This is a genomic window from Pedobacter antarcticus (genome assembly GCF_900112985.1).
GTDB lineage: Bacteria > Bacteroidota > Bacteroidia > Sphingobacteriales > Sphingobacteriaceae > Pedobacter > Pedobacter antarcticus.
On sequence record NZ_FONS01000002.1, the window covers coordinates 173,015 to 230,685 of the forward strand.

Genomic DNA, 57,671 nt, shown 5'->3' on the forward strand with positions numbered 1-57,671 from the left:
TGATGACGTACCAGATCTATCAGGGTAGGGACTGTTGCTACTGAACTGTTCCCAAGCCAGGAAATTGTCATTGGAACAAGGTTTTCAGGAATCGTATCGAGATTATAAAGTTTAAAGACTCGTTTCATAATTGCACTATCCATTTTACCATTCGCCTGATGAATGAAAACCGTTTTGATATCTAAAATGTCAATTCCGGCCTTATCTATGGCGGCTTTTATTACCTGGGGTACATGACTTACGGCAAACTCATAAAGTTTACGTCCATTCATTTTCAGATACATATTGCCGTCTGTTTTATCTGGATTTCCGCTTTTACCCATGTAAAGCAGGTTGGCGTAGTTTACTGCATAGGTCTGAGTTTTATGAGCAATAATACCCGTTTTTCTCTCAGTTTGCTTTGCTTCTAATATGGCGGCACCAGCTCCGTCTGCGAAAATCATGCTGTCTCTGTCATGCGGATCCACAATTCTCGACAAAGTTTCTGCGCCGATTACCAGGATTTTTTTTGCATCGCCACTTTGCAGCATATAGTGAGCCTGCACAACGCCCTGAATCCATCCGGGGCAGCCGAATATTAAGTCGAATGCTACACAATCGGGGTTATTAATTTCAAGAAGCTGTTTAACTTTCGCTGCCAGTGATGGTAAGATATCCATCCGGTTTTCACCGGCTTTGATATCTCCGAAGTTATGGCAGCAGATTATTCCGTCCAAACTCTCCTGGTCTATTTTGGCGTCATTAATAGCACGAGATGCTGCTATTGCTGCGATGTTACTATTCAGTAAATGGTCATCTGCATAACGTCTTTCATTAATTTCCGTAATCTCCGAAAATTTGCTAATAATTTCTGCATTTGCCTTTTCAATTATGACTCCATTGTCATAAAAACTAGTTTCCAAAAAGTGACTTCCGGAAATAATTTTCTCTGGAATATAGCTCCCGGTGCCCGTAATAACTGTTGATAGATGCTCTTTATTGCTCATTTTATACCGTATACCATTTTAGTATGTAGTATAAATTTAAGACTAATAAATGGAAATTAAAAATTTATGAGAAATCGTCAATTAAAAATACAAATAATTCTTTAGGTCCGTGCGCCCCCAGAACTAGTGTTTTTTCGATGTCTGCCGTACGGCTTGGGCCCGTAATTGTGCTGATCATTGTAGGAATCTGACTACCGTATTTATTCTTCAGCAATTGAAATCCGTCCTTCAAATCCATGACTAATTGTCCGGTTCTCGCAATAACAATATGATGATGCGGATAGATGCTCAGCCTGCGACCAGATTCGTTCTGGTTACTAAGCAATACCGAGCCGTTGCGTGCAATAAGTGCTTCGCACATAGTAATACCGACTTCAGCCATTTCAAAGTCTTTATCGGTCTTATAAAAGGGGAATTCATAAGTAGAAAGCAAGGCCTGCAGCTCACGCTCCCAGCAATAGATTTTTCTCCATTTAAACTTGTCTGCAAGTTCAAGGATGTTCTCTATAAAATCCACACCGTTTTCGCAAAAAATAAAATTACCGGATACAGCAGTGAGCTGTTCGGCAAACATAATTTCAGGGATTTCATCAGTGGGCGTATAGAGCGGACTTTCTTCCAGGTTGGGATAAGGATTGTCCCGCTTCTCCAGCAGGGCTTTCCTGATCTTCTTTAACATCAGCTCTTTGGAAGATATGTTCTCTTGCATATAGAAATGGATTTGCCGTCAGTGTGGTTGATCACACTGACGGCTCCATAAGAAATTATAATTTAAGACTCAGACTGCGTTGGCGCAACCGGAGCTGATGGAGCTGTAGTTTCACCTACTCCTTCATGTAAAAGCCCTTCAGCAGCTGGTTTCTGGTCGCCTGTACCATTTACGAACTCGTCATAAGTCGTTCTGTTCTCGAACGGACGTTTACCTAAAATCTCTTCCAGGTCAGTTTGGAACAGGATTTCTTTTTCCAGTAACTTTTCAGCAAGTTTTTCTAAACCTTCGCGCTGATCAGTTAGTAACTGCATTGTTCTTTCATAAACACCGCTTACCAATTTTCTAACCTCAATATCAATCAGCTCAGAAGTTTTCTCTGAATAAGGTTTATTGAAATTGTACTCATTTTGCGGGTCATGGAAGGATACATTACCAATTGTACTGTTCATTCCATAAATGGTAACCATAGCATAAGATAATTTGGTAATCCTTTCCAGGTCATTCTGAGCACCTGTAGAGATTTTTCCAAAAACAAGATCTTCTGCAACCCTGCCACCCATAGTCATACACATTCCATCTGTCAGTTGCTCTGTAGTGTACAGGAACTGCTCTTTCGGAAGGTATTGCGCATAACCTAAAGCTGCGACACCGCGGGGTACGATAGATACCTTAACCAATGGATCTGCATGTTCGAGGAACCAGCCTGCAATGGCATGTCCAGCTTCATGGTAAGCTACTATACGTTTTTCTTCAGGAGAGATGATTTTATTCTTTTTCTCCAGACCACCGATAACACGGTCAATTGCGTCCTGAAAATCCTGCATGTCAACAGACTCTTTATTCCTTCTTGCTGCAATCAGAGCTGCTTCATTACATACATTTGCAATTTCAGCGCCGGCAAAACCAGGTGTTTGTGCTGAAAGTTTCTTAGCATCCACAACCTGATCAGTCTTGATAGGTTTAAGGTGGACTTTAAAGATCTGTTCACGACCAACTAAATCTGGTTTGTCGATAGAAATCTGCCTGTCAAACCTTCCCGGACGTAATAACGCACTATCCAATACATCAGGACGGTTTGTAGCTGCCAGAATAATAATACCGGAATCTGTACCGAAACCATCCATTTCAACCAATAACTGATTTAAGGTGTTTTCACGTTCATCGTTTCCGCCCATCATACTGTTCTTCCCACGCGCACGGCCAATCGCATCCACCTCATCAATAAAGATGATACAAGGAGCTTTATCTTTAGCCTGTTTGAACAAGTCACGTACACGGGATGCACCGACACCGACGAACATCTCGACGAAATCCGAACCGGATAAAGAGAAGAAAGGTACCTGGGCTTCCCCTGCAACAGCTTTAGCCAGTAAAGTCTTACCTGTACCAGGCGAGCCTACTAATAAAGCTCCTTTTGGAATTTTACCACCCAGATTAGTATATTTCTTAGGGTTTTTCAGGAAATCAACGATTTCCATAACCTCTTGTTTAGCTTCTTCAAGACCGGCAACATCGTTAAAAGTAACGTTTACCTGACTTTCTTTATCGAAAAGCGTAGCCTTGGATTTACCGATATTGAATATCTGGCCACCACCACCACCGGCACCGCCACCCATTCTGCGCATAATAAATATCCAGAAACCGATAAACAATAACAGCGGAATAATTACCGTGAAGAACCAAGAGTTAAAAGTGCTTTGTCTGGTTTCTTTTTCAGCAAGGATCTGGTTGTCTGCAGGAATTTCTTTCTGAGATTCTTTTAATTGGTTATCCAGTGCATCCATTGATCCTGCGGTGAATGATACAGTTGGACCACCTGCGGAACCAAAATTGTTTTTGGTCAGATATTTCTTGTATTTTTCTTCCTTAAGTAACTCTGGTTTGATGTAAACATCAGCTTTAACCAGGTCTTCGTATTTATAAGCAACGATTTTCTGTACATCACCAGGAGCCAGCATCGTTGTTTCAAATTCTCTGTAAGTGATCGTTTTGTTGGTGTCATTGGTAAATAACACCGATACAAGGATCAAACCTACTATGATAGCTGCGTAAACCCAGAAGATATTGAAATTAGAACCTTTTTGAGGTTTTTTCGGAATATTTGGAATTCTCTTGATCAGCTTGGGTTTCGTATTTTCTTTCTCTTTCATCTTGGAATCAAAAAATATATAAGTTTTGTCGGTTAGGCGCTCTGATAGGTAGTAGTCTGTGCGTCACCCCACAAATCCTCGATACCATAAAAGTCTCTTTTTTCAGTTTTGAAGATATGAATAACTACATCAAAATAATCAAGTATTATCCAGTCTGCATGATCCATTCCTTCTTTTTTCCAGGGCTCAGCCTCTGTACTTTTGTAAATCTCTTTTTCTACGCTGTCTGCAATCGCTCTGACCTGTGTTGCAGAATCAGCATTGCATATGATGAAGTAGTCCGATACAGAGCTATTCAGCTCTCGTAAATCTAGACGAACGATATCGTGTCCCTTTTTTTCCTGTATGCCATGAACGGCTATTTCTGAAAGGTAGGTAGAAAGGGGTACTATTTTCTTTTTTACCATTAAAAGTATTTATTTTTGATAAACTATTATAACAAAATCCACTATTGCAAAATAACACTTTTCCGACATCATTTGTTGGTCAAAATTTGATCAAATTATCAGCTGTTGACTCTACCAATAGTTTTATGAAAGGTATAATGTCAAATTCCGAGCCATTACCCGAAGGGACTGTTATTATGGCAGACAATCAGTATGGCGGACGCGGACAGGCAGGAAATACATGGCATGCTGAGCCGGGAAAAAACTTAACATTCAGCGTTTTGCTCCGGCCTGATTTCATTACTCCGGACCAGCAATTCCGCTTAAACATGGTGGTCAGCACTGCATTAATGCATACTTTAAGGGAGTTGTGTGGTGAGGGGGCGAAAACCAAATGGCCCAACGACATTTACTTTAATGACCGTAAACTAGGTGGTGTACTGATCGAAAATACACTGTCAGGAAGCCAGATTAAGGCATCTGTGATAGGAATCGGACTGAATGTAAATCAGCTCAGCTTCGACGGTGACCTTGGGGCCCGGGCAACATCTCTGCAAATAATTACCGGTAAACCGATTGAGCTTGATCTTCTGCTGCGAAGTGTTTGTGTACAGATAGAACTCGCTTACCTCAAACTGCGAACAGGGCCTGTAGATAGCCTTTATCACGATTATGTCAAAGATTTATATCTCTACGGTGAGAATGCTTTATACCGACAAAATGGCGAGATAATTGAAGGGATGATTACAGGAATAGCTGAGAGAGGGCAACTAGAGCTTACAACTAGTGCAGGATTAAAGCGTTTTGATTTTAAAGAGATCGAGTTTCTGCATAAAAAGAACTAAAGATCAACTAAATACACGTAAGAATATGAAAAAAGTAATGTTAGTATTTGCCTTATGCCTGTTTACAGTATTGGGAGCTTCAGCCCAGATTGAAACACCGGTTACCTGGTCTTATGCTCAAAAAAAGGTTAGTAATACAGAAGCGATCATTTATCTGAAAGCTACTATTCAGGATGGATGGCATATTTACTCCCAGCACGTTAAGCCTGGAGGGCCGGTTAAGACGTCCGTTAAAATTAATCCTTCAAAAGATTTCACCTTAGTCGGCGCGGTTTCAGAACCTAAACCAATTGAAAAGTTCGAGAAGGTTTTTGATATGAATGTTGGTTATTTTGAAAAACAGGTTGTATTTCAGCAAAAAATCAAGTTGAAAAAGCCGAATACGATAGTTTCCGGTACCATTGAGTTTATGGTTTGTGACGAAACAAGATGTCTTCCTCCTGATGAAGTGAAGTTCTCTGTCGCAGTTAAATAGAGTTTAGCTACTATTGATATAAACAGGAAAGTGTCTGATAATACCAGGCACTTTTTTTATTTCCGTTATGCTGGTTTGGAAAGAGCCATGGTTTAGATTTTTCCACCATTTTATACCGCTGCACAGATCTTCAACACTATTTTGTGGGTATCCTGTGGGTTTCGTGTGGGTTCGGTGTGGGTAGTCTGTGGGGTTTTCATATACTCAACCAGGGGCGCATCCGAATGTGACTCTAACAAGACCCGAACAGAACCAAGGAAAAAGCCCGCTAAAACATTTAGCGGAACTACGGCTAATGTAAACTGGTCTGAATGAGCCTCTGGGACAAGGTCATTCATTATGGATGTAAGGTCAAATTAAATTTATGCAGGGGGTCAAAACTTTTAAAACAAGAAATTATAAGTAATTTCACGGCCTTTCCGGAGGGACTGCCGGTTATGAATTGTATTGAACTATGAAGAACACATTGAATAGAATTATGCTAATCTGCGCCTTGATGCTTACACTGGCATTAGGAGTTCAGGTATCTGCATTCGCGCGGATACAGCAGCAGGATACGACAGAAGTTTCCGATGATATTGTTTTTACAGAAATCGGTTCTGCAGAAGATGCGGCTGCACAGCAGAAGCTAGCAGATTCTGTAAAGGGCACAGATTCTTTGAAGAAAGATACAGCCAGTGTTGTCGCTGCAGATGCAGGGACTGATGGCGTTGCAGGGCAGGACTTACATAAAGATGATCAGCAGAAAACTTTATGGGAGACATTTATACAGGGGCTTCTGGGTGGTTTTATTGCTTTTCTGATGCCATGTATTTTTCCAATGGTACCGCTGACTGTCAGTTATTTTACTAAGAAAGCCGGCAGTAAACAAAAAGGGATATTCCAGGCTATGATCTATGGGATCTCCATTATCGTGATTTACGTAGCATTTGGTTTATTGATTACTTTATTATTCGGTTCTGCAAAGCTTAATGAATTGAGTAGTAGTGGAGTATTTAACTTTGCCTTCTTTATTCTCCTTGTTGTATTTGCCATTTCATTCTTTGGTGCTTTTGAGATTACGCTGCCAAGTTCTTTCGTGAATAAGATAGATCAGAAGGCAGACAACAGTAAAGGACTGGGTGGAATCTTCTTTATGGCGGCGTCGCTTGCATTGGTTTCGTTCTCCTGCACAGGACCTATTATCGGCACATTGCTGGTACAGGCCAGTTCAAAAGGCGAAATTCTGGCACCAGCTATTGGCATGTTTGGTTTCGCGCTTGCACTAGCACTTCCATTTACACTTTCGGCTATTTTCCCGGGATTCTTGAGCAGTATGCCTAAATCTGGTGGCTGGCTTAACAGTGTGAAAGTATGTTTGGGTTTCCTGGAGCTTGCATTAGCCCTAAAATTTTTATCTGCAGCAGATCTGGTATGGCACTGGGAATGGTTTGATCGTGAAATTTTCCTTGCATTGTGGATTGTGATCTTCTTTTTAATGGGAATTTATATCTTAGGCAAACTGAAGTTCTCTCATGACAGTGATGTTCCGTATGTTTCTGTACCGAGGCTCTTCTTTGCTATATTTTCGTTTGCTTTTGCAGTTTATCTAATTCCTGGACTATGGGGAGCACCGGTGAATATTCTGAGCGGTATTGCGCCGCCAATGAATACCCAAGACTTTATTCTTGGGCGTGGAGCAGCAGAACCGTCTTCAGGCAGCAGTGGTTTCCCTGCATCGGTTAAATACCAGGATGTGTTACATCCGCCTTTAGGTTTTAATGCTTTTTTCGATCTTGACGAAGGTTTGGAATATGCGAAGAAAGTAAATAAACCGGTCCTTATTGATTTTACCGGGCATGCGTGTGTAAATTGCAGGAAAATGGAAGACAAAGTCTGGATCAACCCTGAAGTTGGCCGGATTATTAAAGAAGAATATGTGCTGATCCAGTTATATGTAGATGAACGATCAGTGAAAATGCCAGCCGAAAAGGTGCATTATTCCAAAATTCTGCGAACAAATACCGATGATTTGGGCAGGTGGAATAGTGATTTTCAGGCAAGCAGATATAATTCCAACTCACAACCGTTCTATGTATTAGGCGGACATGATCTGGAGCCTTTGGTTACCCCTCAGGGTGCTATTTTTGATGCGGCAAAATATGCTGCTTATTTACAGACTGGAATTGATAAATTTAAAGCCTCAAAGCAATAAGACTAAATGAACAAAATTAAAAACATAGCGGTATTAACATCAGGTGGCGATGCGCCCGGAATGAATGCTGCTATCAGGGCAGTAGTCAGAGCGGGAATCTATTATGGGATGAACGTTACAGGCGTACTCAGAGGATACGATGGACTGGTCAACGGAGATTTTATTCCGATGGACAGGAAATCTGTAGCTAATATTATTCAGCGCGGGGGAACCATTTTAAAAACTGCCCGCAGTGAGGATTTTAAAACTAAAGAAGGCCGTCAGCGTGCATACGATCAACTTATCAAGCATGAAATTGATGCATTGGTTGTTATTGGTGGTGACGGTACATTTACAGGAGCAAACTTATTTACTTCTGAATTTGATTTTCCCGTTATAGGTCTGCCAGGAACAATAGATAATGATCTGGCGGGTACCGACTTTACAATTGGATATGATACCGCGATAAATACCGTTGTCAACGCGATTGACAAAATCAGGGATACAGCAGAATCACATGATCGTTTGTTTATTGTGGAAGTAATGGGTCGGGATTCCGGTTTGATTGCACTGCGAAGCGGGATAGGTGTGGGTGCTGAAGCAATCATGATCCCGGAAGCAAATATGGGCGTTGAAGGCCTGATCAAAAGACTGGAATACGGGCGTAAGGATAAATCCTCTAAAATTATCATCGTTGCAGAAGGCGACGAAATAGGCGGAGCCTTTAACGTTGGCGAGGTATTAAAGGAAAACTTTCCTAATTATGATATCAGGGTTTCTGTACTGGGGCATATCCAGCGTGGCGGTAAGCCAAGTTGTATGGACCGGGTACTGGCAAGCCGTTTTGGTGTTGCTGCAGTTGAAGGTCTCATGGAAGGTCGTTCCGGTGATATCGTTGGACAGGTGAACAGAGAGATTGTATTTACCCCTTTCGATCATGCGATTAAACATATCGATGCAGAAGAAATTAGCCCGGCATGGCTTAAACTGGTGGAGATATTATCTCTCTAGTCGATTTGCCGGTTATAATAAAGGCCCTTCTGGATAAGATGGGCCTTTATTATGATACGATTTATCTGTTTTCGTATTATTCAAGGATCACAGCTGTACCTGATGCTGCTACCATCAGCATGCTTCCACCATTACCTACGGTTTCGTAATCCAGGTCTACTCCAATTATTGCATTTGCGCCCAAGGCTGCTGCATATTGTTGCATTTCACGCACGGCAGTGTCTTTTCCCTCACGGAGCACATTTTCATAAGAGCCTGCCCGTCCGCCTACAATATCACGGATTCCGGCAAACAAATCCTTAAAGATATTTGCGCCTATAATAGTTTCTCCGGTAACAAGGCCAAGATATTTCACAATCTTTCTGCCTTCGATAGTATTTGTTGTTGTGACTAACATAAGATATGATTTATTTTTATGATCATTAAAGTTGAATATTGTTACAATTTGGCAGCCGGTTGCTGCTGTATCTTTTCTAGTACCTGCTGCCAGTTATCGACTCGTTCGTAATCTGTCACCAGTAAATTATGCGGGGAAGTGAATAATAATTTTCTACCGTCAAAATCTACGAAATTTTTGATTCTGTCGTCGATCAGCACATCAGCTTTAATAATTTTATTCCCGCAGAAAACAATGTTTTTCCATGAGATGAATGGAAAATGCTCTGAAAGCCAGTCATATTTGTCAACTAATGAATTCCTGAATTCTGTGGCTGCAGAGACGATATATACATCGTGCTCTTCCTGAAGTTTTTTCACAGCTTCCACACTGCCCTCAATTAAAGGGAGGTCCCGGAAAAATCCGGCTTCGTTAATATAATCATACCATTTATGATTGATATGTTCCGGAATATGGTGGAAAAATTCATAACCGGGCTCCATAGTCAGGTCCAGCGGGACGTTGTAATCCTGATTGTATCTGCTTACAAATTTGCTGATTGGATCTGCCAGGACTTCATCCATATCTATAGCGATTCTCATATATTGGGGTTAAAGGTTTAAAAATTCAGGCATCTTGTTAGTTTGTAGTATTTTACTTACTTTTGCGTGCCCGCAAGCATACAGCTCCGGGAACTATGTTGAATACATAAACTTATAAAAAAATGGCAACTAAAATCAGATTGCAAAGATTCGGTAAAAAAGGTAAACCTTTTTTCCACGTAGTGGTAGCGGATTCCCGTTCACCAAGAGATGGTAAATTCATTGAGCGTTTAGGTTCTTATAACCCTAACACCAATCCTGCTACTATCGAAATTAACTTTGAAAAAACATTAGACTGGGTTAACAAAGGTGCTCAACCTACGGATACTTGTCGTGCTATTCTTTCTTACAAAGGTGTTTTATACAAAAAACACTTAGAAGGTGGTATTAAAAAAGGTGCTTTAACTGCAGACCAGGCAGATGCTAAATTTGCAGAATGGTTAGCAGCGAAAGACAACAAAATCGAAGGTAAAAAAGATGGACTGACTAAATCTAAAGATGAAGTTAGAAAAGCAGCTTTAGAGGCTGAGGCTAAGAAAAATGCAGATCGTGCTGCAGCTCTTGCCCTTAAAAATGCGCCTGTAGAAGAAGAAGTTGTAGCTGAAGAAGCGACTGAAGAAGCTCCTGTAGCTGAAACAGCTGCTGAAGAAACTCCGGCAACTGAAGAAAACAAAGAAGAGCAAGCTTAGTCGTTTGATCTTTTGTTTATAGCGAAGAATCCTTCTTGTGAAGGCATTCTTCGCTATTTTTATTTCCAACACATAATCTGTTTAAATGACGTTAGAAGAAGCATTCTATATCGGCTATATTACCAAAACAAAAGGTTTGAAAGGGGAAGTTCAGCTCTATTTCGAATATGATGAACCTGAACTGCTCGATCTTGATGTGGTCTTTGCAGATATGAATGGCAAAATGGTTCCCTTCTTTGTTTCCAGCTTCAAAATGCAGCCTAATCAGACTGCCAATATCTATTTTGATGATGTTGACCATATTGATAAGGCACAACCGCTGCTTAGGAAAAAAATCTATCTGCCGCTGACTAAACTTCCTGAACGCGATGACGAAGATTTCCAGTATACTGATCTGAAAGGGTTTGTGGTAACGGATGAAAATAAAGGCGAGTTAGGGAAGATTCTGGAAGTGAATGAATACCCGCAGCAGTTTGTAGCTACGGTTTCTTATCAGCAAAAGGAGATTCTCTTTCCGTTAAATGAAGATATGATCGTGGAAATTGATGAAGATGCCGAGACATTGCTGGTTAATCTGCCTGAAGGCTTGCTGGATATTTACTTAACAACTTAAGGATATGCGTTTTGATATAATAACTGTATTGCCTGATCTTTTGCAAAGTCCTTTTGCGCATTCTATTTTACAGCGCGCACAAACGAAAGGAATTGCCGAGATTGTGGTACACAGCCTCAGGGATTACTCAACGAATAAACAACGTAGTGTTGATGATTATCCTTATGGTGGGGGTAGCGGAATGGTGATGTCGATAGAGCCTTTTGCGCTTTGCATAGAAGCTTTAAAATCAGAGCGGGTATATGATGAGGTTATTTTCATGACACCTGATGGCACAACGCTTAATCAGACCATTGCGAATGAATTGTCTGGAAAAGGAAATGTTATTATTCTTTGTGGTCATTATAAAGGGATTGACCAGCGGATCAGGGATATTTATGTGACCCGTGAGATTTCAATAGGTGATTATGTATTATCGGGCGGGGAGCTTCCCGCTGCTGTACTGGTAGACGCTATTGTTAGATTAATCCCCGGTGTACTTAATGATGAGACCTCGGCGCTTTCTGATAGCTTTCAGGGAGGCTTGCTTGATGCGCCGGTATATACGCGTCCGGCAGACTGGAGAGGACATCAGATACCCGATATCCTTTTGAGTGGCCATGAACAGAAGATTAGTGACTGGCGGCATGAGCAGGCTGTGGAGAGGACCAGGAGACTACGTCCGGATATGTTGGAAGATTAAAGTAATTTAAAACGGAAATACTGAAAACTTACAGGTTAAAATTAATTATAAAGAATATAAATATATTTAATAGTTAATTATTTTTGTTATTTGTATATATTTATAGGCGTTAAGAACTTAAACCTCAATGACCGATGGATAAATACAAAATTAATGAAGTGCTGGATAAATTAACGGTTAAAGAGTATCGTTTTGCACTGCGGGAAATTCCCGGAATACTGCAGGTATCAGTGAACACGTTTCATAATTACAGAAAAATTAAAAGCGATGAGCCGCAAGATATTCCTTATGAAAAAGTTAAGCAACTTGAAATTTTATTTGGGATGGAAAACGGAGTGCTCGCGAACGAAAAAATGAATGGAAAAAGCCTTGTAGAATTATTTAAAGGCCAATATTAACAATCGCTGGCTTTTTTTCAGCTAACCGGCTGCATCACAATTATTGTGGAAATCTAAAAGAATGTGGAAAAATTCGAAATTCACTTTTTTTTATAAAATAAAATTCCTAATATTGCAGTCCGATTTTAAATAGAAAAAAGTCGGCTTAATAGCTTAAAATCATGGATTTAGTAAAATTTGTTGAAGAGCAGGTAATCGCAAAAAATGAGTTTCCTGTATTCAAATCAGGAGATACAGTGAGTGTTCACTATAAAATTCGCGAAGGTAATAAAGAACGTATTCAAATTTACCAAGGCGTGGTCTTACAACGTAACAGCGTAGGTGCTAATGAGACGTTTACTGTTCGTAAAATGTCTAACGGTATTGGTGTGGAACGTATTTTCCCTATCAATTCTCCAAACATTGCGAAAATTGAGGTTAACAGCCACGGTAAAGTTCGTAGAGCGAAATTATTCTATCTGCGTGAGCTTACTGGTAAAGCCGCTCGTATCAAGACAAAAAGAGTATAATTTCTACTCCAAAATATACAGGCCTTCCCGATCAAATCGGGGAGGCTTTTTTTGTGCTCATTCTTTCCCGTTAACGAAGGTTTACCATGTCCGCCATATAAATATTTACCGGACAACACTCATTTCAGCAGAATGGTTGTATTGAGCTACTCGGGAGATTCCTATCCTTCCTTGCAGCTTATTTATAGAGAGAATAGTTAATTAAATTTGATGAGTTCAAATACCTGCAGTGTACAGATAAATCAGGGGCAAAAAAAAGCAGGATACCTGAATTCAGGTATCCTGCTTTTTTTTGCTTCCGGTCTTTTTGCGCCGGGCTTCTGTTAAGCCGGTTTAGTTAGCTCAGCCAGAACTGTTATACCGCCTTTGACGACTTGATTTAGTTCCAGGTTAATCTTAGTGCCGACCGGCAGAAAAATGTCAACCCTGGAGCCGAATTTAATGAATCCGAATTCCTTCGCCTGTTCTACCTGGTCGCCTTCTTTGACATACCATACAATTCTGCGGGCTAAAGCACCAGCAATCTGGCGGAAAAGAACTTCCGTACCATTTTCATGAGCTACAACGACAGTCGTTCTTTCGTTTTCAGTAGAAGATTTAGGGTTCCATGCAGCCAGGTATTTACCCGGGTGGTATTTGAAGAATTTTACAATGCCTGAAATTGGGTTACGGTTAATGTGAACATTGACCGGCGACATAAAAATAGATACCTGTAATCTTTTGTCTTTGAAATATTCATTTTCGTTCGTTTCTTCAATAACAACTACTTTTCCATCAGCGGGGCAGATGACCAGATCATTTCCGCTGGTAAAAGTACGGGAAGGGTTTCTGAAAAATTGTAATACGGTAATGAACAAAGCAAAGGAGAGAATATAGGCTAACCAGCGCAACCAGGTAATATCTGCAAATCTGTAATCAATGATCGCATTTAATACGAAGATAAAAAGGAGTGAAATTGCGATGGTCGTATAACCTTCTTTATGTATTGTCATTATGTATAAATAAGTTTCTGCAAAATTGTGAAAAATTTATCGAATTACAGAAGTCGATTAGCTGTTATCAATTGTTTTATAGATTGAGGTCAGATTTCGTCCCAGGCCATCATAATCAAGCCCATAGCCTACCACGAACTCATTTGGAATCTCAAATCCGATATATTTGAGTTCTTCGAGCGGGTAAATCAGCGCGTCCGGCTTGTATAAAAGAGTACAGACCTGTACTGAGGCAGGTTGCTGCTCGTATACTTTTTCCAAGATGGTCTTCAATGTAAATCCGGTATCAACAATGTCTTCTACCAGGATAATGTCCCTTCCCTTCAGCTGATCGGAAAGACCTAAAATTTCCTTAACTGTACCTGTACTTCCAGTACCCTGATAAGAGGATACACGGATAAATCCAACTTCACACTGGATTTCCATTTCTTTGACCAGATCGGCCATGAAAAGAAAACTGCCGTTCAGTACACCTATAAAAATAGGGCAACGACCTTCGTAATCGACATTTAGCTGGATACCCAGTAATCTCGTTTTTTTATTGATGGTTTCATTCTCAATCAGAATTTCGAATGACCGGTCTCCAACTTGTATTGTATTCATTTTTTCTTCAGGCGCTATTCGTCCTGCTTTTCTAGTTTTTTCTGTTCCCTACGCTCTCTACGTAGTTCTCTGCGTGATTTTTTTACGGTATCCTGAGGGTTGAGTTGTTTGGCTATAGTGTCCTTTTTAGATTTTCCAAAAAGCCTGTCAAAAAGCGTTTTTGACTCATCCTGCATAACCACAGGGGCATCTGTATCGTTATCGAAGGCAGTTGTATCTACTTTTGCAGAATCCGGGAGCAAGTACTGCCGCAACCCTTCACGTAACCTGACGTTGTAGAAACCATAACCGCTGGTGTCCTGAGGCGTAAGACCACGGTTAGCCATTATTCTGCCCATATATTTAAAATAAGGCAGCATGTAGCCCTTCAGGCTACCATCACCGTTAAATTTAAACATGGCGATCTTTGGACGCGGAACGATGTTAGCCAGAAATATACCTTCTCCTATGGTTAACGAGGCAGGGCTTTTGCCGAAATACTGATGTGAGGCTTCGCCGATACCATAGATGTTTTTGCCCATCTCTATAATATTGAAATAGACCTCCAGCATTCGCTCTTTACTGATTAATCTGTTGTTTTCAATTAGCCAGACAATCAGGATTTCTTCAGCTTTCCTGGAAAGCGTTTTCTGGCGGCTCAAAAATACATTCTTTACCAGCTGCATGGAAATAGTACTTCCGCCGCGTACAAATTTTTTCTCTTTATAATTGATCACAAATGATTTGCGGATTGATTCTTCCACGAAACCTTTGTGGGAGAAAAAGGAGGGGTCTTCTGCTGTAAGCAATGCATTTTTGTAATTACTGGAGATCTGGCCGAGCGGTGTAAAGTTCGGGTTAGATGGGCCAATTACGATATCACGCATGGGCTTACCGTACTCATATGGAGTATAGATAAAGGTTTCGTTGATCTTTTGCAGGTTGGTCTTACCCCATTTCAGGATTTTAAATCCGTTTGGTGTTAAAGAAGAGCTAAATTTCAGGCTGTCCGGATTTTTACTGTCGAGATAAAAGTTAAGATCATATTTGACTTTACCTTTAACTTTAAGGCCGTCCAGAGATTCAAAAAGGCCTTGTGGGAAAGCATCGAGTACCGCTTGCGCATCCTGTTCGTCAGCATGTAGTTTAACTTCGTAAATCTTATCAGGTGAAAGGGTATATTTCAGATAAGGTTGCAGGACTGCATTTTTTAGGAATACTTTGGATGTGCTGTCCAGTGCAATATAGTTTTTGCCTATCAGCATATCGGCGTCTATCCTTGCGGCGGAAACAACGATATCATCGGCAGCTATTTTAGGATGGTTGATGAGCAGGTTTTTTACTGACCAGGAACCTGTGATCTTAAAATCATCACCGCTGTAGGCTGCATTTTTCATTTCGGTTCTTACCGTATCAAAGCTGAGCTTTGCATGGAGTTTATTTTCCAGGTATGGGAGTTCTACTTTTTGATTATCTGCAAAGAACAAGACATCAAGCTGTTTTTTACCTGGTTTCAGTTTCCCATTTATATGCCAGGTTGCAGCATCGCCGTTTACTTTGATCGTGGAGAGCAGGTCTCCGTCTATAATGGTAGCAGTGGTCGTGAGGAGGTTTACTTTCGCGCTATCATTATCATTCAGGCTGAAAAGGAAATCTTTCATTTCCATATCATCAGGAATTTTGTTGAGCACCTGGTTTAACAAGTCATGGGCAATTTCGTTCAATTCGATTTTCGCTTTCGCATCCGGATTATCTTTTTTCTTTCTTTTCAGAAAAAAGTCCAGATTCGTCAGGCTGTCACGCAGCACAATATTTACTTTACCACTGTGCATGATCACTTCAGCCAGCTTTACATCTCCAAAAATAAGCGGGAATAATTTTACACCGATTTTCAGTTCTTTTACTGTGGAGAGCGTATCACGGTCTTTAGGAACCACAGAGATGTCTTTAAGTTCAACAGTGCTTAATCCGCTGAATCCTGCCTGCGCAATCTTAATTTCCAGACCGTAATCTCTGTCAGCTTTATTTATTGCGCTGGCCATCATCCGTTTGAGTAGGGCCTCCCTTTTGCTATAAGCGATTACACCGGTAACCAGCAGGATGCCGGCCAGAATGCCAAGTACCCATGCACCGGCTTTGATGTATTTTTGCGGAATATTAATTTGAGGTAGCTGCATCTTTAAATTTACCTGTTAAAATAGCTGGTCTGGATTGACAAATGTATATTTCGTGTTAAAATTACACTTAAAAAGCCTAAAATCAATTAATTGTGAGTGGCTTTTGTTAATTTTGGGCAATGACAATTAGCACGGAACAAGTTTTGTCGGCTTTAAGAAATGTAGAAGATCCTGATCTTAAAAAAGATCTGGTTACGCTTAACATGATTAAAGACCTGAGCATAAACGATAAAAACATAAGCTTTACACTGGAGTTAACTACTCCGGCATGTCCGATGAAAGATATGCTAAAAAATGCCTGTACCAACGCGATTAAACATTTTGTTGACAAGAACGCGGAAATTCATATTAATATTACATCCCGGGTAACGAAACCAGCTGATACAAGTCAGCTGAATGAAATCCGGAATATTATTCTGGTATCATCCGGAAAAGGCGGGGTAGGTAAATCAACCGTTGCGAGTAATCTTGCCGTGACACTTGCGGCTGATGGCGCAAAAGTTGGCTTGATTGATGCTGATATTTATGGGCCGTCTGTTCCGACAATGTTTGGTTTGCTGGGTGCAAAACCGAGTGCAAGAGAAACAGCTGATGGTAAAACGCTGATTCTGCCCATAGAAAAATTTGGTATTAAGTTACTTTCACTCGGCTTTTTTGCAGATCCTGATCAGCCTGTGCCCTGGAGAGGACCAATGGCTTCCAATGCGGTTAAACAGCTGTTTAATGATGCAGATTGGGGCGAACTGGATTATTTAATCGTGGATCTTCCGCCGGGAACGGGCGATATTCATATTACCATTACCCAGAGCTTTCCGATAGCCGGTGCTGTGATTGTCACAACCCCGCAGCAGGTGGCACTGGCAGACACGCGTAAAGGTCTGGCAATGTTCAGAATGCCGGGTATCAATATCCCTGTTTTAGGCGTTATAGAAAATATGGCTTATTTTACTCCGGAGGAGTTGCCGGATAACAAGTATTATATTTTTGGTAAAGACGGCGGTAAAGAGCTGGCGAAGTCATTTGATGTGCCGTTCCTGGGTGAAATACCATTGGTACAGGGAATCACAGCAGGGGGAGATAACGGTGAGCCGATCTCTTTGGATAAAACCACGCCAACTGCTTTGGCTTTTGGAGAAATTGCCGGTAAAATAGCTCAGCAGATAGCCATACATAATGCAAAGTCCGCTAATTGCTAAAAAATTCACTAAATTTAGATTTTATAAAATATTATGGAGTTAAAACAACAAGTTGAACAGGCCCTTGAAACTATTCGCCCTTATCTGATTGCTGATGGTGGAGACGTTGCCATTGAAGAAATTACTGCAGATAACGTAGTGAAATTACGTCTTTTGGGTAATTGCGGTTCTTGTAAAATGAGTTTCATGACAATGAAAGCTGGTATCGAACAAGCGATCTTAAAAGCAGTTCCACAGATCACCGGAGTTGAGGCTGTTAATCTTTCCGAGCCAGTTTAGGATTTTAACATTCTTTAACTAGTTGCTGCGCTGATTAGCGCTATTTTTGCCTGCATGAAATATATTTTCACACTAGCCCTTCTCTTTTTAGCCACCGGCCTGTTCGCGCAACAGGCGCCGGGAGGGAAGAGACTGGTTCAGTTTTCGGGCATTATTACCGACAAGGATAGTAGCTTCGTCGTGCCATATGTGACCATAACCAATCAGTCAAATAAGGATCAGAAATATGCGGCAAATTATAAAGGTTTCTTTTCTATCGTTGCACATCCCGGTGACACGCTTCTTTATAGCGCGATTGGTTACGGCGAACAGCTCGTAGTGATTCCTTCTGACGTAAGGGACGTCAAATATACGGCTATGGTTAAAATGAAATCAGAGATCGTTTATCTACCTGCAGTAAAGGTTTACCCATGGGCGACTATAGAAGACTTCACTAAAGACTTTATGGCCCTTAAAATAGCAGATGACGATACAGAAATTGCAAGAAAAAATCTGTCAGGCAGTTCTATCAGCGGAATGATTGAGTATTTACCCAGGGATGCTCGGGAAATTTCATCTGCCAATTTCAGGTTAGACCAGGAAAGGGCACTGAACAAAAATATGGTTCCTACCACGCCTTTACTCAATCCCTTCGCCTGGGGGAAACTTATGGAGCAAATCTTTAGCGGCGATAAAAGCCGTAAAGAGAATAATTAACGTTTCTTATTGCGTTGTTGCGGAAATTTCATTTTGTACTCTGCGCGGATATCACCTTTTGATATTGCATCCAGTTTAGATTTTAACATTCTTTTACGGAGCAGGCTCAAGGTATCGGTAAATAATTTACCTTCAATATGATCGTATTCATGCTGTACAACCCTCGCCGGCATTCCTGATAATTCTTCTTCATGTAATTCCCAGTTCTCATCATAGTATTCCACGACAACAACAGGTTTGCGCATTACATCTTCGCGGATTTCCGGGATACTAAGGCAGCCTTCGGTAAATGCCCATGGCTCTCCTTTTTCTTCCAGAATCCGGGCATTAATAAAGACTCTTTTAAAGCCTTCTTTCCCATCTTCGTCCTCACCGGTATCTACAATAAACAACCTGATCGGAAGGCCAATTTGTGGCGCTGCAAGACCTACACCGTAAGCGGCATACATGGTATCGAACATGTCACTGATCAGTTTCTTTAATTCCGGATAATCCTGATTGATATCCTGGCAGACCTTTCTCAGAACAGGATCTCCGTAGGCTACGATTGGTAATTTCATGGTGCAAAAGTACAAATATTAGGTTAAAGGGTAAAAAGTTAACACACTCAAATTTTTCTCGTTGAGTATTTCAGCAGTGATCTGCTCCATCTCAGCAGTGGTAACAGCTTCAATTTTTGCAAAGACAGTATCCAGATTGTCTATTTTGTCATAGTCGATCAGGCTTTTGGCCATGGATACAATCAGACCGATTCTATTCTCTTCTCCAAGTGCGATCTGTCCGATAAACTTCTGTTTTGCTTTTCGGAGCTGAATTTCGGTAAGGGGGTTTGAACGCAGTTTTTTAAATTCTTTGTCAATCAGCGAGATCGCCTTGTTTACTTTCTCCTTATCGGTTCCGAAATAGATCGTAAATATACCCGTATCGGAAAGCGGACTATAGCCAGACTCTATACTGTAGGCTATTCCATGTTTTTCCCGGAGCTGAAGATTAAGGATTGAGCTCATCGCGTTTCCGCAAAGCAGGTTATTCAGCAATAACAGACCGGTTTTGAAGGGATGGTACAACGAATAGGCAGTAGAGCCGATCACAGTATGCGCCTGCATAATAGGTTTGGTGTCTACCCTTTTAATTACTGGTGCGGCAGAAGGCGCGATCCGGTTATGCGAACCTTTATTAGCTGGCACAGCCTCATAGTAGTTAGTGAAGATTTTAACCGCTTTATCAAGGGAGTATTTTCCAAGCACAGCCACAACGATCTGATCAGTGCGGTAATTAGCCGAAATGAAATCTTTGATATCTTTCCCCGAAAGTCTGCTTACACTTTCTGTGGTGCCCAGAATGTTTCTTCCCAGACTGTGATCCCTGAAGACCATGTCCTCGAAATCATCATAGATAGCTTCTTCCGGCTGATCTAGATAAGAAGCGATTTCATCAAGTATAACACCCCTTTCTTTCTCCATTTCATCTTCCGGAAAAGTTGAATGGAATACGATATCATGAAAAAGTTCTAGCGTCCTGCCCAGATAAGGATGTAAGAAGGAAGCATGGATACAGGTATATTCTTTGGTGGTATAAGCATTGAGATCTGCACCAACACTTTCCAGTCTATTTAGAATCTGATTTGTATTTCTTTTCTCTGTGCGTTTAAAGATCATATGCTCAATGAAATGAGCGAGACCAGCCTGGCTTTCGTTTTCATCCCTGGAGCCGCTGTTAACGATAATACAGGCATGTGAAATTGTAGAAGCAGCAGGTACATGCAGCAGGCGGATGCCATTGGGCAATGTGTGTACGTTATATTCCATTCGGCGCAAAGATACGGCATAAATCCGCCACCCGATTGTAAATTTAGGATCTAAAAATCTGAAGAAGAACCACCTCCTCCGAAATTGCCACCGCCGAATCGATCTGGTAAGTGCTGTTTTTGTTGAGGTAAAGTGGCCGAGATGATAATAGAATCGACCCGCTCCTGATCCGTGTTATTCTGTGGAAAAGGAACCTGACCGGCCAACCCGTATCTCGGGTTTTTGAGCCACTTTAGCAGTCGCCAGCTGAGTAATAGCAGTAATGCACCGGCACCGCTCAGCAGGTATTCAAAAGGGACTAAAGTGTCGTAGTATTTAAAGGTAAGACCGGCTGCAGTTAGTAGAATTATCCCTGAATTCAGAAGCATCCGAGAATGTTTCTTTAGGGCATAGCCAATACACACTAATGGAAAAACAAATGTCCAGACCCAGAAAAAATACGGGAGCGGGACCTGAAATGTAGTACCAGAGAGTTCTTTTCCGGTCTGGTCTGCGACGTAGTAATTAAAAGCGAGTCCGGCGGTAAACACAGCGAACTGTATCAGAACAGCTAAACATGAACTGTACAACGTTAAAATAGCTTTCATCTTTGTATTCAGAACCAGATAGCAGAGTGACGCAGCAAAAAACAATGCACCAAAAGGTATGAGTAAAATACCGGAAGGATTCAGGATATGCAGTGCAGTTAAAAATGCCATCAAAAGTGCGGAAGCGGAAATTATTGTCATTAACGGGCTTGCGAACCGGATGACATACCATAAGCTGATTACAGCGGTCGACAGCGACGCAAATAAATACCACGCGGAGGGTGACCAGCTCTGCGTATTGATTTCGTGCAGCCAAAGGACTCCGGTGAGCAAAAATCCAGAGGAAAGGAGAGTCAGTGCATCATCTGTACCCGCCTGATAATGCTGATATTTTTTACAAAGTTTTTCCAGCGCAAGATAACAAAGAAGGCCGAAGAGAAGCAGGGCATAAGGTAAATTTTTGTCACGCATCAATCCCCCAAAAAGTAGTGAGAGCAGCGCGCTACTTGCAAATACAATTACCACGGTTAAAAGAAAAAGGCCCGCCCGGACTAAAAAGGTGGGTATATAGAAGGTAACCGGATGGGCTTTGGCTATGGCACCGATCTCGGCAGCGGTAATACCTGTATATGCTGCTTCATCTTGTATCTGCTGAATCAATTGCAGATTTTTAACGCTTTCTGAAGGATAGACGATCATTACTGTTTGAGTTTTTTATGCAGTTGATAAATATGACGGGCAAGTAGCACTGGAGAGATGATAAACCAAAGTATAAACAAGTAAGGGTCACTACTGAGGTGGATCCATTTTAACGAGTCCATATATAATATGCTAGCTGCAATATAGGCGTAAAACAGCTGGATCAGGATCAGGTAAAATGATTGCTCCCTTTTACCGTTTTTATATAGCAAAGCGGCTGAGAATATCGTCAGTAGCAGATAAATCCAATTATAACTTCCGGAATAAGCGAACCATGCAGTGAGCATACTCAAGTGCAGAATATGCGAGCCGAAATGGAGGTAAATAAATTTGAAATGAGGTTTTATCCTGAACCATTCACTTAAATACGCTGCAGTGATAAGTAATAACGCTAAAGAAACGTAGGTCCAGATTAATGGGCTTTCATTAATTCTGGTCAGGCCGAATAGCACCTGAGGAGAAACAGATACGCCCATCCAGAGGGCCAGATTCGTAATTGCCATACCCAGTACACCTTGGTGATCAAAACGATAAGCCATGAAAAATAAGATTACTGTAGGAATAAAAGTGGCCAGTCCATACCGCGTACCAAAAAAATCATACTGAAATTGCAGGTAGGCCAGTAAGCTAAGCAAACTCACGCAACCGAACAGTAAGATATAATCCGCAGCAACGTTAGTTGAGTTTTGCTTTTCCTGCTGATATGGGGACTGGTTTTTAAATGTATACCAAAAACAACCAGCTGTGATCGCTGTAATTAAGGCTAAAATTACCTGGTGTCCGATACTGTCCAGGTTTTGATAAATAAGAATGCCGAGACCTGTGCTTAACATAAGAATACCCGCATACAGTATCATCCTGATTTCCCGGTGCAGGGAAAAAACCGGTTTTTCCTGGAGCTGTATCACCCGGTTAAGTGTCTCTGCAGAAATAAGACCGGCCGCATATAATTTCTGGTACTTCTTCATGTAAGCAATATAAATTTTTTTATTCAACTGTCAATTTGACAAGGCTTAACAAATTGGAATATCCCTTGATGATAGGCTATTGTACTTAAAAATGAGTTAACATATGAGCATAGAAGAAAAAGGTAGTATTTCTATACACACCGAGAACATTTTTCCAATTATTAAGAAATTCCTGTACTCAGACAACGAGATTTTCCTCCGTGAGCTGGTTTCTAATGCGGTTGATGCGGTACAAAAGATTAAAAGACTAGCTGCTTTGGGGCAATATAATGGCGAACTGGGAGATCCCCTGGTTGAAGTTGCGCTTGATGAGGAGAAAAAGACCATCACAATTAGTGATAATGGTCTGGGAATGACAGCAGAAGAAATTAAAAAATATATTAATCAGGTTGCATTTTCTGGTGCAAGCGAATTTGTTGAGAAGTTCAAAGACGCGAAAGATGCTAATGAAATCATTGGTAAATTCGGGTTAGGTTTTTACTCTGCATTTATGGTTGCCGACCTGGTAGAAATTCAGACTTTATCTTTCCAGGAGGGTGCTGAGCCTGCTAAGTGGGTATGTGACGGTAGTACTTCTTATGAGATTTCTGCTGGAACACGGACTACGCGTGGAACAGATATTATCCTGCATATCAATTCAGAATCTGAAGAATTTCTGAGTAAAGGAAAATTGAATGAAATCCTTGATAAATATGGTAAGTTTCTTCCGGTGCCAATTAAATTTGGGACAGAAACTCAGAGTTTACCTGATGGTGAAGATGAGGAAGGCAAGCCAAAAACAAAAGAGGTTGAGACGGATCATATCATTAACACCACGGCTCCTTTATGGACCAAGGCACCTGCAGATTTGTCAGACCAGGATTATCTGGACTTCTATAAACAACTTTATCCTTTCGCTGAGGACCCTCTTTTCTGGATTCACCTCAATGTGGATTATCCGTTTAATCTTACTGGCGTATTGTACTTCCCGAAAGTGAAGAATGATTTCGATATGCAGCGGAATAAAATCAAATTGTTTAGCCGTCAGGTATTTATTACTGATGAAGTTAAAGATATCGTACCTGAATTCCTGATGTTATTGCATGGGGTGATTGATTCACCTGATATTCCGTTGAATGTTTCCAGAAGTTTCCTTCAGGCAGACAGCAATGTGAAAAAAATCAATAGCTATATCACCAAAAAAGTTGCAGATAAATTGGCTGAACTTTTCAATAAAGACCGAAAGTCTTATGAAGAAAAATGGAGCGATATCGGCCTGTTTGTAAAATATGGTATGGTAAGCGAAGAGAAGTTCTACGACAAAGCCAAAGATTTCGCTTTATTAACGAATACAAAAGAAGAAAACTTTACTCTTGACGAATATCGCGACAAGGTTAAAGACGCACAGACAGATAAAAATGGTCAGTTGGTTTATATTTATACGACTGAACCGGCTAAACAAGATAGTTTCATCCAGGCTGCCAATAAAAAGGGATATGATGTTTTATTGATGAACTCAGCCATTGACACACATTTTGTGAGTTCTCTGGAACACAAACTGGAAAAGACAGCTTTAAAACGTGTAGATTCAAGCGTAGCAAGTAAATTAATCGAAACAGATGAGGCTGTCGAATCTGTATTAACAGAAGAGCAGTCTGCAACGGTAAAGTCCGTTTTCGAGAAAGCAATTGTTAAACCTGGTTTCACGGTTGAAATTGTTGGTTTAAATCCAGATGAATTCCCTGTAACTGTTACTATGGATGAATTTATGCGTCGCATGAAAGAAATGGCGCAAATGGGTGGTGGTATGAGTTTCTATGGCAATATGCCGGACAGCTACAAAGTGGCAATCAATGGAAACCATAAACTGGTAAACCGTATTTTGCAATCTACCGATGCCGCTGAGCAAAACGCGTTAGCTAAACAAGCTGTTGACCTGGCATTATTGTCTCAGGGAATGCTTACCGGTGCAGAGTTGACAGATTTTGTAAACCGTAGTGTTGAGCTGATCTAAGCTGCGCTGAATAAAATTAAAAGGGGGTCACGTTATTTGTAAAAAATAACGTGACCCCCTTTTTTGTGCCCGGTTTTCCTGTTATTTAACCTTGATTTCCGGCTCAGTTTAATTATCGGCGGAAGATAAAGTATGTTTCTTTATTGTAACAAACAGCCTTCGAACTATGTTCAATGGTCGTTCATATTTCCTCCAATATCGAATGAACAAACAATGAAGGAACTATGAAGAAACAGTGAACAAAGTATATAGCAAACCTTGACGAAACCAGCACATGATTCGGTTAATCTTTGGTTAAATTTGTAAATCCTTCCAGGGACAACAAGAAAGCGTAATTGAGGGCGATATCTTTAAGATAATCAAACCTTCCTGAGGCACCGCCGTGCCCAAAATCCATGTCCGTTTTTAATAGAAGCAATTGATTGCCCGTTTTAAGTGCCCTCAGTTTAGCGACCCATTTTGCGGGTTCAAAATATTGGACCTGACTGTCATGGAGACCAGTTGTAATCAACATATTAGGATAATCCTGTTTTTTTATATTTTCATAAGGTGAGTAACTTTTCATATACCGGTAAGCCTGTTCTTCATTTGGGTTACCCCATTCATCATATTCGTTTGTAGTCAGCGGGATGGTCTCATCCAGCATTGTGTTAACAACATCTACAAAAGGAACCTGCGCTATAATTCCATTCCAGAGGCCGGGATCCATATTGCTTATTGCACCCATCAGCAGACCGCCTGCACTTCCTCCCTGAGCATACAGATGGCTGCGGCTGGTGTACTTTCTTTCAACCAGATATTTACCGCAGGAGATGAAATCGGTGAACGTATTCATTTTTTGCATCGTTCTTCCCTGCTCATACCAGTGCCGGCCCATTTCCTGTCCACCGCGAATATGGGCAATGGCAAAAATGAACCCGCGGTTAAGCAGGCTTAGCGTAGATGACGAAAAGGAAGCATCAATACTATGTCCGTAGGAGCCGTAAGCATAAAGTAGCATAGGTGCCTTCCCGTCTTTTTTTAAACCGTTTTTATAAACGATTGAAACTGGAATTTCAGTACCGTCTGCTGCCAAGGCAAACACCCTTTCTGAAGTATAATGATCGGAGTTAAAATCTGCTCCTGCAGTTTGTTGTTTCAATAAAGTCTTTGATCCGCTACTGATCTCATAATCATAAACTGACATGGGCGTCTTCATTGATGTATAATATAAACGGAGTTTCCTGCTCTGGAAATCTGGGTTAGCGCCTATTCCGGCCATATAAGCAGGCTCAGAAAATGCAATAGTCTGATTTTCTTTTCCGTTTTGCATCAGGCTTATTTTGATCAGGCCTTGCTTCCTTTCTGCGATAGCAATAAAGTTTTCGAACTCTGAAATATCCTCCAGCAGCACATCGCTACGGTGAGGAATAACATCTTTCCAGGCGGAAATATCTGTTGTATCGAGACCGCATTCCATCAGCCGGAAATTAGGGGCCTCCCAGTTAGTTAAAATCAAAAATCTGTCTTTCAGTGGATGAACCTGATACAATACTTCTGGTACCCTGGGCTGAAAGCATCTTATTTCCTGCTGTGGCTGGTCGGCTGGAATTGTATAGACTACTGATGAAAGAGTGGCAGAGGAATAAATCAGGATATAATCTCCGGATTTAGACTTTTCTACGCCGATATAATTTGCAGGATCTTTCTCTTCATACACAGTAATATCCTCCAGGACATCATTTCCCAGCTGATGCCTCCTGATTTTTTCACTGAGTAATGTCTCCTGATTATTTTCCGTGTAAAAAAGCGTTTGATTATTCGCTGCCCAAACTGGGTCTCCTGCGGTATTAGGGATCTGGTCTGCAAGAGTTTCGCCTGTTGTTAGATCTTTAACACAGATGGTATATTGCCTTCTGGAGACTTTGTCTGTCGCATAGGCCAGTAAACAGTTGTCCGGACTCACGGTAAAGCCCTTCGCTGAATAATAGGGTTGGTCTTTGGCGAGTTCATCTATATCCAGTAGAATCTCTTCTGGAGCTTCGAGACTACCTTTCTTCCGGCAATATTTATAATACTGCTGTCCTGTCTCTGTGCGGGTATAATAGAAATAACCGTTTTTGAAAACGGGTACTGACTCATCTTTTTCTTGTATCCGTGCCTTCATTTCATGGAACAGTTCTTCCTGCAGGTGGTTGGTATGCGCCAACTGCTGCTCCAGATATTTGTTCTCCTGTTCGAGGTATGAAATTACAGCATCGCTTTGCGGACCTTTTTTAAAATAATCTATCATCCAATAATAGTCATCTGGAATTTGTTCCCCATGGATGTCGCGGATATGCGAAATTACTTTTGCCTGTGGGGGCTTTATATAAGGATAATTGTCTTTTTCTATTTTGGTATCTTTGTTCATCAGGCTAAAGCTAATAGTTTAATCACAAAATTTAATAAAGCCTATGACTCCTTACATCCGTCAGACTAAATGTCTGATCTTTTTCGTCCTGCTCCTGGCTGGGATGACTACAAATGCTGGTTCGGAAAGAAGCTTATCGCTGGAATATCAAAATTCCGGAATGGAAGATCCACTTGCAGGAATTCAGTTCAGGGGTGTCGATGGTAAAAAAATAGATCTCGGTGATCTGCGCGGAAAGGTGGTGTTCCTTAACTTCTGGGCAAGCTGGTGCCTGCCTTGTCTGGTGGAATTTCCTGCGATAAAGAAATTATATCAGCATTATAAGGACGATCCTGAGGTGGTTTTTATTTTCGTCGATGCTGACGGGGATCTGGAAAAAGCTGCCCGCTTCATGCAGAAAAGGAAATACATGTTGCCAGCCTTCCGTTCGGAGACAGCGGTTCCGGATGTGCTTTTTAAGGGGGCTTTACCAACAACCGTCGTTTTGGACAAGAGGGGAAGGATTTCCTATAACCAGTCAGGTGCAGCGAATTACGGGGACCCGCGTTTTATTGCATTTATCAAGGATTTGAAAGCTGCAAAATAAGTGTATTCCTCTATGAATAATGTTTTCCTCAGTTGAGGAGAGACTGATAAATCTTTTTTATATGCAAGGCAATTGTATTGTACATAAAAAGGAATTTATCTAAGTTTGACGCCTGAAAGTACATTCAGCAAAAAAACAAGAATTATGCAGGAACCTTTTGATTTAACAATCGGAGAAACAGATTATGCCATATTTCCTGAGGGGAATGATAATTATATAGTTTATAAAGACGGTAAGGAATATTTGCAGATTCAGAAGGATACAGAATCTCAGTGGTTGAAACTTGATCCGGAAACGGCGTTACCTCTTTTTGAGGAAGATGCAGAGGTCAATGCTATCGGTGCAGCGATCAATGATTACGTTCCGGAGCCGGAAGAAGAAGAGGACGCAGAGGAAGAGGAAGCAGAAGAAGACTGGGATACTGAAGACGAATTATAAGCTCAGGAACCCCATCCTGACCGGTCGAGGCTTCTGTAGCGGATAGCCTCGGCCAGATGTGCTGGTTGTATGGCTATAGCGTTTTCCAGGTCGGCAATAGTTCTGGAAACTTTAAGAATCCTGTCATAGGCTCTGGCAGACAGTCCTAATTGCTCCATCGCATTTCTGATCAATTGTTTACTGACGGGGTCCAGCTTGCAGTGTTGCCGTACGATCCGATCAGGCATCTGCGCATTGCAAAATATACGATGGTCCTGCTCAAAGCGCTTTTCCTGGATTTTACGGGCAAAGATTACTCGTTTTCTGATGTCCAAGCTCTTTTCTTCAGGTTCCTGACTGCTTAAATCTTTAAAATCTACCGGAGTAACCTCCAGATGCAAATCTATTCTGTCTAAAAGTGGTCCGGATATTCTGCTCAGGTATTTTTGTACCTGCGAAGAGGTACAATGGCAGGTTTTCTCCGGATGGTTAAAATAACCGCAGGGACATGGGTTCATAGCGGCAATGAGCATAAAACCTGCGGGATAAACGACTGTCTGCCTGGCTCGGGAGATGGTTACCATTCTGTCTTCAAGCGGCTGCCGCATTACTTCTAATACACTTCTCCGAAATTCAGGTAATTCATCAAGGAACAATACACCATGGTGGGCCAGTGAAATTTCACCTGGCTGCGGATTGCTTCCTCCTCCTGCAAGCGCAACATCTGATATGCTATGATGCGGATTACGGAATGGACGGGCTGTAAGCATAGCTGTGCCGGTATGAAGTTTACCCGCAACAGAATGAATCTTCGTGGTTTCCAGTGCTTCCTGCAGGCTCAAAGGTGGCAGAATCCCGGGCAATCTTTTGGCAAGCATTGTTTTACCGGATCCAGGCGGACCAATTAGAATTAGATTATGGCCGCCTGCAGCAGCGATCTCTATGGCTCTTTTCATGCCTTGCTGCCCTCTTACATCTGCAAAGTCTTCAGCTATTGAAACTTGCTGTTGATTAAGGAGTGCGTTGACGTTAACTTTTACGGGCTCCTGTCTTTCCGGATATTTGAAAAATTCAGCTATCTCTTTCAGGTTTTTCAGGCCGTATACTTGCAGCTCTCCGACCACCGCTGCTTCTGCGGCATTTTCCAAAGGAAGCAGAAGCGTAGTGAAACCAGCATGTCGGGCCTGTAATGCCATTGATAGGGCGCCCTTTAAAGGGTGAATGCTGCCGTCAAGAGAGAGTTCGCCCGCAATAACGATCTTATCCGGGTTGGGAACCTCTAATTGACCTTAAGAGGTTAATATGCCTATAGCCAGCGGCAGATCATAAGCTGTCCCTTCTTTGCGGATGTCCGCGGGCGAGAGATTAACAACAATTTTCTGCCGGGGCATACGGTATCCTGAACTCTGCAATGCGCTTTCAATTCTCTTGAGGCTCTCTTTTACTGCATTATCTGGTAAACCAACAATATGATATTTATTGCCACTGCCAATATGGACTTCTATGGTAATGGTGAGGGCATCGACGCCAGAAACTGCACAGGTGTAAGTCTTGGTCAGCATAAATCAATAGGTTCAGCTGCCAATGTATTATGCTTTAAACAAATGCTGTTAGTTTTAATAAAAAAGGGGCAGAATCTTTAAGATCCGGCCCCTTTCAATAGGATTCTAAAAAAACATTTACATTCTGCCTTGTGGCATCTTTGGCATATTGCGCATCATCTTTGCTGCAGCAGCTGGATTTGAGAACTGCTTCATTACTTTACGCATATCCTCAAATTGTTTAATCAGTTTGGTTACTTCTTCAATTTTATTTCCTGAGCCTTTAGCTATGCGTAATCTTCTGCTTTGCTGAATGCTGTCTGGGTTTTCTCTTTCGTATTTGGTCATAGACTGGATAATTGCCTCCACATTTTTGAAAGCGTCATCTTCTATCTCCACGTTTTTCATCATTTTGCTGACCCCTGGAATCATACCCATCAGATCCTTCATATTACCCATTTTCTTGATCTGCTGAATCTGGTTGTAGAAGTCATTAAAGTCAAATTTATTTTTACGGATTTTCTTCTGAAGTTCTGCTGCTTCTTTTTCGTCAAACTGCTCCTGAGCACGCTCAACAAGGGAAACGACGTCACCCATGCCTAGAATACGCGAAGCCATCCTGTCCGGATAGAATACATCCAGGGCTTCCATTTTTTCTCCTGTACCTACAAACTTAATCGGTTTGTTAACAACAGATTTAATGGATAATGCTGCGCCACCCCTGGTATCACCATCCAGCTTAGTAAGGACAACTCCTGTAAAATCTAAACGGTCATTAAATGCTTTTGCAGTATTAACCGCATCCTGTCCGGTCATGGCATCAACTACGAACAGGATTTCATGCGGTTTTGTATGCAGTTTTACATCTGAAATCTCATTCATCATTTCTTCGTCGATAGCCAGACGGCCCGCCGTGTCAATGATAATAACATTGTGATTTTCTTTCTTTCCTTTATCTATACCCTCCATTGCAATTGCAACGGGGTCTTTTGATTCTAAATTTGCATAAACCGGAACCCCAATCTGTTCTCCAAGAATCTGTAACTGATCGATCGCCGCTGGGCGATAAACGTCGCCAGCAACCAGTAAAGGTTTTTTTCCTTTTGATTTCAGGTAATTTGCGAGCTTTCCGGAGAATGTAGTTTTACCTGCTCCGTTCAAACCTGCAATCAGAATGATGGTTGGATTAGTTTTAAGGTCAAGTTCCGTAACTTCCCCACCCATCAGCGCGGTCAGCTCGTCATTCATGACTTTAGTTAATAACTGACCAGGGGAAACAGCAGTCAGTACATTCAGACCAAGTGCTTTTTCTTTGACGTCATCTGTAAAGCTTTTGGCTGTTTTATAATTTACGTCGGCATCCAGCAAAGCTTTACGAATTTCCTTCATGGTCTCTGCCACGTTGATTTCTGAAATGCTTCCCTGTCCTTTGAGAACTTTAAATGCCCGGTCTAGTTTATCCTGTAAATTTTCAAACATTTTTGTTTAACCTTAGTGTTCACGTTTTTGTAAGCCACAAAGTTATTAAATTACACTGAAAGACTGAGCTCCTGTTTGAAATTTATCTTGCCGTGCTGCTGTGCTTTCTCTCAGCTGCGTCTGCGCCAAATTTATTGGGATGAAATGCCATCCCTTCAAAATTTGTACTTGCCTCGCGTGAGACAAATCTGGAGCAGCCCTGACAATTCAAATTAAACGGAGCTGCTCCTGTTTGAAATTTATCTTGCCGTGCTGCTGTGCTTTCTCTCAGCTGCGTCTGCGCCAAATTTATTGGGATGAAATGCCATCCCTTCAAAATTTGTACTTGCCTCGCGTGAGACAAATCTGGAGCAGCCCTGACAATTCAAATTAAACGGAGCTGCTCCTGTTTGAAATTTATCTTGCCGTGCTGCAACTATTTAGTTTCGGCTCCGTCTTATAGAAAATTCGCTCTCATGAAATTAATGCTGCTCAGCCTGCTTTGTTCTTTCGCCATTTGTACGGTGTCTGCCCAAAGTCTACCCATTAAACGGAAACTACAGGCTACTCGTACTATAGCAGCGCCCCGGATCGACGGCGATTTGGCTGACGAGGCCTGGAAACAGGTGATACCCGCTTCGGAATTTATCGAAAACAGGCCGGTACCCGGAAGGAAAGAGCAGCATGACAGACGCACAGAGGTGCGAATGATCTATGATGATCATGCCGTCTACATAGCGGCAAGAATGTACGATCATCCGGATAGTATTGCTCATGAGCTTGTTAACCGTGATAATATCGGTAACGCAGATTTCATAGGGATTATCTTTGACACATTTATGGACGGCATGAATGGAAATGGCTTTTATGTCACTGCCGCAGGTGTTCAGTTTGATGCTAAGTATTCACAGAATGGAGATGAGGATTCTAACTGGAATGCAGTTTGGGAGAGCAAGGTTAAGCGTGATGAAACCGGTTGGAGTGCGGAAATCAGAATTCCTTACGCAGCTTTGAGGTTCTCAGGAAAAGACGTGCAGAGCTGGGGCGTTAATTTTAACCGTAAAAGGCAGAAGGCAAATCAGCAGCTTTTTTGGAATGAAGTTGATCCTAAAGTCAGTGGGTTCATCAATCAGGCGGGTCTATGGGAGGGAATTAAAGGGATTAAACCCGGGCTCCGGTTATCTTTCTCTCCATATCTTTCGACCTACCTGAAGCATTATCCTTTTAATACACCCAATGTTAAAAATACCGTAATGGCTTTTAATGGAGGAATGGATGTAAAATATGGCATAAACCAAAGTTTTACACTGGATATGACGCTGATTCCGGACTTCGGACAGATCCAATCTGATAACAGGATTCTGAACCTGACCCCCTTTGAAGTGAAATTCGATGAGAGAAGGCAATTCTTTACCGAAGGGACAGAATTGTTCAATAAAGGGGATCTGTTTTATTCGAAAAGAATTGGATCTATTCCTTCTTATTTTAAAGATGTATCGGGAGATCTTCGGGATGGGGAAAAGATAATCAAGTCGCCACTGGAGGCTAAAGTTTTAAATGCAACTAAAATTTCGGGTAGAACAGCTGGCGGCCTGGGAATAGGACTGTTTAATGCAATCACAAGTAGCATGAAGACTTTGGTTGAGGACGAGCAGGGTAATCAGCGGGAGTTAGAAAGTCAGCCTTTAACAAACTACAATGTTTTTGTGCTGGATCAGTCATTAAAAAATAACAGTTCCATCACGCTGATTAATACCAATGTACTGCGCCGGGGAAATGCCCACGATGCAAATGTGTCTGCATTTTTATTCAACCTGAATGATAAAGCTAACCGCTACTTTGTAAATGGTGCGGCTAAAATGAGCTTGCTTACCGGCGTCGGCGATGAAAATAGCAGAAAAGGGTTCAATACAGAGCTTAAGTTTGGTAAAAAGAGTGGTACCTGGACCTGGTTCTATCTGCAGAAAATTGCAGACGCAAAATTTGATCCGTCCGATATGGGCTTCTTTACAAACAATAACTTTTTTGATCAGCAATTCAATTATGGTTATCAGGTTTACAAACCTAGCTCCTGGTATAATAAGTGGGAGGCATGGAGTAATCTCAGATATTCGCGCTTGTATAAGCCAGGATCTTACCAGAATTTCGGAGTTGACGGAAACTACTATGTTGAGTTTAAAAATTTCTGGTCTGTAGAAACTAATTTTGACTGGCAGCGTAAGGGGCAGGATTTCTATGAGTCGCGAAATGCAGGAAGGGTGTTTCAGACCGGAGAGAATTACGGTGTTAAAGTGTATGTAAATCCTAATAAAGCGAAAGCGTATAATTTCGGTGGAAATGTAGGTTACAGGAAAAATTTACTGTTGAATGGAAAAGCTTATGATGCATTTTTATTTCAAAACTTCAGACTGAATGATAAGATTTCCTTTGGACTGGACATAGATTACCAGCCTCGGTTTAATTATGCAGGCTGGGTGCAGAACAGCGGGAGTAATATTATTTTTTCATCTTATGACAGGCACACGATGGAAAATTCGATTGATGCAAAATATAGTTTCAATAACCTGATGGGGATTACACTGGTGGTGCGACACTACTGGTCTGACCGTAGAAATAAATCATTTTATACTTTGGACACTAATGGCAGTTTGATTCCTTTAACGGGCGAACCACCAGCGGGCACTAACCGGGTCTATAATGTTTTCAATGCTGACCTCATCTATCAGTGGCAGTTTGCACCAGGGAGCGAGCTGAGTGTCGCCTATAAAAATTCTGCTGAAGGATATGAAGAGCTATACCGGAAGAAATATACAAGAAACCTCGACGCTATCCTTTCCGGACCACAGAATAATAGTCTTTCGGTAAAAGTCCTGTACTATCTGGATTACCTGGATCTGAAGAAAAAGAGATAGTTATCTCGGGAAAACAAACATCAGGCCCATAGCCAGGGTTTGACTTCCCTGAATTTTAAGGTCAGTATCTTTATCATACAAACCCACACCGGTTAAGGAGACATTCATGAAACGGTTGATCTTAGCTGTAAGCGCAACGTCCAGCCGGTGATCTATTTGCCCGAAGTCATCATATGGAATAAATAAGGCATAACGGGTTTTCAGGTTCACATTATGGAAAATGTCTTTATCGAATGCTGTAACAACCTGAAAGGCGAGATCATTTTTAAAGCTCTTATTATAAGCAATACCATAATTGTCTGTTTTGCCTGCATTCTCTATGTTTTCTGGTGTTTCATTTGGATTGGCTGCAATTGCCCTAGCTCTTTTTGCCGCATTTAAAGTCTCATTGTCCAATACAAATGTCTGTCTCGCGGTACCGGTACCTATTCTGGTGGAAAAAAACTTGCTTGGTTTGTATTCAAAACCTATTGATTGGGTCAGGTAACCTGGAGACATGAATTTGGAGATCAGGGTAGGCGTTTCTACATTATTGATAGTTGAATAAGAGAAGCCATTGTCAAACTGAGATTCAAAAGTAAGGGAACCGAAGAAATACCAGTTTTTAGACAACTGGAAGGCTGCTTTATTATCCCAGAAAATTCTGTCATTAGTTTTCTTTTGTAATTGATCACGGTTTTTGATCTTTCCGTACTGCAGATTTAATTCTGTTACATAGCTATAGTTCTCTTTAACGTACTCTGCTTTGTAATTAACCAATCCTCCTACGGCCAGCGAGTTTACCCCACCTCCTTTCCAGTTATTACTAAATGAAGACTGATTGACATTAATGCCAATAGCTGTAGTTGTTTTCCAATAGTTGACTTTTGAGCTGATGACGACCGGACTGATGTCTACAGGTCTGAAATCTATAATACCATTCAGAACCGGTAAAGGGCTCCGTTTGAGTTTAAGATCATAGTTTTTAATATTGACAGGTACAGAATCTACGTCCTGCGCTTGAACCTGTGCTGAAACTGCAAACAAAATAAACAGACATCCGAAAATAGTTCTCATCGTTACAAAGAAAAGAAAAATGTTCCTATTGATGCCTAGAATTGAATAAAAATTTCAGCCATGCATAGCTTTTCCTCACTTTCAGGTAGTTGAAATTCTGTTCATTAGCATAGGCTTCCTGTTCAAAGCAGCTTTGTCTGTAGGCCTGATCATGGTTTCCTGACTTTGCAAGATTAATCAGATAAAAGATCAAGTACAGTAAATAGAAAGGTAGAATTAATAATTCCAGTTGTTGTCTGAAATGAATCATTTCATGATTGATTAACAGAGGGTTATCAATTTGGTTCCGCGATTTAAACAGTATGAAAGGATAGATCGCCATCGCTGTCGCAGGAAGCGGCCTGAAAACTATTTTCCAATATTTCATGGGTTTGCATTCAGTTGCACCTTCAATAAGGGAGGCAGGCGTAAAGCTTTAGGATTCCTTTTATAGGTGCTATAATTATTCTTCAGAAAAACAATAAACGCATAGTCCGATGCAGCGAGTACAAAGTCATAGCTCGGGCGGTATTGCTGCATAAAATCTGTGAGCTCATAATCTTTAATTCTCAGTGCGCGGCTTACGAAGGCCGGATTAAACCGGTAGTCTATAATTTCCTCTTTATAATCGCGCTCCAGAATAGCCTGCAAGTGTCTGGCGTTTCGTCCTTTACGGCTTAAGAGATTATAAATGGCGTCAATTCCCAGACCTACACCGCGAGAGCTCAGGTTAAGCAGGTCTTTAGAGCTCCCCAGGTCTGTCGCATACTTGTATGCCCTGGTATTTTGCTCATGCCGTTGCTTTGGTGTCAGTGCGCTGCCTATAATGGAGACCTCCCGTAGTTGTACGGCAAGTGGTTTTAACTGAAAGAAAATAGTCTTCGTTCCTTTATAAACAAGTGTATCAATACCATACCCCTGTAAAGCAGCAAACAGTGTGTCCCCAACTACAGCCTGAGTCGAAAATTCTCCCTTCTGGTTGTTATATATTCCTTCGTCGTTATGGGAATTATATATATATACTTTAGCGAGTCGTTGCTTTGATTCATTATCTACCACAAAGCCCTGGACAGGTTTTATTTGTGCGTTAGCAACCATCCCTGCCCATAGAATAAGCGTAAGCAGCAGCAGTATTTTCATGCCGGTAAAATTACCTGTATTATAATCCATACCTGCAGAAAATAACATTATTTAACAACAACCAGCTTCTGTCCGATCTTAATTCCTTCGTCATTCAGATTATTCAACGCTTTCAATTCGTCGACGGTCATATTAAATCTTTTTGCAATGTTATAAAGGGTATCACCTTTTTCCACGGTATAGTTAGGCTCTGTTGTGTTAATTATCTGTTTTGAAGGGGGCTGTGCTACTGGCTGGAATTTTTTGGTTTCTTTTGGAATGTTAGCATTGATCTCCGTAAATACCCGGTCTTCTCTTCTGATTTTTTCAGGCTCAGATTCCGGCTGATCATACTGGTGCAGCTGATATTTTTCAATCAGGTTGATGAGCATCTCGGGATATCGTGGATTTGTTGCATAACCAGCCTGTTTCAGGCCCTTTGCCCAGTTAACATAATCATTTTTGTCCAGTTCGAACAAAGCACTGTACCTTTTACGCTTCAGAAATTCGGAGTGATCTTTATAGGATTCCCTCGCGTCTTTATAAACACGGAAACAGTCGTTACTTTTATCATCGTCTTTATAGTATGCCTTCCCTTTCCATTCAGATGTACACTTAATACCAAAATGATTATTGGCAAATTTAGCTAAGCTACTGTTACCGCTGCCGGACTCAATGATACCTTGTGCCAGAGTAATGCTGGCAGGGACACCATATGTATTCATTTCTTCGATGGCTACGCCTTTAAATGCAGCGATATAACTGAGCGTAGTGTAGTCTTTGAAGTTTGCATTTGCTTTACTTGCCTCTTTTTCAATCTGTTTATTATTACGGTGATATTTTCTGGTTTTACAGCCGGAAAAGATAAGCAAGGTTATAGTTAGCGATAAAAGTAATTTTTTCATCAAGTATGTTTTGTTTTCAATGGTGCAGGTGTCATTAAATTCTAAGCTTCTGGCCAGGTTTCAGTGCTGATTTTTTTAATCCATTTCTTTTCATCAGTGCCTTCGCAGTTGTACATCTTGAAAGCGCAATCCTATTGAGATTATCTCCTTTTTTTACGGTGTACATTTTACTGTTGCTGCGGTTATTTCTGGTGCGTTTTTTAGCCGTATAGCTTTTCTTTTTAAGAACCGGGGCAACTTTTACCGGCTCGACATAGTCTGCTGGTCTATCGTCATACTGATACAGCTGGTACTTATTTATAATCGCTATTACCTGATTAGCCCAGGTACGGCTGCTTGCATAGCCACCTCTTTGTATACCTCTTGCCCAGCCTGCATAATCATACTGATCATAAAGATCAAATAATCTGCTGAATGAGGATCTGTTTTGAAGCACCTCGACGAAATTAGTATAAGAGTCTGCAGCGGTTCCATAATCTTTATAAGAGGAATTGATCGCAGTATTACTATTGGAGCCTTTAATGCCGAAGTGATTATTCAGATGGCGGGCAACTTTACTTTTACCGGCTGCTGATTCATGGATTGCCACCGCAAGTATAACGCTGGCGGGGACTTCATATTCGCGCATAAGTTCCTGTGCGTAATCTGTGTGTTCGTCTACATAGTCCTGAATGGACTGGCTTCTGACAGTAACTGCTGTAATCAACAGGCAGCATAGGGTCAGTAATAAACTTTTTTTAATCATTTTTATTTTTTTCTGATTATAAACAAGCCGTCACGTACGGGAAGAATGAGTTTCTCTATCCTGGGATCGGCTGCTATTTTATCATTAAAAGCACTGATGTTTCTGGTATCCTTATCCTGTTGGTTCGTCAGTACTTTACCGCTCCAAAGGACATTATCTACTATAATCAGACCTCCGGGTCTCAACCGGTCAAAAACGAGGTCATAGTAAGTTCCGTTATTTTTTTTATCTGCGTCTATAAAGACGAGATCAAATGTTTCGTCTATTTCAGAAAGACTTTTACTGGCATCTCCGAGAATGTATTGAATGGAACCAGTATAACCAGCTTCTTCAAAATATTCCCTTACACGGTCTTCCAGTTCTTCATTAATATCAAGAGTATATAAAATTCCGTCATCGGTCAGGCCTTCTGCAAGGCACAATGTTGCATAGCCGGTAAAAGTTCCGATTTCAAGGATTCTGCGTGGATTCACCAATTTACTGAGCATACTGAGTACGCGGCCCTGATAGTGCCCGGAAAGCATTCTCGGCATTAATACCTTAAGATTGGTTTCCCGGTCTATCCGCTGTAATAAAGCAGATTCTGGTTCGCAGAATTGAAGTAATAGCTGGCTTAAGTCTTCTTGTATCAGGCTCATAAGTTGGTTTATAAACGGTGTTCCTCCATGAAATATTGTAAAATGATCGTGGCGGCTATCGTATCGACCCGTTCTTTATTTCGGCGGTCTTGTTTTTTAAGGCCACTTTGCATGATCGCCTGCTGAGCTATTTTTGAGGTAAACCTTTCGTCAACCCGGTATTGCGGGATTAGCGGGAAGTTCTTTTTAAGAATAGTGGTAAAGCCTTTGACATGCTGAGCAGATTCCGACGGGGTACCGTCCATTTGTTTCGGTTCGCCAATCACAAATGCTTCTACAGCTTCTGTCAATAGGTATTTATGGAGATATTCGACGATATCTTTAGGGTGCACAGTATCTAGCCCTGTCGCAATAATTTGCAGGGGATCGGTAACGGCAATACCTATTCTTTTGGTGCCATAATCAAATGCGATAATACGGGACATAGCTGCAAAGATTGTTATAAATTTACTATTTTGCACCAAATGCAGTTCAAAGACATCGTAGGACAACAGGAAATTAAGCAGCAATTGATACAGACTGTCACTGAAAACAGGATGAGTCATGCCCAGTTATTTCTGTCTCCGGAGGGGAGTGGTTCTTTGGCGCTGGCTATTGCCTATGCTCAGTATATCAATTGTTTAGATAAATCTGACACTGATAGTTGCGGTGTCTGCAGCTCCTGCAGAAAGTACGAAAGGTATATTCATCCGGATCTTCATTTTTCTTATCCGTTTTTTGCGTCGAAAGATGTGCGGGTTGCAACAGATGTACTCGATGAATGGAGAACAATGCTGCTGGAAGATCCATATGTAAACCTTGATCTCTGGCGATCGCGTCTGAACGCGGAAAACAAACAGGCGAATATTAATATCGCAGAATGCCATGATATCATCAAAAAATTAAGTTTCAAAGCTTTTGAGGCAGAAACCAAGGTTTTAATTATCTGGTTACCCGAATTTTTAGAAAAAGAGGGGAATTCTTTGCTGAAAATTATTGAAGAACCAACACCTCATACTTTATTCGTTCTGGTTGCACACAATCAGGAACAAATTTTATCGACCTTATTATCGAGGACTCAGATTGTGAAGATACCTAAACTGCCTTCGGCAACTGTGGTTGAGCATCTGTGTACTCATTATAACCTGGACAGAGATATTGCGGCTACCTACAGTTTTCTTGCAGATGGAAACTTGATAGAGGCGAAATCAATGGTTATTCACCAGCAGAATGATAATGCAGTTCTGTTTTCTGAATGGCTGCGGATGGGCTATGGTAACAAGGTACCTGATCTAATTAGTTTTGTGGAACAGGCCGCAGGCTGGGGAAGGGAAAATCAGAAAAATTTCCTAAAATACGGGATCAGTTTTCTTAGAGAATGCAGTTTGCTGCTCAGTGGTGCCGAAGCTTTAGTTAAATTACCGGAAAATGTTTTGGAAACGGCGAAGAAGCTCAGTGAAAAAGTTTTGGACCTAACAATGGCTGAAGCTATCATTGAGGTGCTTGAGCAGGCCCATTATCATATTGAAAGGAACGCTAATCCTAAAATACTATTTTTAGATGTATCTTTACAACTGGTAAAAATTATCAAATTTAAAACGCTCCCGAAAGGGACTCAATATATATACAATTAGTTATGGGATGTGGAAGTTGTTCTACTGGTGGCGGTTGCGCCCCTTCCGGCTGCAAAAGTAATGGCTCATGCCTTACAGGAGGCTGCCAGAAAATGGAAGTATACGATTGGCTGTCCAACCTGGACATGCCCTCAAATTATAAACCTTTTCAGGTTATCGAAGTAAAGTTTAAAGGCGCGAGAAAAGAGTTTTATCTGAATAATGATAATATTTATCTTGAAATAGGTGAACTTATCGCGGTAGAGGGATCTACCGGCGGGTATGATATCGGACACGTTTCCTTAACCGGTGAGCTGGTCAGAATGCAAATGAAAAGGCGTAAAACACCTCTTGATCAGGTAACCAGAAAGATTTACAGGAAGGCGACTGAAGCTGACGTCGAAAAGTGGAAAATCGCGAAGGATCTGGAGTGGGAAACTATGCATAAGGCCAGAACGCTTGCGCTGGATCTGCGCCTGTCTATGAAGATTAGTGATGTTGATTATCAGGGAGATAAAACAAAGGCGACTTTCTTTTATACAGCAGAAGGTCGTGTAGATTTTCGTGAACTGATCAAAAAAATGGCAGAAACTTTCCGTATCCGCATAGAGATGCGTCAAATTGGTATGCGTCAGGAAGCAGGCCGTTTAGGTGGTATCGGTTCTTGCGGAAGGGAGTTGTGCTGTTCTACATGGCTTACAAACTTTAAAACCGTTTCTACTGCTGCTGCCAGATATCAAAATCTTTCTCTGAATACCTTAAAGCTTGCCGGACAATGTGGTAAGTTGAAATGTTGCCTCAATTATGAATTGGATACTTATCTGGATGCTTTAAAGGATATTCCGGATCGTGTGGAGAATCTGCAGACTGAGATTGGTACCGCAAGGCACCAAAAAACCGACATTTTCAAGAAAATCATGTGGTTCTGCTATCCGAATCAGGAAGACTGGATCCCGCTTAAAGTGGATCGGGTTAAAGAGATTATGGCCATGAATAAAAAAGGTCAGAAACCAAATAATCTGAAAGATGAGGCTGTTGAATTAGCTGCGGCAGTATTGGTGGAAAAAATACCGGATTATGAGAATGTGGTTGGTCAGGATAGTTTAACACGTCTGGATGACAAGCCGAAAAATAAAAACAACAGAAATAATAATAAGAATAAGCAAGCTACGGCGCCGAAAGGTGAACGCCCTGTAAAAGGACCGCTACCTGCAGGTAAAAAGCCAGCACAACCGGCAAAAACCGCTGAAAATCGTAATGCTGAGAACAAAAGCACGGAGAATAGGAAACCGGCAGAGAATCGTAAACCTGCAGAACCTAAAAAAATAACTGAAGCTGTGCAAGCAGAAGATGGAACGGTAGCAAAGTCTGCCGGAAACAGGAATAACCGCAACAGGAATAACCGAAGAAGGAACAAAGCAACGGATAAACCTAAAAATGAAGATCAATAACTGGTTTTTTTGCTTGTTTGCAGGGTTGCTATTTTCTATCGTGAGCGGGTGCCATACGGATAACCTGGTTGATACGAATGAAAGGCTGCCTGAACGCAACTGGAGTTATGTGAAAAAGATAAAAGCTATTGCCGCGATAAAGGATCCGGCAATAGCCTATAATATACGCTTCAAATTAAGAATTACAGCGGATTACAGCTATTCGAATATCTATATACTGATGCATCTGACGGGGCCCGATCATAAAAAAGTGACCCGCAGGTACGAATACCGTCTCGCAGAGAAAGATGGACGTTGGCGAGGGACCGGTTCCGGTAACCTTTATACTTATGAACTTCCTTTATTAACGGATTATCATTTTGCCCAGACTGGTAATTACACAATCGAGATTGAACAGAATATGCGCGACAATCCTCTTAAAGAGATAAGTGACGCCGGTATTAGTGTCTCTTTAAAATAATGGCAGCAGCTTTTCGAGCGCCATTCCTCTAGAACCTTTTAAAAGAATGAGACTTTCTGACTCTGGATTTGCTGTAAGCCACCGGACTGCTTCTTCTGGTGTTTTAAAATAGTGATTTTCGGGAGTGGTGTTATCTGCATTATAAAACATCTGCCCAATAAATATGACTTGACTGAATCCTGCAGTAGTTGCCAGTTTCGCGATACGCAGGTGCTGTTCGGTTGATTCATTACCTAGCTCGAACATATCTCCCAGAATTGCTGTCTTTTTGCTGGCATCCATAGTTTTCAGGTTCTGGATTGCAGCCTCCATACTGCTTGGGTTGGCATTATAAAAATCGCAAATCACAGTGTTCGTTCCTGTCTTTAATAATTGAGACCGGTTATTTACTGGAGTATAACCAGATAATCCCATGTTAATTTGTGCTGGCTCCAGGCCGAATGTTGTTCCTATTATAATAGCTGCGAGTATATTCTCAAAATTATAGGCGCCGGTCAATTGCGTTTGTACTTTATAATCAGAGCCTTCTTTTTGCCAAGCTAAAGCAAGGGTGGGGGCTGACTGAGTTAATTTTCCAGAGATCAGATTACCCTCTTTTTGGCCATAACTAATTATTTCTTCAAGACCGTTCCGCTGAGCCATTTCTGTGATTTCGGGATTGTCCTGATTAATAAAGGCAATTCCATCATGAGCTTTAAGGTAGCCGAATAATTCTGCTTTTCCCTTTTTAACACCTTCAAAGCCACCAAATCCATCTAGATGCGCCATTCCAATATTAGTGATGAGGCCGTGGGTTGGCTGAGCAATCTCACATAAAAATGCAATCTCTTGCTGGTGGTTCGCACCCATTTCTATAACTGCAATTTCGGTATCCGGTTTTATTGCGAGTAAAGATAGCGGAACCCCAATATGGTTATTCAGGTTTCCACTGGTTGCAAATGTTTGGTATTTAACCTGCAGTACTGCTCTGATCAATTCTTTTGTAGTCGTTTTTCCATTACTCCCCGTTAATCCAATCACTGGTATATTTAAATGGCTGCGGTGAAGTTTGGCTAAATCCTGTAGTGTTTGCAGAACGTCGGGCACTAATATGTATTGTGCGGTGAGCTGATAGGCGGGTTCATCTATAATTGCATACGCTGCCCCTTGCTCCAGCGCTTTAGCTGCAAAGTCATTTGCATTGAATTTATCTCCTTTTAACGCAAAAAACAGGCAGCCTGGAGTTATTCTCCTGGTGTCTGTGCAAATTTCAGGGTGAGAAAGGTAATGCTGATAAAGGACTTCAAGCTGTGACATTCGTTATGTAATTTGAAGGAGTAAAATTACATTATGGATTAGCAAGTCAAAATTATTCGTGATTTTTGTTCGTTTATTTTAATTATTTCCAGTCTAATTACCCGAATGAAATCCGTTAACTCTGTAATAGTTAGGAGATATCGGATAATAACGCAACTGATAGGTACAGTTGGTAAAGAAATCGACGAATTATTTGAAAACAATCTAAATAGATCCGGTTTTTGTAAAAACTTAGTCATAGAAAAGTCATTATTAAATCTGCGATAATCGAACTATGCGAAACCGGCAGTTGAAATGGTCTATATTTACCTTATTATTAACTAAACAATTAACTAAATACCTAACTACATGAAAAAACTTATACTAAGTTTGTTCGTGTTGTTGTGCATGTCTGCGTTCGCAATTGCACAAGACCGAACAGTTTCTGGTACAGTCACTTCACAGGGGGATAATCTACCAATTCCCGGTGTAAGTGTTAAAATCGTCGGCGCCTCAGGTGGTGCAATAACAGGAAGTGATGGAAAATATTCAGTTAGCGTACCTTCTGGCGCTACAGCACTTCAATTTTCTTTTATCGGTTATACTACACAAAACAAGCCAATTAATTCCTCTGGTGTAATTAATGTTGCTTTAGTTGGTGACAGCCAGGGCCTCAACGAAGTTGTTGTAACGGCTTTGGGTATTAGAAGAGAGAAAAAGGCTTTGGGTTTCTCGGTAACGGAAGTTAAAGGTGATGAGCTTGCTAACGTGGGTAACCAAAATGTTTTAAACTCTATGAACGGTAAAGTTGCCGGTGTACAGGTTGTAAGCAGTGGTGGTGCTCCTGGACAAGCTGCAAGGATTGTGATCCGTGGTGGTAATAAGTCCCTTACCGGTAATAATGAGCCTTTATTTGTAATTGACGGTGTACCAATTAGTAATGCTAATGATGGTAACAGCGCGGCGAATGAAGTTGAAGGTGTCGGTACTCCTAACCGCTCTGCAGATATCAACCCTGACGATATTGAAACAATGACGGTGCTGAAAGGTAGTGCAGCATCTGTACTATATGGTAATAGAGGATCAAATGGTGTTGTATTAATCACTACAAAATCTGGTAAAGCAAGCAAAGGAAAACCTGTAATTACTTTCAACAGTAATTTTGCACTTGACAACGCTATTAACCTACCTGAATTTCAAACAGAGTTTGCTCAGGGTACAAACGGAGTTTACCAAGAGGGCGTTTCTCGTTCATTCGGTCCACGAATTGCTGGACAAGAAGTTAAGAGTAATGCTGCTGGAAAAAATGTAACGTTACAAGCTTTTGATCCGAGAAAAGATTTCTTAAGAACCGGTAGCTTAATTAACACCAATTTATCAATTGCGCAGTCTACAGAGAAAAGTGACTATTATTTTTCGGCCGGTCAGTCTAAACAAGAGTCTATTGTACCTAACCAAGGGTTCAATAAAGCGAATGTTCGTTTAAATATGAACAATAAAATTTCTGAGAAGCTTTCATTCGGTGTAAATGTTGGTTATACAAGGAGCTGGGGTGATGTTCCGTCCTTAGGACAAAGTGGTAGCAATCCATTTTTTGCTTTATTTGGAATGCCCGTTTCCTGGAACCTTAAAGGTTACGGATATGAGCGCGAAGATGGTTCACAGATTAACTTCCGCGGTGGTGCTTTCGATAACCCACTTTGGACAGTCAATAAAACATTTAATAATACACAAACAGATCGTCTGACAGGCGCTGTAAATGCTGCCTATAAAGCGAATGATTGGTTGGATTTTTCTTACCGTTTAGGTAATGATTACTATAATGACATCAGCAAGTCTTTCTTCGATATCAATACTGGTAGTAATCCTAACGGCGCGTTGACAAATACTAACACTTACCGCCAAGAACTGACTTCAACTTTCTTAATCAATATCAATAAGAGAATATCTGAGGATTTTAATTTTTCAGCTACATTAGGACAGGATTATAATCAACGTAAATCACGCATTTATCAACAAATCGGTACTGCATTGTCATTGCCTAGTATTACTACAATGAATAATGTGGCTGCTTTCAGTCCTGATTACGAGTATACCAGTTTGAGAAGAACAATTGGTGCTTTTGCTGATTTAAAGTTCGACTATAAAAACTTTCTATTCTTGAATATTACAGGCAGAAATGAATGGTCTTCTACATTACCAATTAATAACAGAACATATTTCTACCCTGGGATAAATACTGCTTTTGTCTTTAACGAGGTTCTGGGCATTAATCCAGATATATTGTCATTCGGTAAAATTAGGGCAGGTTTTGCAAAAACCACAAGAGATGCAGATCCATATCAAATTTATAACACTTACGCTAAATCGTCATTCGGAGACGGTTTTACTGATGGTGTTGAGTTTCCATTTGGTGCAACTCCTGGTTTCACTGTTTCGGACCTTGTTCGAAATGCGAATTTGAAACCAGAGTCTACTAAAGAATTTGAATTTGGTACAGAACTACGTTTCCTGAAAAACCGTATTGGTTTAGACGTGACGTATTTTGAGAATAAAAATACAGACGGTATTGTAGCGGTTGATATTTCTCCGGCTACAGGGTTTACTAATGCTGTATTGAATTCAGGAGTGACACGTGCAAGAGGTATTGAAATCGGGTTAAATGCATCCCCTTTCAGATCCGCTGATTTTAGCTGGGATATCAATGTAACCTTCAGTAGAATCAGATCTAAAATATTGGAAACTTATCCAGGTATTGATAAATTCTATTTGGGTGGTTTTAGTGGTAACCCTGCGATTTACGCTGTTAAAGGCGAAAGATATGGTTCGATCATTGGTACTGGATATGCAAGGGATGAGCAAGGTAGAGTTATTACTGACGACGATGGTTTACCAACGTTTGTCGATGGTATGAATCTTGGTCATACAGAAGCGGACTGGACTGGTGGTATCAGAAATAGTTTCAAATATAAAGGAATCGGTTTTGATTTCTTAGTTGACACCAGACAAGGTGGTTTCATGTACAACGGTACCGAAGAAAGTCTTGACTTTTACGGTGTAACTAAAGGTACAGCTGATAGGGAAAAAGATTTTGTTTTCCCTGGAGTAAACGAAAACTCAGGCCAGCCTAACGGTGTCGTGATAAAGAAAGACGGCGACTATTATTCATTCGCTCAAGGTAACGAAGAGTATGTTTATAAAAATAACTGGGTTAAACTGAGAGAAGCAAACTTAAACTACACATTCAACCTGAATAAGGAAAAAAGTATTAAGTCGTTAACTGTCGGCGTTTATGGTCGTAATTTATTCATCTGGACGCACGTTCCACATGTAGATCCAGAATCTAGTTCTTTTGGAACTGGTAACGGTCAGGGCGCGACAAGATTCGCTTTCCCTACAACCAGAAGTTTTGGTTTGAACTTAAAAGCGGTATTTTAATTAGGATAAGAAAATCAGGACGATCTGCTTTCCGCAGGCTGTCCTGATACTCATCACCTATAAATAAAAAATGTATTCTAATGAAAAAAAATTCAACATATAACTTTTTAAGCATGAAGGCTATGGCCATCAGCTTAATGGTCCTTTTGATCAGTGTTTCTTCCTGTAAAAAAGGTTTGGATATTAATATCGATCCAAATAATCCAACTGATGTTCCATTGAAAACAGTTCTACCATCAGCACAGGCTAATTTAGCTTACACACTGGGTGGGTCTATCAATAGAATCGGCGGTTCAATAATTCAACATTATTCTGGCCACAGAAATCAACCTCTTGAATATAATAGGTTTGATCTGACTCCGGCAACTACAGATAATATCTGGAGCTCGATGTATGCAGGTGTTCTAGAAGATTTATCAAATATTACAACAAAGGGAACTGAGGGTGGAGATCTTGTATACGTTGGTGTTGCAAAGATTTTAAGTGCATATACCTACAGTATTCTGACAGATTCTTACGGAGATATTCCCTTTTCGAACGCTTTAGGGGGAGTAGAAATCATTAACCCTGCATACGATACACAAGAGTCTATCTATCCGCAATTGATCACTATGTTAGATGAAGGTATCGCGGCTGTAAAATCGGGTTCAGGTAGTGAGAAACCTGGTTTGGATGATTTAATCTTCGGCGGCGACGTAGTAAAATGGGAACGATTCGCTAATACCTTAAAGCTAAGGTTACTGAATCACACGAGTAAAGTGAATGCAGGTGCTGCGCTGGCTTTCCTGAACACTAGTCCTATATTAATGACTTCAAATGCAGATAATGGTGCTTTTGGATTCGGAACTACAGCATCTACATCTAATCCGATTTATCAATTTGATGTTATATCTGGTAGAAATGACAATGCTATTTCTTCAACGCTAATCAACAAAATGAAAGGTTTGAATGATCCAAGGATCTCTGCATTTTTCTATCCTGTTAAAAAAGGGGCGTTAGCAGGTCAATATTTGGGTAATGTTCCCGGTGGCGATAATGATGATTCTGGTGAATCTAAATTTTCAAGGGTTGGTGCAGCTTATGCTGCTACTGATGCTCCAGTAGTGTTCTTGAGTTATGCTGAGCAAAACTTTATTATTGCTGAAGTTCAGCAGAGAGCTGGCAACAATGCTGCTGCCGGAACTGCATACAATAATGCTATTAACGCAGATTTAACTTATTTAGGTGTTTCTGCATCTGCAGCTTCAACTTATTTAGCACAGTCAACAGTGGCGTTTAACAATACGCTACAGCGTATTATGGAGCAGAAATGGATTACGATGTTCCAAGGACCATATGAATCTTGGGTAGACTGGAGAAGAACAGGTTTCCCTGTTTTAACTCCGCCTGCTGTGAACAGAACTGGTGGTGTCTTCCCAAGAAGATTTCCTTATCCTCAATTGGAAATTAACCTGAACGGCGAAGCACTTGCTAATGGCCCAGGTATTCCAATTCCTTACAAAACCTTCTTAACTGGAGTATGGTGGGATAAATAGGTGGCAATACGAATATCGTCCTGAAATAGGTTGATAGATAAGTCCCAGTTACGAAAGTAGCTGGGATTTTTGTTTACATACACTTTAGGGCACAATCGAAGTTGCTTAGGCCCAGCTGCCAATTCCACTGTCTGAGGTTAGTTCTAACCCAATACTAATTCATCGATCAAAAGTCATAGCTGGTAGTTGTTGACCTAAAAGAAAATTTCGAATAGATGTTTTTAATTAAAATGTTACTTAGTTGTAGAATAATATTTTGATACCTGATTCTGTTGCTTGTATATGAGTTGTTTACGTATGTTCTTCATTTTGTTGTTGTTTCTTGTTTAATATTATGGTGTAATTTTATGTAAAATAATATGACGATATTATAATTATAAGTATATTTATTATATGTTTTTATAAATAATTTTATATTTTTTCTATGGATAATTTTAACTTATTAAGAAGAGTTTCTTTTGTTGCAATGGTAATTTTATGTGTAACAGGATGTAAGAATGGAAACCCACCCGAGCCAACTATTAGTTTTGATCAGGCTCTTTTAAAGAGTAATGGAAGAATGCAGATCATGAACGGGCAAGCTCCCCCGGCACTTGATTGGGAAAATATTGCCTTTATGCCTTCTCCCCCGAATGTAAATCCTATACCGGTTCCATGGCAATCGGGTTTAGGTGGGAGAAAAATTGACGACGATATAATAAATGATTATAAAAAGAAAGATGGTTGGGAGTTAGTTTATAATACATTCAATACATCTCAGGTTTACAATCCTTCATATTTCATGTTATACAATAAATACAAAGGAATAATCAGAACGTATTTTTATTTTGTCACACCGTCGGCCTATCCTTCCAGTAACATCTCATACTTGTTAACTTTACGTGGAGCAAAAGGACCCCAGTCCCCTATGTTAAATTTCGCGGCCAAAGACATAATTAAAGTTGACAGCAATACTAATGAGGTCTCTCAAATTCAGGCATACACAGTCTCTAATACAGGTTCGTGGTATGCTACGGATTTCGAACTTGCCTACGATAAAAATACTAGTTTAACAGATTTCAATGATTTGCAATTGAACTGGTCAATCAATCCAAATACCATAAGTCAGATTACTCTTAATGGTATTGAGACAGGTACAATTTCAGGGACTGTTACGCAGAACAAACCGGAACTAATTTTTTCGGTAATTTAACGAACGCCGCAGTCGACGGTAGTATCAAAGTCGGGAGAGCAAGTGCTGACGACAGATTTAAATTTTTGAGTAATGCGATTTTGTCTAGTGTGCTTGATGCCGCCACAAGTGGTATTGGAGGATTCGTTAATGGATTTTTGAGCGGCATTATCGGTGGGGGAACGTCAACACCCACAAGCCAGCAGATTGATCTTAAAATTAATTCGCAAATAGCAATATCAGGGACGAGCACTATTCAAAGTAATTTATTTGATAATGTCTTTGCTTTACCAGGGACATTGAACAACCGGAATAATTTGCCATTTTATCCCGAATATAATCTTCCAATGGGAATATACTATCTATCAAATGCACCGAAAGTTACATATAAGGAATTAAGTTATAACTTGGATATTCCTGCTACCTCTACCGGGGTAAGAACTAAAAGTACATTTACAATAGATGAAACTTCCTACCAGCTTGTATTTAACCCAAGCCTCTCAAGTTTTGCTGACATTCAGAATATCAGAAAAGAAGTCCTTTATTTACCGTCCGCTTCCGCTGCAAATAAAATTGACTACGAGGCGTCAGGTTTGCAAGGTGAGAATGTAGCAGGAAAAGCTATATTCAGTGCTGTAAATTATATTACACTTAAGGCTTCCAGTTCGTCTACATATTATAATGGGAACCGTATTGTTGTACGCATTTCATTCGATGTTGTTCCAAAAAATGGGTCGCCAAGGGTGAAAATTGTCAAAACATTTAAAACGACATTACAAAAGAATTAGTGATAATATTGATTAACAAGGTAGGTTTTAACAGAAATTTGTACCAAGAGACGGACTTGTCCGTCTCTTTTAATTTATTGTCTGAATACTACCTTCTGCCCTGAGATATCGAGCTTGCAGGTCTCGCCAACTATCATCACCCTGTTATCTGCTATGTGCCCGCATGGAAAATTATAGCAGACTGGAAAATGATAATCTTTCACCAGTTCCTGGATTATCTCTTCCGGGGTTTGGCCAAATGGAATACTCTCTTCCGGTATTTCATTGAATGCACCGATGATCAGGCCTTTTAAGTCGTTTAATTTCCCGCTTCTGATTAATATCCTAAGCATACGGTCTATACTGTATTCTGGCTCGCCTACATCCTCCAGAAAAAGAATTTTATCTTTATAATCTATTGCAGATACAGAACCCTCTAAAGCAATAAGTATGCTCAGGTTGCCTCCGGCGAGTATACCTTCTGCAATTCCGGTACGGTTCGGGAAGCTGCTGCTGTAATCATAGGTGTTGCCTTCGTTGAATAGTGCTCTTCTTAAACTTTCTAAGGATTCCCGACTAGCATCTTCAAAAGTTCCGGGCATCTGTCCATGTATAGAGGCTGTGTTCGTTTGAGCCAGAATATGAGAGAGCAGGACGGTAATGTCACTGAAGCCGACTACCCATTTAGGATGAGCGAGAAAATTCGTGAAGTCAAGATTGTCGATGATCCTGAGGGTTCCATACCCACCTCGTCCGGCAATTATACCTTTGATTTCCGGATCGTCCAGATATTGCTGTAAATCTGCCGTGCGTAGCTGGTCGTCGCCTGCAAATTGGTGATAGCCTGACTGTACCGACTTACCTTCAACTATTTCCAGTCCCCAGCTTCGCAAAATATCTAAAGCATTGTCAATGGGTTTCTTTAGTTTTTTGGCAGGACAGACAATTGCAATTTTGTCTCCCTTTTTTAGGCCGGGTGGCAGTTGAATCATAGCTAAAATCAATATCTTTGACAAAATAATAAAAATAGTTTTGGATAATAGTAAAATAAAGAGATATACCGTTACGGCGGCCTTACCCTATACGAATGGTCCGGTTCATATTGGTCACCTTGCAGGCGTGTATTTGCCAGCTGACACCTATGTGAGGTTTTTAAGAGCTAATAACAGGGACGTAAAATTCATTTGCGGATCTGATGAAAATGGAGTTCCTATCACACTGAAGGCTAAAAGGGAAGGTGTGAGTCCACAGGAAGTTGTAGATAAATATCATAAAATCATTGGAGATTCATTCCGTGATTTTGGCGTTTCGTTTGATATCTATCACAGAACCTCTTCTCAAATGCATCATCAAACTGCATCTGATTTTTTCGAGACTCTTTATAATAAAGGGGTGTTTACCGAAGAAGTGACTGAGCAATACTATGATGAAAAGGCACAGACTTTTCTTGCAGACCGGTATATTACAGGTACCTGTCCAAAATGTGGTTCCGAAAGTGCCTACGGAGATCAATGTGAGAACTGTGGTAGCACATTGAATGCTACTGATCTGATTAATCCTAAATCTACTTTGTCGGGTGAGCCTCCTGTCAGGAAGGAAACCAAGAACTGGTTTTTGCCGCTCGAAAAATATGAAGACCAACTGCGTACTTATATTGAAAGCCATAAGGAGTGGAAACCGAACGTATATGGGCAATGCCAAAGTTGGTTAAATGCAGGTCTGCAGCCGAGGGCAATGACCCGGGATTTGGATTGGGGTGTTAAAGTGCCTTTGAAAGATGCTGCAGGGAAGGTGCTTTATGTCTGGTTTGACGCACCAATTGGTTATATTTCTGCGACACGTGAGTTATTTGAGTATGCACGTCTTGACGTATGGAATCCAAAATCCGAGGAATATTATATTAACCAGAAGGAAGTGCAGAAGGGTAACTGGGAAGATTACTGGAAAGATGATTCTACTAAACTCGTTCATTTTATAGGAAAAGATAATATCGTATTCCATTGTATAATATTTCCTGCAATGTTAATGGCGCATGGTGGTTATACACTGGCTGATAATGTGCCTGCAAATGAATTTCTGAATTTGGAAGGTCAGAAGATCTCTACTTCAAAGAATTGGGCTGTCTGGTTAAATGAATACCTTGTCGAGTTTAAAGATAAGCAGGACGTATTGCGTTATGTACTTACAGCAACTGCGCCCGAAACTAAAGACAATGATTTTACCTGGAAAGATTTTCAGGCCAGAAATAATAATGAATTAGTTGCTGTTTTTGGAAATTTCGTAAACAGGGTTGTCGTGCTTACACATAAATACTTTGGTGGAAAGGTGCCTATGTTGATGAACGTTACTCCTGAAGACCAGTTGGTAATTGATGAGCTGGCAGCAGCTCCTGCTAAAATTAGCGCGTCTATTGAGCAATACAGATTCAGGGAAGCGCTTATGGAAGTGATGAATGTTGCACGTATCGGTAATAAATACCTTGCGGAAACTGAACCTTGGAAAGTTATAAAAACGGACGAGGATCGTGTCAGAACTATTTTAAATATCAGTTTGCAGATTGTTGCTAGTTTAGAGATTCTGATAGAGCCATTCCTACCGTTTACGGCCGATAAGCTAATGAAGATGCTGAGCTATGGTGGTCATCAATGGGAAGATGCTGGTAAAATGAACTTATTAGTTCGTGGCCACCAGTTGAATGAACCAGTTCTTCTTTTTGAGAAAATAGAAGATTCCGAAGTACAGGCTCAGATTGATAAATTAAATAAAAGTAAAGACGACAATATCAAAGCGAATACTGTTGCCGCTCCTGCAAAGGAAAATATAGATTTTGAGCAGTTCAGTGCAATGGATATCCGTGTAGCTACAATTATTGCAGCTGAGAAGGTTGAGAAAACAAAAAAACTACTTAAACTGACATTAGATACAGGGATAGATCAGCGTACAGTTGTTTCTGGTATAGCTGAATACTTTAAACCGGAAGATATTATAGGAAAACAGGTTAGTGTGCTTGTGAACCTGGCACCGCGTGAAATTAAAGGCGTTGTTTCGCAAGGAATGATTTTAATGTCTGAGAATGCAGATGGCGAATTATCGTTTGTTTCGCCAATGGAAAATCACAATAATGGAAGTGTGATTAGATAGAACTGGTTTTTCTCCTAAATAGCCGAATAAAACGGGTCAGATCTTCAGATTTGACCCGTTTTTGTTGTTTACAGATCTTTCTTATATGTATCTCTAAAAAGTTATTTCCAGATTTTATTTTCATTTTAACATTCATTTCTGCTTAAAAGTCCGAACTCTTGTCTTAAACTCATTTTTTTAGGTCGTTTTTGAATTTATTTCACATTATTTTTTGATTTTTTTGTCTGTATTTGGTCTCATTTCTATTTTTAGCAGTTGTTCTTTTCTGTTTTTGCTGATTTTTTGTTTGGTTGGCCTTAAATTGTTCTTGATTATTTTTTGAACCATAGTCCATTTGTGATTTAAGTACAAAAAGTACGTTTGCGCCTATTTTTTTGCTGTTTTTTTTTGAAGAAAATATTCATCCCGGAGTTATATGGACTCTAAAGTTTAAACCTTAAATGTCATTATTTAGTCATAAAACTATCGCGTACAATAATTCGAATATTGTATTGTAGTTCAATTATTATATTAGACGTCAACTATTATTAACTAAACTAAATTTTTATGAAAAAACTTTTACAAAGTTTGTTCGTAATGATGCTATTTGCCAACCTTGCATTAGCTCAGGACCGGACAATTTCAGGAACAGTTATATCCGGAGAGGATAATAATCCAATTCCAGGAGCGACTGTCAAATTCAAAGGAGCAAAAGGTGGTACCCAAGCCGATGCTTCAGGTAAATTTTCGGTAAGACTTCCTTCAGAGGTCAAAGTTCTTGAAATTTCATCTCTGGGTTTCACCTCCCGGGAAATCGCAGTTGGAAGCACCACTGTTTTCAGCATTACACTAGAGAGCGATGCTCAAACTTTAAGTGACATTGTCGTTGTTGGTTATGGTACCCAAAACCGTAAAGATGTAGCAGGTTCTGTTTCGAAAGTTTCGGGCGATTTACTGCAGAATAATCCGGCCCCTTCGTTCGACAGAATGCTTGCCGGTAAGGCTACAGGTGTACAGGTCATTACACCGTCTGGAATATTGGGCGCGGCACCGCAGATCAGAATTCGTGGTGTCAACTCAATTACTTCCGGTACCACACCACTGTTTGTAGTGGATGGTGTACCGGCAATAAGTGGCGACGTAGGTGGATTCACATCGACTAATGCTCTTGCTGATATTAACCCAAATGATATTGAGTCATTGGAAATATTAAAGGATGGGGCAGCAACAGCTATTTATGGGTCACGTGCAGCGAATGGTGTTGTCTTAATTACTACTAAAAGAGGTAAAGCTGGTGTTCAATTCAATTATGATGGATGGACAGCAATTGCAAATGTCTCAAAGAGATTTGATTTATTAAACGCAGATCAGTTTATTGAAATTGCAAATGAAAGATTTAGAAATGCGAACCAAACGCCTCAAGCTAATCAGACCCCGGACGGTAACGGTGGGTTTGTAAATACTGATTGGCAGGATGCAGTATTCCAGCAATCTATTCAGCAAAACCATTCTGTTTCTGCTTCTGGCGGTACAGACAAGACTAAATACTATTTCTCCCTGGGTTATACTGATCAGAAGGGTGCAATTGTTTCTAATGAGCTGAGACGTTATAGTTTCAGGGCAAACGTAGATCAGAAAATCAATAGCTTTCTTACATTCGGTATTACTGCAGGTGTGACTTACCAGCGTAATCTTGGCCCGCTGGCCGGATCAAATAACCTTTCTGGTAACGTGTTTGCTGCAACCAGAATGTTGCCTAATGTTCCGATTTATAATGAAAATGATCCTACAGGATACAATATCACTCCAGATAGAAGGTCTCTGGGAGCCGGAGGTAATCTAAGTCCGATTTCAGACAATATTCCAAATATTCGTTTTGTTTTAGATAACAACGTGCGTAAGTCTCAAACGTTGAGATTATTAGGGTCGACTTATTTAGAAGCTAAAATCATGGATGGCCTTAAGTTCAGAACTCAGTTAGGTATTGATGGGTCATTTGTAGACGATTTTGTTTACACCGATCCTAGAAGTGGAGATGGGTTAAGCGCAAACGGCTCTATGTCACAAGCTTACAATCCTCTTTTCCGATATAACTGGCAGAACATTTTAACCTATACCAAATCTATCAATGGGGAGCACAATATTGATGTAACTTTAGTTTCTGAGTTGCAAAAGCAGAGATCTTCTTTTTTCCAGGCAAGTGTATCTAATCTCTTAAACGTTTATTTTAACGAGAATATTACCAGTGGAACGTTTATTACACCAACAGTTTTTGGTGGTTTGAATAAGAAAGCAATTGAGTCTTATTTAGGAAGGTTAAATTATAATTACAAAAACAAGTATTATGTTACTGGATCCATCAGAAGGGATGCACTTTCTGACTTACCAAAAGAAAACCGCGTTGGTTACTTTCCTGGTGTTGGTGTACAATATCGTTTAGGTCAGGAAGAATTCTTTAAATCTTCAGATGCATTAAGTTTTGTTTCCGATTTGCGTATTAAGGGATCATTTGCTAAAGTCGGCAACACCGATATCGGTAACTTCCCTTATTTCGGTACTTATGGTGCTGCTTTATATGGTAACCAAGGTGGTATTGGTTTTAATAATACGGGTAATCCGGCATTGAGATGGGAATCTCAGAAAAAATATGACGGTGGTGTGGAGTTAGGTATGTTTAATAACAGATTGAATGTAAGCGCAACTTATTGGAAACAAGTTACCGATGATTTGATTCTGGCTGCTCCGACTGCTCCTTCTCTGGGTGTTCCAGGTAATCCTGCTAACTCAATCAACTCAAATGTAGGTAGTATAGAAAATAGTGGATGGGAATTCTCTGTAAACGGTGATATTGTTTCATCATCTAAATTCAAGTGGAATGCCACATTGAACTTCTCTACGCAGAAAAATAAAGTAACGGCATTGGTTAACAATAGAGATATTATTACTGATTATAATATTATTCGCGTTGGAGAGTCTATCCGTTCTATTTATGGATATCAGTACATGGGTGTGAATCCTGCTAATGGAAATCCATTGTATATGAAAGGTAATGGAACCGTTATTCAGGGTAGAATAAGTAACACTAGTTATTATACTTATGACCCTGCTAATCCTAATTATTTCTTTAATAATGCTTTACCAGTTGACCCGGTTTCAAATCCTGACAACAGATCTTCACTGTCAGGCAGCGACAAAAAGGTATTAGGCAATTCTCTACCTAAATGGTTTGGAGGATTTAATAATACATTCACTTACAGTAATTTTGACCTGAATGTCTTCTTAAGATTCCAGGGAGGTAATTATGTAATGAACCGTACCCGTCAGGATCTTTTAAGCAATAACTTTGTAAACAATAGTACTGAGGTATTAAACAGATGGCAGAGTGTTGAAAATCCTGGTGATGGTCAAACGCCTAAACTTTGGGCTGCAAGAGGTGGATTCATTAATTTAGATAACAATGCTACGACCCGTTTCGTAGAAAAAGGCGACTTCTTAAGAATGGATAACCTGGCTCTTGGTTATACAATTCCTTCTGAGGTTATCAAAAAAGCTGGTTTAAGCAGACTTAGAGTATATGCTTCTGCCCAAAACCTATTTGTAATTACTGGGTATAAAGGATTAGACCCTGAAACAACTGGAAGTGGCACGTTAACAACTTTAGGTACAGGTGTAGACTTTAATGGTAACCCGCAGTTGAAAACATTTACATTCGGTCTGAACATTGGCTTTTAAGCTACTGTAATTTAAATTTTGAAAAAATGGATATGAAAATAAAAAATATAAGATTTCGCAGAAGCCTTTCGCTCCTGCTGATTGGCATGACGTTAACTGCAATATCTTCTTGTGAAAAGCAGACAGATCTCGTTCCAAATAACTCTTTTGCGGAAGGGGATGCATTTGTTACTCCAGATCGTATTGCGCAGGCCATAAATGGTGTTTATAGTGCTGCACAAGCAGGGGCGTATTCTGCTGATGGAAGTAACAGAGGGTACCCTTTTGGCGCAGCTAATACTGAGCAACAGGATGCTCGTGGTGAAGATGTCATTGCCGTTCCTTCATTTTTCGTTATAACGTACGAATCGACTTATCTTGCTAACTCACCAAATAACACATCTATGTGGGAGACATTATATGCCATGATAAACCGGGCAAATGTCGTCATTGAGGGTGTTAAAACGGCCGCTGCCAGTAACGTAATTACACCTCAGCTCGCGTTGCAATACGAGGGAGAGGCGCGTTACCTGAGAGCTATGGGGCACCACGAGTTATTAGTTCATTTTGCAAGACCTTACGGACAAACTCCCGATGCATCTCATCTTGGTGTTCCTTACAGAACTGTAGGAATTAATACACCTCAGAAAGTTGAAGAAAATCTGGCGCAGGGAAGAAATTCGGTTAAAGAATGTTATGACAAAATTCTTGAAGACCTGACTTTTGCGGAAACTAATCTTCCTGCAACCTATGCGACAGCAAATATTAAGGTTACTCATGCGACCAAAGGTGCTGCAATAGCGATGAAAACCAGAATGTATCTGCATATGGGCAATTGGGCAAAAGTAATTGAAGAGGGCAATAAGATTGTCTCAGCTT

Annotated in this window: 50 protein-coding genes and 1 pseudogene (2 of these 51 running past the window's edge); 26 read left to right on the top strand and 25 right to left on the bottom strand. The window is 40.6% G+C overall.

Features of this window, described 5'->3' with window-relative positions; translation table 11 throughout:
• The 4 genes from BM192_RS05785 to rsfS all read right to left on the bottom strand — a co-directional run.
• On the bottom strand, nucleotides 1-986 hold the 5' portion of the coding sequence (locus BM192_RS05785; RefSeq protein ID WP_037443189.1) for a 3-oxoacyl-ACP synthase III family protein. The gene continues 97 nt to the left of window position 1, outside the view; the window shows 986 of its 1,083 coding nt (coding positions 1-986); its start codon is at nucleotides 984-986; its stop codon lies beyond the left edge, outside the window.
• Nucleotides 987-1,050: 64 nt separating this feature from the next.
• Nucleotides 1,051-1,695, bottom strand: coding sequence for a LutC/YkgG family protein (locus BM192_RS05790; protein ID WP_037443191.1), 645 nt, complete (start codon nucleotides 1,693-1,695; stop codon nucleotides 1,051-1,053).
• Nucleotides 1,696-1,757: 62 nt separating this feature from the next.
• Nucleotides 1,758-3,848: an ATP-dependent zinc metalloprotease FtsH gene (gene ftsH / locus BM192_RS05795; protein WP_037443193.1), complete on the bottom strand. Its 2,091-nt coding sequence runs from the start codon at nucleotides 3,846-3,848 to the stop codon at nucleotides 1,758-1,760.
• Nucleotides 3,849-3,880: 32 nt separating this feature from the next.
• Nucleotides 3,881-4,255 (bottom strand): ribosome silencing factor, encoded by a 375-nt coding sequence (gene rsfS / locus BM192_RS05800; protein WP_074591658.1) that lies wholly within the window; start codon nucleotides 4,253-4,255, stop codon nucleotides 3,881-3,883.
• 86 nt (nucleotides 4,256-4,341) lie between these two features.
• On the opposite strand from rsfS, the gene BM192_RS05805 reads away from it, so the two are divergent.
• From BM192_RS05805 to pfkA, 4 genes are all read left to right on the top strand, one after another.
• Nucleotides 4,342-5,079, top strand: coding sequence for a biotin--[acetyl-CoA-carboxylase] ligase (locus BM192_RS05805; protein WP_262497182.1), 738 nt, complete (start codon nucleotides 4,342-4,344; stop codon nucleotides 5,077-5,079).
• 25 nt (nucleotides 5,080-5,104) lie between these two features.
• Nucleotides 5,105-5,554, top strand: coding sequence for a protein-disulfide reductase DsbD N-terminal domain-containing protein (locus BM192_RS05810; RefSeq protein ID WP_037443197.1), 450 nt, complete (start codon nucleotides 5,105-5,107; stop codon nucleotides 5,552-5,554).
• Nucleotides 5,555-6,008: 454 nt separating this feature from the next.
• On the top strand, nucleotides 6,009-7,748 hold the full coding sequence (locus tag BM192_RS05815; protein WP_081857542.1) for a protein-disulfide reductase DsbD family protein: 1,740 nt from the start codon (nucleotides 6,009-6,011) through the stop codon (nucleotides 7,746-7,748).
• Nucleotides 7,749-7,754: 6 nt separating this feature from the next.
• On the top strand, nucleotides 7,755-8,738 hold the full coding sequence (pfkA, locus tag BM192_RS05820) for a 6-phosphofructokinase (RefSeq protein WP_037443204.1): 984 nt from the start codon (nucleotides 7,755-7,757) through the stop codon (nucleotides 8,736-8,738).
• Between the two features lie 76 nt (nucleotides 8,739-8,814).
• Here pfkA and BM192_RS05825 read toward each other — a convergent pair whose 3' ends face one another.
• Nucleotides 8,815-9,135, bottom strand: coding sequence for a heavy metal-binding domain-containing protein (locus tag BM192_RS05825; protein WP_037443206.1), 321 nt, complete (start codon nucleotides 9,133-9,135; stop codon nucleotides 8,815-8,817).
• A gap of 41 nt (nucleotides 9,136-9,176) precedes the next feature.
• Nucleotides 9,177-9,716, bottom strand: a complete 540-nt coding sequence (locus tag BM192_RS05830) for a 5' nucleotidase, NT5C type (protein WP_037443208.1) — start codon at nucleotides 9,714-9,716, stop codon at nucleotides 9,177-9,179.
• Between the two features lie 122 nt (nucleotides 9,717-9,838).
• On the opposite strand from BM192_RS05830, the gene BM192_RS05835 reads away from it, so the two are divergent.
• From BM192_RS05835 to rplS, 5 genes are all read left to right on the top strand, one after another.
• Nucleotides 9,839-10,405 (top strand): 30S ribosomal protein S16, encoded by a 567-nt coding sequence (locus BM192_RS05835; protein ID WP_074591649.1) that lies wholly within the window; start codon nucleotides 9,839-9,841, stop codon nucleotides 10,403-10,405.
• A gap of 85 nt (nucleotides 10,406-10,490) precedes the next feature.
• The gene (rimM, locus tag BM192_RS05840; protein WP_037443210.1) at nucleotides 10,491-11,018 is read left to right on the top strand and encodes a ribosome maturation factor RimM; all 528 of its coding nucleotides are present in this window, start codon (nucleotides 10,491-10,493) and stop codon (nucleotides 11,016-11,018) included.
• Nucleotides 11,019-11,022: 4 nt separating this feature from the next.
• Entirely contained in the window at nucleotides 11,023-11,700 is a 678-nt protein-coding gene (gene trmD / locus BM192_RS05845) for a tRNA (guanosine(37)-N1)-methyltransferase TrmD (protein WP_037443212.1), read from the top strand.
• A gap of 134 nt (nucleotides 11,701-11,834) precedes the next feature.
• Nucleotides 11,835-12,098 carry a hypothetical protein gene (locus BM192_RS05850; RefSeq protein WP_037443214.1) on the top strand — a complete coding sequence of 88 codons (264 nt, stop codon included), beginning with the start codon at nucleotides 11,835-11,837 and terminating at the stop codon, nucleotides 12,096-12,098.
• 161 nt (nucleotides 12,099-12,259) lie between these two features.
• Nucleotides 12,260-12,607 carry a 50S ribosomal protein L19 gene (gene rplS, locus BM192_RS05855; protein WP_037443216.1) on the top strand — a complete coding sequence of 116 codons (348 nt, stop codon included), beginning with the start codon at nucleotides 12,260-12,262 and terminating at the stop codon, nucleotides 12,605-12,607.
• Between the two features lie 323 nt (nucleotides 12,608-12,930).
• On the opposite strand, the gene BM192_RS05860 is transcribed toward rplS, so the two are convergent.
• From BM192_RS05860 to BM192_RS05870, 3 genes are read right to left on the bottom strand one after another with little or no spacing between them, the layout of a single operon-like run.
• Complete coding sequence (locus BM192_RS05860) at nucleotides 12,931-13,599, bottom strand: phosphatidylserine decarboxylase family protein (RefSeq protein WP_037437609.1); 669 nt, start codon at nucleotides 13,597-13,599, stop codon at nucleotides 12,931-12,933.
• A 57-nt stretch (nucleotides 13,600-13,656) separates the two neighbouring features.
• Nucleotides 13,657-14,202, bottom strand: a complete 546-nt coding sequence (hpt, locus tag BM192_RS05865; protein WP_051759445.1) for a hypoxanthine phosphoribosyltransferase — start codon at nucleotides 14,200-14,202, stop codon at nucleotides 13,657-13,659.
• A 14-nt stretch (nucleotides 14,203-14,216) separates the two neighbouring features.
• Entirely contained in the window at nucleotides 14,217-16,358 is a 2,142-nt protein-coding gene (locus tag BM192_RS05870) for a transglycosylase domain-containing protein (protein ID WP_037437607.1), read from the bottom strand.
• A 119-nt stretch (nucleotides 16,359-16,477) separates the two neighbouring features.
• Between BM192_RS05870 and BM192_RS05875 the strand changes: the two genes are divergently transcribed.
• The 3 genes from BM192_RS05875 to BM192_RS05885 are packed head-to-tail and all read left to right on the top strand — an operon-like array spanning nucleotide 16,478 to nucleotide 18,529.
• Entirely contained in the window at nucleotides 16,478-17,554 is a 1,077-nt protein-coding gene (locus tag BM192_RS05875; protein ID WP_037437606.1) for an Mrp/NBP35 family ATP-binding protein, read from the top strand.
• Nucleotides 17,555-17,587: 33 nt separating this feature from the next.
• Nucleotides 17,588-17,833 carry a NifU family protein gene (locus BM192_RS05880; protein WP_037437605.1) on the top strand — a complete coding sequence of 82 codons (246 nt, stop codon included), beginning with the start codon at nucleotides 17,588-17,590 and terminating at the stop codon, nucleotides 17,831-17,833.
• 54 nt (nucleotides 17,834-17,887) lie between these two features.
• Complete coding sequence (locus BM192_RS05885; RefSeq protein WP_037437604.1) at nucleotides 17,888-18,529, top strand: hypothetical protein; 642 nt, start codon at nucleotides 17,888-17,890, stop codon at nucleotides 18,527-18,529.
• On the opposite strand, the gene def is transcribed toward BM192_RS05885, so the two are convergent.
• From def to BM192_RS05905, 4 genes are read right to left on the bottom strand one after another with little or no spacing between them, the layout of a single operon-like run.
• Complete coding sequence (gene def / locus BM192_RS05890) at nucleotides 18,526-19,089, bottom strand: peptide deformylase (RefSeq protein WP_037437598.1); 564 nt, start codon at nucleotides 19,087-19,089, stop codon at nucleotides 18,526-18,528. The two genes, BM192_RS05885 and def, sit on opposite strands and share 4 nt — an antisense overlap.
• 18 nt (nucleotides 19,090-19,107) lie before the next feature.
• Nucleotides 19,108-20,337 (bottom strand): M16 family metallopeptidase, encoded by a 1,230-nt coding sequence (locus BM192_RS05895; protein ID WP_037437596.1) that lies wholly within the window; start codon nucleotides 20,335-20,337, stop codon nucleotides 19,108-19,110.
• 50 nt (nucleotides 20,338-20,387) lie between these two features.
• Nucleotides 20,388-21,563, bottom strand: a complete 1,176-nt coding sequence (locus BM192_RS05900; protein WP_037437595.1) for a hypothetical protein — start codon at nucleotides 21,561-21,563, stop codon at nucleotides 20,388-20,390.
• Nucleotides 21,563-22,531, bottom strand: a complete 969-nt coding sequence (locus BM192_RS05905; RefSeq protein ID WP_037437627.1) for a DUF2157 domain-containing protein — start codon at nucleotides 22,529-22,531, stop codon at nucleotides 21,563-21,565. The genes BM192_RS05900 and BM192_RS05905 overlap by 1 nt, the downstream gene beginning before the upstream one ends.
• A gap of 103 nt (nucleotides 22,532-22,634) precedes the next feature.
• Here BM192_RS05905 and htpG point away from each other — a divergent pair, with 103 nt between their 5' ends.
• The gene (gene htpG / locus BM192_RS05910; RefSeq protein WP_201771340.1) at nucleotides 22,635-24,524 is read left to right on the top strand and encodes a molecular chaperone HtpG; all 1,890 of its coding nucleotides are present in this window, start codon (nucleotides 22,635-22,637) and stop codon (nucleotides 24,522-24,524) included.
• Nucleotides 24,525-24,807: 283 nt separating this feature from the next.
• Here the strand turns inward: htpG and BM192_RS05915 are convergent, their stop codons facing one another.
• Entirely contained in the window at nucleotides 24,808-26,916 is a 2,109-nt protein-coding gene (locus BM192_RS05915) for a S9 family peptidase (RefSeq protein WP_074963925.1), read from the bottom strand.
• Nucleotides 26,917-26,959: 43 nt separating this feature from the next.
• Between BM192_RS05915 and BM192_RS05920 the strand changes: the two genes are divergently transcribed.
• Nucleotides 26,960-27,502 carry a TlpA family protein disulfide reductase gene (locus BM192_RS05920; protein WP_051759441.1) on the top strand — a complete coding sequence of 181 codons (543 nt, stop codon included), beginning with the start codon at nucleotides 26,960-26,962 and terminating at the stop codon, nucleotides 27,500-27,502.
• Nucleotides 27,503-27,646: 144 nt separating this feature from the next.
• Nucleotides 27,647-27,940, top strand: a complete 294-nt coding sequence (locus BM192_RS05925) for a hypothetical protein (protein ID WP_051759440.1) — start codon at nucleotides 27,647-27,649, stop codon at nucleotides 27,938-27,940.
• Nucleotides 27,941-27,942: 2 nt separating this feature from the next.
• Here the strand turns inward: BM192_RS05925 and BM192_RS05930 are convergent.
• Nucleotides 27,943-29,481: pseudogene (locus tag BM192_RS05930) on the bottom strand (YifB family Mg chelatase-like AAA ATPase).
• Between the two features lie 117 nt (nucleotides 29,482-29,598).
• Nucleotides 29,599-30,939: a signal recognition particle protein gene (gene ffh / locus BM192_RS05935; RefSeq protein WP_037437594.1), complete on the bottom strand. Its 1,341-nt coding sequence runs from the start codon at nucleotides 30,937-30,939 to the stop codon at nucleotides 29,599-29,601.
• 455 nt (nucleotides 30,940-31,394) lie between these two features.
• Here ffh and BM192_RS05945 point away from each other — a divergent pair, with 455 nt between their 5' ends.
• The gene (locus BM192_RS05945) at nucleotides 31,395-33,830 is read left to right on the top strand and encodes a DUF5916 domain-containing protein (RefSeq protein WP_037437593.1); all 2,436 of its coding nucleotides are present in this window, start codon (nucleotides 31,395-31,397) and stop codon (nucleotides 33,828-33,830) included.
• On the opposite strand, the gene BM192_RS05950 is transcribed toward BM192_RS05945, so the two are convergent.
• Genes BM192_RS05950 through ruvX form a run of 7 tightly spaced genes read right to left on the bottom strand, consistent with a single transcriptional unit; the run spans nucleotide 33,831 to nucleotide 38,697 of the window.
• Entirely contained in the window at nucleotides 33,831-34,886 is a 1,056-nt protein-coding gene (locus BM192_RS05950; protein ID WP_037437592.1) for a DUF3078 domain-containing protein, read from the bottom strand.
• Between the two features lie 25 nt (nucleotides 34,887-34,911).
• Complete coding sequence (locus tag BM192_RS05955; protein WP_037437591.1) at nucleotides 34,912-35,253, bottom strand: hypothetical protein; 342 nt, start codon at nucleotides 35,251-35,253, stop codon at nucleotides 34,912-34,914.
• A complete protein-coding gene (locus BM192_RS05960) occupies nucleotides 35,250-36,053 on the bottom strand; it encodes a hypothetical protein (protein ID WP_234797512.1) in 804 nt (267 codons plus the stop codon). Before BM192_RS05960 ends, BM192_RS05955 begins: the two co-directional genes overlap by 4 nt.
• On the bottom strand, nucleotides 36,053-36,889 hold the full coding sequence (locus BM192_RS05965; RefSeq protein ID WP_037437590.1) for a glucosaminidase domain-containing protein: 837 nt from the start codon (nucleotides 36,887-36,889) through the stop codon (nucleotides 36,053-36,055). Before BM192_RS05965 ends, BM192_RS05960 begins: the two co-directional genes overlap by 1 nt.
• Before the next feature lie 34 nt (nucleotides 36,890-36,923).
• Nucleotides 36,924-37,634 carry a glucosaminidase domain and LysM peptidoglycan-binding domain-containing protein gene (locus BM192_RS05970; RefSeq protein ID WP_051759438.1) on the bottom strand — a complete coding sequence of 237 codons (711 nt, stop codon included), beginning with the start codon at nucleotides 37,632-37,634 and terminating at the stop codon, nucleotides 36,924-36,926.
• A 2-nt stretch (nucleotides 37,635-37,636) separates the two neighbouring features.
• Nucleotides 37,637-38,272 carry an O-methyltransferase gene (locus BM192_RS05975; protein ID WP_037437589.1) on the bottom strand — a complete coding sequence of 212 codons (636 nt, stop codon included), beginning with the start codon at nucleotides 38,270-38,272 and terminating at the stop codon, nucleotides 37,637-37,639.
• 8 nt (nucleotides 38,273-38,280) lie between these two features.
• A complete protein-coding gene (ruvX, locus tag BM192_RS05980) occupies nucleotides 38,281-38,697 on the bottom strand; it encodes a Holliday junction resolvase RuvX (protein ID WP_037437588.1) in 417 nt (138 codons plus the stop codon).
• A 39-nt stretch (nucleotides 38,698-38,736) separates the two neighbouring features.
• Here ruvX and BM192_RS05985 point away from each other — a divergent pair, with 39 nt between their 5' ends.
• The 3 genes from BM192_RS05985 to BM192_RS05995 are packed head-to-tail and all read left to right on the top strand — an operon-like array spanning nucleotide 38,737 to nucleotide 41,775.
• Nucleotides 38,737-39,885 carry a DNA polymerase III subunit gene (locus tag BM192_RS05985; RefSeq protein WP_037437581.1) on the top strand — a complete coding sequence of 383 codons (1,149 nt, stop codon included), beginning with the start codon at nucleotides 38,737-38,739 and terminating at the stop codon, nucleotides 39,883-39,885.
• Between the two features lie 2 nt (nucleotides 39,886-39,887).
• Nucleotides 39,888-41,315, top strand: coding sequence for a PSP1 domain-containing protein (locus BM192_RS05990; protein WP_074963927.1), 1,428 nt, complete (start codon nucleotides 39,888-39,890; stop codon nucleotides 41,313-41,315).
• The gene (locus BM192_RS05995) at nucleotides 41,302-41,775 is read left to right on the top strand and encodes a gliding motility lipoprotein GldH (RefSeq protein WP_037437579.1); all 474 of its coding nucleotides are present in this window, start codon (nucleotides 41,302-41,304) and stop codon (nucleotides 41,773-41,775) included. The genes BM192_RS05990 and BM192_RS05995 overlap by 14 nt, the downstream gene beginning before the upstream one ends.
• Here BM192_RS05995 and BM192_RS06000 read toward each other — a convergent pair.
• Nucleotides 41,767-43,071 carry a UDP-N-acetylmuramoyl-tripeptide--D-alanyl-D-alanine ligase gene (locus BM192_RS06000; protein WP_037437578.1) on the bottom strand — a complete coding sequence of 435 codons (1,305 nt, stop codon included), beginning with the start codon at nucleotides 43,069-43,071 and terminating at the stop codon, nucleotides 41,767-41,769. The genes BM192_RS05995 and BM192_RS06000 overlap by 9 nt on opposite strands.
• Nucleotides 43,072-43,419: 348 nt before the next feature.
• Between BM192_RS06000 and BM192_RS06005 the strand changes: the two genes are divergently transcribed.
• The 4 genes from BM192_RS06005 to BM192_RS06020 all read left to right on the top strand — a co-directional run bounded on the left by BM192_RS06005 (nucleotide 43,420) and on the right by BM192_RS06020 (nucleotide 49,982).
• Complete coding sequence (locus BM192_RS06005) at nucleotides 43,420-46,488, top strand: SusC/RagA family TonB-linked outer membrane protein (RefSeq protein ID WP_081857441.1); 3,069 nt, start codon at nucleotides 43,420-43,422, stop codon at nucleotides 46,486-46,488.
• Between the two features lie 80 nt (nucleotides 46,489-46,568).
• Complete coding sequence (locus BM192_RS06010; RefSeq protein WP_037437576.1) at nucleotides 46,569-48,023, top strand: SusD/RagB family nutrient-binding outer membrane lipoprotein; 1,455 nt, start codon at nucleotides 46,569-46,571, stop codon at nucleotides 48,021-48,023.
• 424 nt (nucleotides 48,024-48,447) lie between these two features.
• Nucleotides 48,448-49,215, top strand: a complete 768-nt coding sequence (locus BM192_RS06015) for a hypothetical protein (RefSeq protein WP_037437575.1) — start codon at nucleotides 48,448-48,450, stop codon at nucleotides 49,213-49,215.
• A gap of 65 nt (nucleotides 49,216-49,280) precedes the next feature.
• Complete coding sequence (locus BM192_RS06020; RefSeq protein ID WP_139218410.1) at nucleotides 49,281-49,982, top strand: hypothetical protein; 702 nt, start codon at nucleotides 49,281-49,283, stop codon at nucleotides 49,980-49,982.
• 74 nt (nucleotides 49,983-50,056) lie between these two features.
• Here BM192_RS06020 and BM192_RS06025 read toward each other — a convergent pair whose 3' ends face one another.
• Nucleotides 50,057-50,953, bottom strand: coding sequence for a S66 peptidase family protein (locus BM192_RS06025; protein ID WP_037437573.1), 897 nt, complete (start codon nucleotides 50,951-50,953; stop codon nucleotides 50,057-50,059).
• A gap of 40 nt (nucleotides 50,954-50,993) precedes the next feature.
• On the opposite strand from BM192_RS06025, the gene metG reads away from it, so the two are divergent.
• The 3 genes from metG to BM192_RS06040 all read left to right on the top strand — a co-directional run.
• Nucleotides 50,994-53,102, top strand: coding sequence for a methionine--tRNA ligase (gene metG / locus BM192_RS06030; protein ID WP_088775946.1), 2,109 nt, complete (start codon nucleotides 50,994-50,996; stop codon nucleotides 53,100-53,102).
• A 546-nt stretch (nucleotides 53,103-53,648) separates the two neighbouring features.
• Nucleotides 53,649-56,813 (top strand): SusC/RagA family TonB-linked outer membrane protein, encoded by a 3,165-nt coding sequence (locus BM192_RS06035; protein WP_037437570.1) that lies wholly within the window; start codon nucleotides 53,649-53,651, stop codon nucleotides 56,811-56,813.
• 26 nt (nucleotides 56,814-56,839) lie between these two features.
• Nucleotides 56,840-57,671, top strand: the 5' portion of a protein-coding gene (locus tag BM192_RS06040; protein ID WP_070808178.1) for a RagB/SusD family nutrient uptake outer membrane protein. It continues 794 nt past the right edge of the window; the window shows 832 of its 1,626 coding nt (coding positions 1-832); it begins with the start codon at nucleotides 56,840-56,842; its stop codon lies beyond the right edge, outside the window.

Bases quoted from the DNA above. Each gene is read 5' to 3' on its own strand.
- BM192_RS05835 (WP_074591649.1), top strand. From the start codon at position 9,839: ATGGCAACTAAAATCAGATTGCAAAGATTCGGTAAAAAAGGTAAACCT.
- BM192_RS05825 (WP_037443206.1), bottom strand. From the start codon at position 9,135: ATGTTAGTCACAACAACAAATACTATCGAAGGCAGAAAGATTGTGAAA.
- BM192_RS05915 (WP_074963925.1), bottom strand. From the start codon at position 26,916: ATGAACAAAGATACCAAAATAGAAAAAGACAATTATCCTTATATAAAG.
- BM192_RS05965 (WP_037437590.1), bottom strand. From the start codon at position 36,889: ATGAAAAAATTACTTTTATCGCTAACTATAACCTTGCTTATCTTTTCC.
- BM192_RS05960 (WP_234797512.1), bottom strand. From the start codon at position 36,053: ATGTTATTTTCTGCAGGTATGGATTATAATACAGGTAATTTTACCGGC.
- BM192_RS05815 (WP_081857542.1), top strand. From the start codon at position 6,009: ATGAAGAACACATTGAATAGAATTATGCTAATCTGCGCCTTGATGCTT.
- BM192_RS06035 (WP_037437570.1), top strand. From the start codon at position 53,649: ATGAAAAAACTTTTACAAAGTTTGTTCGTAATGATGCTATTTGCCAAC.
- BM192_RS05860 (WP_037437609.1), bottom strand. From the start codon at position 13,599: ATGACAATACATAAAGAAGGTTATACGACCATCGCAATTTCACTCCTT.
- BM192_RS05955 (WP_037437591.1), bottom strand. From the start codon at position 35,253: ATGAAATATTGGAAAATAGTTTTCAGGCCGCTTCCTGCGACAGCGATG.
- hpt (WP_051759445.1), bottom strand. From the start codon at position 14,202: ATGAATACAATACAAGTTGGAGACCGGTCATTCGAAATTCTGATTGAG.
- BM192_RS05875 (WP_037437606.1), top strand. From the start codon at position 16,478: ATGACAATTAGCACGGAACAAGTTTTGTCGGCTTTAAGAAATGTAGAA.
- pfkA (WP_037443204.1), top strand. From the start codon at position 7,755: ATGAACAAAATTAAAAACATAGCGGTATTAACATCAGGTGGCGATGCG.
- BM192_RS06025 (WP_037437573.1), bottom strand. From the start codon at position 50,953: ATGATTCAACTGCCACCCGGCCTAAAAAAGGGAGACAAAATTGCAATT.
- BM192_RS05985 (WP_037437581.1), top strand. From the start codon at position 38,737: ATGCAGTTCAAAGACATCGTAGGACAACAGGAAATTAAGCAGCAATTG.
- rsfS (WP_074591658.1), bottom strand. From the start codon at position 4,255: ATGGTAAAAAAGAAAATAGTACCCCTTTCTACCTACCTTTCAGAAATA.
- BM192_RS05905 (WP_037437627.1), bottom strand. From the start codon at position 22,531: ATGAAGAAGTACCAGAAATTATATGCGGCCGGTCTTATTTCTGCAGAG.
- BM192_RS05830 (WP_037443208.1), bottom strand. From the start codon at position 9,716: ATGAGAATCGCTATAGATATGGATGAAGTCCTGGCAGATCCAATCAGC.
- BM192_RS05925 (WP_051759440.1), top strand. From the start codon at position 27,647: ATGCAGGAACCTTTTGATTTAACAATCGGAGAAACAGATTATGCCATA.
- BM192_RS06010 (WP_037437576.1), top strand. From the start codon at position 46,569: ATGAAAAAAAATTCAACATATAACTTTTTAAGCATGAAGGCTATGGCC.
- htpG (WP_201771340.1), top strand. From the start codon at position 22,635: ATGAGCATAGAAGAAAAAGGTAGTATTTCTATACACACCGAGAACATT.
- BM192_RS06005 (WP_081857441.1), top strand. From the start codon at position 43,420: ATGAAAAAACTTATACTAAGTTTGTTCGTGTTGTTGTGCATGTCTGCG.
- def (WP_037437598.1), bottom strand. From the start codon at position 19,089: ATGAAATTACCAATCGTAGCCTACGGAGATCCTGTTCTGAGAAAGGTC.
- BM192_RS05975 (WP_037437589.1), bottom strand. From the start codon at position 38,272: ATGAGCCTGATACAAGAAGACTTAAGCCAGCTATTACTTCAATTCTGC.
- BM192_RS05950 (WP_037437592.1), bottom strand. From the start codon at position 34,886: ATGAGAACTATTTTCGGATGTCTGTTTATTTTGTTTGCAGTTTCAGCA.
- BM192_RS05945 (WP_037437593.1), top strand. From the start codon at position 31,395: ATGAAATTAATGCTGCTCAGCCTGCTTTGTTCTTTCGCCATTTGTACG.
- BM192_RS05850 (WP_037443214.1), top strand. From the start codon at position 11,835: ATGGATAAATACAAAATTAATGAAGTGCTGGATAAATTAACGGTTAAA.
- ffh (WP_037437594.1), bottom strand. From the start codon at position 30,939: ATGTTTGAAAATTTACAGGATAAACTAGACCGGGCATTTAAAGTTCTC.
- BM192_RS05885 (WP_037437604.1), top strand. From the start codon at position 17,888: ATGAAATATATTTTCACACTAGCCCTTCTCTTTTTAGCCACCGGCCTG.
- trmD (WP_037443212.1), top strand. From the start codon at position 11,023: ATGCGTTTTGATATAATAACTGTATTGCCTGATCTTTTGCAAAGTCCT.
- ftsH (WP_037443193.1), bottom strand. From the start codon at position 3,848: ATGAAAGAGAAAGAAAATACGAAACCCAAGCTGATCAAGAGAATTCCA.
- BM192_RS05895 (WP_037437596.1), bottom strand. From the start codon at position 20,337: ATGGAATATAACGTACACACATTGCCCAATGGCATCCGCCTGCTGCAT.
- BM192_RS06000 (WP_037437578.1), bottom strand. From the start codon at position 43,071: ATGTCACAGCTTGAAGTCCTTTATCAGCATTACCTTTCTCACCCTGAA.
- BM192_RS05920 (WP_051759441.1), top strand. From the start codon at position 26,960: ATGACTCCTTACATCCGTCAGACTAAATGTCTGATCTTTTTCGTCCTG.
- BM192_RS05995 (WP_037437579.1), top strand. From the start codon at position 41,302: ATGAAGATCAATAACTGGTTTTTTTGCTTGTTTGCAGGGTTGCTATTT.
- BM192_RS05990 (WP_074963927.1), top strand. From the start codon at position 39,888: ATGGGATGTGGAAGTTGTTCTACTGGTGGCGGTTGCGCCCCTTCCGGC.
- BM192_RS05900 (WP_037437595.1), bottom strand. From the start codon at position 21,563: ATGATCGTCTATCCTTCAGAAAGCGTTAAAAATCTGCAATTGATTCAG.
- rimM (WP_037443210.1), top strand. From the start codon at position 10,491: ATGACGTTAGAAGAAGCATTCTATATCGGCTATATTACCAAAACAAAA.
- BM192_RS05880 (WP_037437605.1), top strand. From the start codon at position 17,588: ATGGAGTTAAAACAACAAGTTGAACAGGCCCTTGAAACTATTCGCCCT.
- rplS (WP_037443216.1), top strand. From the start codon at position 12,260: ATGGATTTAGTAAAATTTGTTGAAGAGCAGGTAATCGCAAAAAATGAG.
- BM192_RS05790 (WP_037443191.1), bottom strand. From the start codon at position 1,695: ATGCAAGAGAACATATCTTCCAAAGAGCTGATGTTAAAGAAGATCAGG.
- BM192_RS05810 (WP_037443197.1), top strand. From the start codon at position 5,105: ATGAAAAAAGTAATGTTAGTATTTGCCTTATGCCTGTTTACAGTATTG.
- BM192_RS05970 (WP_051759438.1), bottom strand. From the start codon at position 37,634: ATGATTAAAAAAAGTTTATTACTGACCCTATGCTGCCTGTTGATTACA.
- BM192_RS05870 (WP_037437607.1), bottom strand. From the start codon at position 16,358: ATGCAGCTACCTCAAATTAATATTCCGCAAAAATACATCAAAGCCGGT.
- BM192_RS06015 (WP_037437575.1), top strand. From the start codon at position 48,448: ATGGATAATTTTAACTTATTAAGAAGAGTTTCTTTTGTTGCAATGGTA.
- ruvX (WP_037437588.1), bottom strand. From the start codon at position 38,697: ATGTCCCGTATTATCGCATTTGATTATGGCACCAAAAGAATAGGTATT.